This window comes from Acetivibrio straminisolvens JCM 21531 (genome assembly GCF_000521465.1).
GTDB lineage: Bacteria > Bacillota > Clostridia > Acetivibrionales > Acetivibrionaceae > Hungateiclostridium > Hungateiclostridium straminisolvens.
In genome coordinates this window covers 1-57,671 of record NZ_BAVR01000011.1, presented here as the reverse complement: position 1 = coordinate 57,671, position 57,671 = coordinate 1, and the positions used below count along the sequence as shown (strand labels likewise).

General features: G+C 39.6%; 57 protein-coding genes and 12 pseudogenes (1 of these 69 running past the window's edge). 58 read left to right on the top strand and 11 right to left on the bottom strand.

Translation table 11 applies throughout. The annotated features are described in order from the left end of the window. The 6 genes from JCM21531_RS04735 to JCM21531_RS04715 form a co-directional block, all read left to right on the top strand. Nucleotides 1-162 carry the final stretch of an RNA-directed DNA polymerase gene (locus JCM21531_RS04735; protein ID WP_038287789.1) on the top strand. 1,623 nt of this gene lie to the left of the window's left edge, so the window shows 162 of its 1,785 coding nt (coding positions 1,624-1,785); its start codon lies beyond the left edge, outside the window; the stop codon is at nt 160-162. Next, entirely contained in the window at nt 138-1,718 is a 1,581-nt protein-coding gene (locus JCM21531_RS04730) for a hypothetical protein (RefSeq protein WP_038287787.1), read from the top strand. Before JCM21531_RS04735 ends, JCM21531_RS04730 begins: the two co-directional genes overlap by 25 nt. Before the next feature lie 96 nt (nt 1,719-1,814). Further along, a complete protein-coding gene (locus JCM21531_RS04725) occupies nt 1,815-2,612 on the top strand; it encodes a carbon-nitrogen hydrolase family protein (protein ID WP_131464387.1) in 798 nt (265 codons plus the stop codon). A 272-nt stretch (nt 2,613-2,884) separates the two neighbouring features. Beyond that, nucleotides 2,885-3,322: a type IV toxin-antitoxin system AbiEi family antitoxin domain-containing protein gene (locus JCM21531_RS20605; protein WP_243467223.1), complete on the top strand. Its 438-nt coding sequence runs from the start codon at nt 2,885-2,887 to the stop codon at nt 3,320-3,322. Between the two features lie 312 nt (nt 3,323-3,634). Continuing rightward, nucleotides 3,635-3,772, top strand: coding sequence for a hypothetical protein (locus JCM21531_RS18860; RefSeq protein WP_157833645.1), 138 nt, complete (start codon nt 3,635-3,637; stop codon nt 3,770-3,772). A gap of 81 nt (nt 3,773-3,853) precedes the next feature. Continuing rightward, on the top strand, nt 3,854-4,219 hold the full coding sequence (locus JCM21531_RS04715) for a hypothetical protein (protein ID WP_038287784.1): 366 nt from the start codon (nt 3,854-3,856) through the stop codon (nt 4,217-4,219). Between the two features lie 239 nt (nt 4,220-4,458). Here JCM21531_RS04715 and JCM21531_RS04710 read toward each other — a convergent pair whose 3' ends face one another. The 4 genes and pseudogenes from JCM21531_RS04710 to JCM21531_RS04695 form a co-directional block, all read right to left on the bottom strand. Further along, entirely contained in the window at nt 4,459-5,343 is an 885-nt protein-coding gene (locus JCM21531_RS04710; RefSeq protein ID WP_038287782.1) for a MetQ/NlpA family ABC transporter substrate-binding protein, read from the bottom strand. A 20-nt stretch (nt 5,344-5,363) separates the two neighbouring features. Next, on the bottom strand, nt 5,364-6,074 hold the full coding sequence (locus JCM21531_RS04705; RefSeq protein WP_038287779.1) for a methionine ABC transporter permease: 711 nt from the start codon (nt 6,072-6,074) through the stop codon (nt 5,364-5,366). 42 nt (nt 6,075-6,116) lie between these two features. Beyond that, nucleotides 6,117-6,937: pseudogene (locus JCM21531_RS04700) on the bottom strand (methionine ABC transporter ATP-binding protein). 401 nt (nt 6,938-7,338) lie between these two features. Next, a pseudogene (locus tag JCM21531_RS04695) lies at nt 7,339-7,784 on the bottom strand (RrF2 family transcriptional regulator). A 394-nt stretch (nt 7,785-8,178) separates the two neighbouring features. Between JCM21531_RS04695 and JCM21531_RS04690 the strand changes: the two are divergent. The 16 genes and pseudogenes from JCM21531_RS04690 (at nt 8,179) to nifH (ending at nt 22,707) form a co-directional block, all read left to right on the top strand. Beyond that, nucleotides 8,179-9,341 (top strand): annotated as a pseudogene (locus JCM21531_RS04690) (trans-sulfuration enzyme family protein). Then, complete coding sequence (locus JCM21531_RS04685; protein WP_038287777.1) at nt 9,338-10,246, top strand: PLP-dependent cysteine synthase family protein; 909 nt, start codon at nt 9,338-9,340, stop codon at nt 10,244-10,246. Before JCM21531_RS04690 ends, JCM21531_RS04685 begins: the two are co-directional and overlap by 4 nt. 116 nt (nt 10,247-10,362) lie before the next feature. Continuing rightward, nucleotides 10,363-10,692 carry a DUF4418 family protein gene (locus JCM21531_RS04680; protein ID WP_243467222.1) on the top strand — a complete coding sequence of 110 codons (330 nt, stop codon included), beginning with the start codon at nt 10,363-10,365 and terminating at the stop codon, nt 10,690-10,692. Next, nucleotides 10,664-11,338 (top strand): hypothetical protein, encoded by a 675-nt coding sequence (locus JCM21531_RS20600; protein WP_243467221.1) that lies wholly within the window; start codon nt 10,664-10,666, stop codon nt 11,336-11,338. The genes JCM21531_RS04680 and JCM21531_RS20600 overlap by 29 nt, the downstream gene beginning before the upstream one ends. 151 nt (nt 11,339-11,489) lie before the next feature. Next, nucleotides 11,490-11,873 (top strand): FtsX-like permease family protein, encoded by a 384-nt coding sequence (locus JCM21531_RS20595; RefSeq protein ID WP_243467228.1) that lies wholly within the window; start codon nt 11,490-11,492, stop codon nt 11,871-11,873. Nucleotide 11,874: 1 nt separating this feature from the next. Further along, a complete protein-coding gene (locus JCM21531_RS04670) occupies nt 11,875-12,546 on the top strand; it encodes an ABC transporter ATP-binding protein (RefSeq protein WP_038287775.1) in 672 nt (223 codons plus the stop codon). Nucleotides 12,547-12,654: 108 nt separating this feature from the next. Continuing rightward, complete coding sequence (locus JCM21531_RS04665; protein ID WP_038287774.1) at nt 12,655-13,194, top strand: GNAT family N-acetyltransferase; 540 nt, start codon at nt 12,655-12,657, stop codon at nt 13,192-13,194. Beyond that, a pseudogene (locus tag JCM21531_RS04660) lies at nt 13,139-14,612 on the top strand (nitrogenase component 1). Before JCM21531_RS04665 ends, JCM21531_RS04660 begins: the two are co-directional and overlap by 56 nt. After that, nucleotides 14,609-15,952: a nitrogenase component 1 gene (locus JCM21531_RS04655; protein ID WP_038287772.1), complete on the top strand. Its 1,344-nt coding sequence runs from the start codon at nt 14,609-14,611 to the stop codon at nt 15,950-15,952. Before JCM21531_RS04660 ends, JCM21531_RS04655 begins: the two are co-directional and overlap by 4 nt. A gap of 13 nt (nt 15,953-15,965) precedes the next feature. Further along, nucleotides 15,966-16,301, top strand: a complete 336-nt coding sequence (locus JCM21531_RS04650) for a NifB/NifX family molybdenum-iron cluster-binding protein (protein WP_038287769.1) — start codon at nt 15,966-15,968, stop codon at nt 16,299-16,301. Nucleotides 16,302-16,312: 11 nt separating this feature from the next. Next, complete coding sequence (locus JCM21531_RS04645) at nt 16,313-17,221, top strand: radical SAM protein (RefSeq protein WP_054847002.1); 909 nt, start codon at nt 16,313-16,315, stop codon at nt 17,219-17,221. A gap of 263 nt (nt 17,222-17,484) precedes the next feature. Further along, nucleotides 17,485-18,801 (top strand): O-acetylhomoserine aminocarboxypropyltransferase/cysteine synthase family protein, encoded by a 1,317-nt coding sequence (locus JCM21531_RS04640; RefSeq protein ID WP_038287766.1) that lies wholly within the window; start codon nt 17,485-17,487, stop codon nt 18,799-18,801. 24 nt (nt 18,802-18,825) lie between these two features. Continuing rightward, nucleotides 18,826-19,886 (top strand): annotated as a pseudogene (locus JCM21531_RS04635) (ABC transporter substrate-binding protein). 81 nt (nt 19,887-19,967) lie between these two features. After that, nucleotides 19,968-21,033 (top strand): annotated as a pseudogene (locus JCM21531_RS04630) (ABC transporter permease). Beyond that, nucleotides 21,030-21,832 (top strand): annotated as a pseudogene (locus JCM21531_RS04625) (ABC transporter ATP-binding protein). The pseudogenes JCM21531_RS04630 and JCM21531_RS04625 overlap by 4 nt, the downstream one beginning before the upstream one ends. A gap of 20 nt (nt 21,833-21,852) precedes the next feature. Then, complete coding sequence (nifH, locus tag JCM21531_RS04620) at nt 21,853-22,707, top strand: nitrogenase iron protein (RefSeq protein ID WP_038287764.1); 855 nt, start codon at nt 21,853-21,855, stop codon at nt 22,705-22,707. Between the two features lie 59 nt (nt 22,708-22,766). Here the strand turns inward: nifH and JCM21531_RS04615 are convergent, their stop codons facing one another. After that, entirely contained in the window at nt 22,767-23,408 is a 642-nt protein-coding gene (locus JCM21531_RS04615; RefSeq protein WP_243467220.1) for a hypothetical protein, read from the bottom strand. Nucleotides 23,409-23,836: 428 nt separating this feature from the next. Between JCM21531_RS04615 and JCM21531_RS04610 the strand changes: the two genes are divergently transcribed. The 18 genes from JCM21531_RS04610 to JCM21531_RS04540 all read left to right on the top strand — a co-directional run bounded on the left by JCM21531_RS04610 (nt 23,837) and on the right by JCM21531_RS04540 (nt 36,888). Continuing rightward, nucleotides 23,837-24,049: a hypothetical protein gene (locus JCM21531_RS04610; protein ID WP_131464384.1), complete on the top strand. Its 213-nt coding sequence runs from the start codon at nt 23,837-23,839 to the stop codon at nt 24,047-24,049. A gap of 126 nt (nt 24,050-24,175) precedes the next feature. Beyond that, on the top strand, nt 24,176-24,739 hold the full coding sequence (locus tag JCM21531_RS04605) for an NUDIX hydrolase (protein WP_038287762.1): 564 nt from the start codon (nt 24,176-24,178) through the stop codon (nt 24,737-24,739). Nucleotides 24,740-24,841: 102 nt separating this feature from the next. Then, nucleotides 24,842-25,258, top strand: coding sequence for a response regulator transcription factor (locus JCM21531_RS20590; protein WP_243467219.1), 417 nt, complete (start codon nt 24,842-24,844; stop codon nt 25,256-25,258). Then, nucleotides 25,249-25,542, top strand: a complete 294-nt coding sequence (locus JCM21531_RS20585; RefSeq protein WP_243467218.1) for a winged helix-turn-helix domain-containing protein — start codon at nt 25,249-25,251, stop codon at nt 25,540-25,542. Before JCM21531_RS20590 ends, JCM21531_RS20585 begins: the two co-directional genes overlap by 10 nt. Further along, on the top strand, nt 25,539-25,697 hold the full coding sequence (locus JCM21531_RS25000) for a hypothetical protein (RefSeq protein ID WP_243467217.1): 159 nt from the start codon (nt 25,539-25,541) through the stop codon (nt 25,695-25,697). The genes JCM21531_RS20585 and JCM21531_RS25000 overlap by 4 nt, the downstream gene beginning before the upstream one ends. A gap of 35 nt (nt 25,698-25,732) precedes the next feature. Further along, nucleotides 25,733-26,275: a HAMP domain-containing protein gene (locus JCM21531_RS17610; RefSeq protein ID WP_054847000.1), complete on the top strand. Its 543-nt coding sequence runs from the start codon at nt 25,733-25,735 to the stop codon at nt 26,273-26,275. Next, nucleotides 26,272-26,937, top strand: coding sequence for a sensor histidine kinase (locus JCM21531_RS04595; RefSeq protein WP_054846999.1), 666 nt, complete (start codon nt 26,272-26,274; stop codon nt 26,935-26,937). Before JCM21531_RS17610 ends, JCM21531_RS04595 begins: the two co-directional genes overlap by 4 nt. A gap of 193 nt (nt 26,938-27,130) precedes the next feature. After that, a complete protein-coding gene (locus tag JCM21531_RS04590; protein WP_038287761.1) occupies nt 27,131-27,682 on the top strand; it encodes a class I SAM-dependent methyltransferase in 552 nt (183 codons plus the stop codon). A 13-nt stretch (nt 27,683-27,695) separates the two neighbouring features. Then, nucleotides 27,696-28,901, top strand: coding sequence for an alpha/beta fold hydrolase (locus tag JCM21531_RS04585; protein WP_038287859.1), 1,206 nt, complete (start codon nt 27,696-27,698; stop codon nt 28,899-28,901). Continuing rightward, on the top strand, nt 28,871-29,323 hold the full coding sequence (locus tag JCM21531_RS04580) for a hypothetical protein (protein ID WP_038287758.1): 453 nt from the start codon (nt 28,871-28,873) through the stop codon (nt 29,321-29,323). Before JCM21531_RS04585 ends, JCM21531_RS04580 begins: the two co-directional genes overlap by 31 nt. Nucleotides 29,324-29,526: 203 nt before the next feature. Beyond that, entirely contained in the window at nt 29,527-29,775 is a 249-nt protein-coding gene (locus JCM21531_RS19450) for a hypothetical protein (RefSeq protein WP_175577008.1), read from the top strand. Nucleotides 29,776-30,276: 501 nt separating this feature from the next. Then, nucleotides 30,277-30,948, top strand: a complete 672-nt coding sequence (locus tag JCM21531_RS04570) for a class I SAM-dependent methyltransferase (RefSeq protein ID WP_038287754.1) — start codon at nt 30,277-30,279, stop codon at nt 30,946-30,948. 178 nt (nt 30,949-31,126) lie between these two features. Continuing rightward, the gene (locus JCM21531_RS04565) at nt 31,127-31,873 is read left to right on the top strand and encodes an enoyl-CoA hydratase/isomerase family protein (protein WP_038287752.1); all 747 of its coding nucleotides are present in this window, start codon (nt 31,127-31,129) and stop codon (nt 31,871-31,873) included. A gap of 115 nt (nt 31,874-31,988) precedes the next feature. Continuing rightward, a complete protein-coding gene (locus JCM21531_RS04560) occupies nt 31,989-32,699 on the top strand; it encodes an alpha/beta fold hydrolase (RefSeq protein ID WP_201768051.1) in 711 nt (236 codons plus the stop codon). Between the two features lie 249 nt (nt 32,700-32,948). Further along, nucleotides 32,949-33,386, top strand: a complete 438-nt coding sequence (locus JCM21531_RS04555; protein ID WP_054846998.1) for a flagellin — start codon at nt 32,949-32,951, stop codon at nt 33,384-33,386. Between the two features lie 430 nt (nt 33,387-33,816). Continuing rightward, a complete protein-coding gene (locus tag JCM21531_RS04550) occupies nt 33,817-34,548 on the top strand; it encodes an ABC transporter ATP-binding protein (RefSeq protein ID WP_243467216.1) in 732 nt (243 codons plus the stop codon). Between the two features lie 136 nt (nt 34,549-34,684). Further along, entirely contained in the window at nt 34,685-35,494 is an 810-nt protein-coding gene (locus JCM21531_RS04545) for a DUF2705 family protein (protein WP_038287750.1), read from the top strand. A gap of 473 nt (nt 35,495-35,967) precedes the next feature. After that, nucleotides 35,968-36,888, top strand: coding sequence for an alpha/beta fold hydrolase (locus tag JCM21531_RS04540; RefSeq protein ID WP_054846997.1), 921 nt, complete (start codon nt 35,968-35,970; stop codon nt 36,886-36,888). A gap of 462 nt (nt 36,889-37,350) precedes the next feature. Here the strand turns inward: JCM21531_RS04540 and JCM21531_RS04535 are convergent, their stop codons facing one another. The 5 genes and pseudogenes from JCM21531_RS04535 to JCM21531_RS04515 form a co-directional block, all read right to left on the bottom strand. Continuing rightward, nucleotides 37,351-37,842, bottom strand: a complete 492-nt coding sequence (locus JCM21531_RS04535; protein ID WP_038287748.1) for an adenine nucleotide alpha hydrolase family protein — start codon at nt 37,840-37,842, stop codon at nt 37,351-37,353. A gap of 18 nt (nt 37,843-37,860) precedes the next feature. Next, nucleotides 37,861-39,428, bottom strand: a pseudogene (locus JCM21531_RS24995) (AAA family ATPase). A gap of 18 nt (nt 39,429-39,446) precedes the next feature. Then, nucleotides 39,447-39,908, bottom strand: a complete 462-nt coding sequence (locus tag JCM21531_RS04525) for a hypothetical protein (RefSeq protein ID WP_038287746.1) — start codon at nt 39,906-39,908, stop codon at nt 39,447-39,449. Continuing rightward, a complete protein-coding gene (locus tag JCM21531_RS04520) occupies nt 39,908-40,096 on the bottom strand; it encodes a hypothetical protein (RefSeq protein ID WP_038287744.1) in 189 nt (62 codons plus the stop codon). Before JCM21531_RS04520 ends, JCM21531_RS04525 begins: the two co-directional genes overlap by 1 nt. 109 nt (nt 40,097-40,205) lie before the next feature. Next, entirely contained in the window at nt 40,206-41,864 is a 1,659-nt protein-coding gene (locus tag JCM21531_RS04515) for a hypothetical protein (RefSeq protein ID WP_201768049.1), read from the bottom strand. 384 nt (nt 41,865-42,248) lie between these two features. Between JCM21531_RS04515 and JCM21531_RS04510 the strand changes: the two genes are divergently transcribed. The 11 genes and pseudogenes from JCM21531_RS04510 to JCM21531_RS04475 all read left to right on the top strand — a co-directional run bounded on the left by JCM21531_RS04510 (nt 42,249) and on the right by JCM21531_RS04475 (nt 47,534). Continuing rightward, nucleotides 42,249-42,470, top strand: a complete 222-nt coding sequence (locus tag JCM21531_RS04510; RefSeq protein WP_054846996.1) for a hypothetical protein — start codon at nt 42,249-42,251, stop codon at nt 42,468-42,470. A 34-nt stretch (nt 42,471-42,504) separates the two neighbouring features. Beyond that, nucleotides 42,505-42,720: a hypothetical protein gene (locus JCM21531_RS20570; protein ID WP_243467214.1), complete on the top strand. Its 216-nt coding sequence runs from the start codon at nt 42,505-42,507 to the stop codon at nt 42,718-42,720. A gap of 28 nt (nt 42,721-42,748) precedes the next feature. Then, nucleotides 42,749-43,129, top strand: a complete 381-nt coding sequence (locus JCM21531_RS20565; RefSeq protein ID WP_243467213.1) for a hypothetical protein — start codon at nt 42,749-42,751, stop codon at nt 43,127-43,129. A gap of 239 nt (nt 43,130-43,368) precedes the next feature. Further along, entirely contained in the window at nt 43,369-43,713 is a 345-nt protein-coding gene (locus tag JCM21531_RS04500; RefSeq protein WP_038287848.1) for a GIY-YIG nuclease family protein, read from the top strand. After that, entirely contained in the window at nt 43,710-44,174 is a 465-nt protein-coding gene (locus JCM21531_RS04495; protein WP_038287743.1) for a DUF6530 family protein, read from the top strand. Before JCM21531_RS04500 ends, JCM21531_RS04495 begins: the two co-directional genes overlap by 4 nt. A gap of 1 nt (nt 44,175) precedes the next feature. Beyond that, nucleotides 44,176-44,929, top strand: a pseudogene (locus tag JCM21531_RS04490) (AAA family ATPase); the annotation flags it as partial. Nucleotides 44,930-44,945: 16 nt separating this feature from the next. Further along, nucleotides 44,946-45,422, top strand: coding sequence for an XRE family transcriptional regulator (locus JCM21531_RS04485; protein WP_243467211.1), 477 nt, complete (start codon nt 44,946-44,948; stop codon nt 45,420-45,422). A 349-nt stretch (nt 45,423-45,771) separates the two neighbouring features. Then, a complete protein-coding gene (locus JCM21531_RS04480; RefSeq protein WP_038287742.1) occupies nt 45,772-46,464 on the top strand; it encodes an MBL fold metallo-hydrolase in 693 nt (230 codons plus the stop codon). Between the two features lie 73 nt (nt 46,465-46,537). Beyond that, complete coding sequence (locus JCM21531_RS18855; RefSeq protein WP_157833642.1) at nt 46,538-46,690, top strand: hypothetical protein; 153 nt, start codon at nt 46,538-46,540, stop codon at nt 46,688-46,690. Further along, a complete protein-coding gene (locus tag JCM21531_RS18780) occupies nt 46,684-46,914 on the top strand; it encodes a hypothetical protein (RefSeq protein ID WP_131464378.1) in 231 nt (76 codons plus the stop codon). Before JCM21531_RS18855 ends, JCM21531_RS18780 begins: the two co-directional genes overlap by 7 nt. After that, nucleotides 46,899-47,534, top strand: coding sequence for a M15 family metallopeptidase (locus JCM21531_RS04475; protein ID WP_038287741.1), 636 nt, complete (start codon nt 46,899-46,901; stop codon nt 47,532-47,534). Before JCM21531_RS18780 ends, JCM21531_RS04475 begins: the two co-directional genes overlap by 16 nt. A gap of 33 nt (nt 47,535-47,567) precedes the next feature. On the opposite strand, the pseudogene JCM21531_RS04470 reads toward JCM21531_RS04475, so the two are convergent. Continuing rightward, nucleotides 47,568-48,796: pseudogene (locus tag JCM21531_RS04470) on the bottom strand (class I SAM-dependent rRNA methyltransferase). A gap of 657 nt (nt 48,797-49,453) precedes the next feature. Between JCM21531_RS04470 and JCM21531_RS04465 the strand changes: the two are divergent. The 7 genes and pseudogenes from JCM21531_RS04465 to JCM21531_RS04435 all read left to right on the top strand — a co-directional run bounded on the left by JCM21531_RS04465 (nt 49,454) and on the right by JCM21531_RS04435 (nt 57,626). Next, nucleotides 49,454-51,918: pseudogene (locus JCM21531_RS04465) on the top strand (heavy metal translocating P-type ATPase). Between the two features lie 72 nt (nt 51,919-51,990). Continuing rightward, nucleotides 51,991-52,605 carry a hypothetical protein gene (locus JCM21531_RS04460; RefSeq protein WP_131464375.1) on the top strand — a complete coding sequence of 205 codons (615 nt, stop codon included), beginning with the start codon at nt 51,991-51,993 and terminating at the stop codon, nt 52,603-52,605. A gap of 52 nt (nt 52,606-52,657) precedes the next feature. After that, the gene (gene copZ, locus JCM21531_RS04455; protein ID WP_038287737.1) at nt 52,658-52,864 is read left to right on the top strand and encodes a copper chaperone CopZ; all 207 of its coding nucleotides are present in this window, start codon (nt 52,658-52,660) and stop codon (nt 52,862-52,864) included. A 514-nt stretch (nt 52,865-53,378) separates the two neighbouring features. Further along, on the top strand, nt 53,379-54,326 hold the full coding sequence (locus JCM21531_RS04450; protein WP_038287734.1) for a DNA adenine methylase: 948 nt from the start codon (nt 53,379-53,381) through the stop codon (nt 54,324-54,326). Beyond that, nucleotides 54,323-55,254 (top strand): annotated as a pseudogene (locus JCM21531_RS24305) (type II restriction endonuclease). Before JCM21531_RS04450 ends, JCM21531_RS24305 begins: the two are co-directional and overlap by 4 nt. A 5-nt stretch (nt 55,255-55,259) precedes the next feature. After that, complete coding sequence (locus JCM21531_RS04440; protein WP_038287732.1) at nt 55,260-56,249, top strand: TRM11 family SAM-dependent methyltransferase; 990 nt, start codon at nt 55,260-55,262, stop codon at nt 56,247-56,249. A 24-nt stretch (nt 56,250-56,273) separates the two neighbouring features. Then, complete coding sequence (locus tag JCM21531_RS04435) at nt 56,274-57,626, top strand: hypothetical protein (protein WP_201768047.1); 1,353 nt, start codon at nt 56,274-56,276, stop codon at nt 57,624-57,626. The last annotated feature ends 45 nt before the right edge of the window (nt 57,627-57,671 follow it).

Genomic DNA, 57,671 nt, shown 5'->3' with positions numbered 1-57,671 from the left:
AAAAAAGAGTTCATATCCTTGAAGCATACTTCTAAATTAATGCTAAAAGCGCTGAGAGATAATTACGAAAAACCGAAATTATGGGTACGTGCGATTGAATTTTGCCGAAAAACTGGTATTAATGAAATTGATTCTATATGGGAATTGTTGAAGAATTGTTAAAAGCAAAAATTATAAATTTGTTAACTGCAGGCTTCATCTACTCGCTTCTTTTCAAAACATTATCATTTCAATTAATATTAGCTTATAAAGAAGTTAGTGGGCCAAATGTAGATCCTATTACTTTAAAACGCTCAAAAAAATTTCTAGCTTGTTTATTGGATGAAAAATTTATTGAATCAAAAATAACTCTAGTGAAAAAATGTAAAAAAACTTATGAAAGAAGAAGTTTTAGCCTTTTTATGTTTACCCGTTCAGTTATAAAATATTATTTAAATTGTTCTTCAAAAAATATAAATAAATCATATAATTTATTTGAATATATTGCTAACGACAATACATGTTTAATTTGCAAAGATAAATATTTATTTATTAACATGATATGGTGGATTTTATGTATAATAATTGATAAAACTTCTTCAGTGCCGCCCTTAATATGGTATGATGCAGTAAAATATTTATGTCATAATAAAGATATTATTGATTCGCCAGCAGGTATGGCAATAATTTTTCTATATCCTCAAGAGCTCCCTGCTGAAATTGTTGATTGCGTATTTTTAAATAAAAAGATGAAAAATTACTTAAAATATGAATATGAAGGGGTGGTTTTTGATGTTATTGCAGGTTTGAAAGCCAGACAAAAAGATTATGATGATCTAACGCAGAATAAACTGGTAAAGAAAGTTTCAAAAATTTTAAACTTTAATAGTGATATGTATATTACATTATATCAATGGGTAGAATGGGCAAAAAAATTTGAGAGAAATTCATCGGCTTATGATCCCAGATTATCTGAATGGACTGCATTAGAGATTGTTAAAAGGATTGCCGAAATACACCATTCAAAAATACATATTATTGAACTTGTAAATAATCGTCAATTATTTATGGATGCGGACGAACGATATTATCGTGTTCATCCATCTAATTATCTTTTGCCAATAGAATGGATACGAAATTCAAGTGTTTTATCATGGGAAGATTGGAAGAAGTGCATAGACATACAACATAAGAATAGTAAGACAGTAAAGTTAAGGAGTACCGGAGAGACGATATATGACTATAGATATACACCGGTCATCTTAGATCCTTATTCCTGTGAGAATCGTGAATTATCTGTCATTCATGGTCTTGGGATTTTACTTATTGGACTATTGTTAAAAGATTTTAAATACCCGGCAATTTATAATCCAATTGGCATGCAAAAAGTTTGGGTGTCGGTTTTGAAAGCAAAACTTGAATATTATCCAGTATCTTCACGAACTTTAGGAATCATAAATGGATGTTTATCCAAAAGAAACTTAGAAACTAAATTTTTGACTACATATCAACGTGAACTGATACCAGACGATGATACAATAATAGACCCGCCTGAAATTTTCACAATATCAGACTTTATTCAAAATGTAGAAAAGGCTCAAAAGATTCTTGAAAGTTATCAGTTAACAGTACAGGAGCATGGACCAAGACAGCTAATACCTGTTAGCTTAATACAATTAACAAGAGATTACAATCCTTATAAACACATAGAGGAAGGTATAGAAGATGAACACATATAGAGGCTTGGAAGAGTATTTGAGAATTGGTTTTGTCCAATCAGTGGTTGACTGTGAGTATGCGTGGTGTAAACCTCGTCCGACCATTAATATGAAAAAATGGGTGAAGATAAAGGCTTGGCAAGATATAAAAAAGGATTTTGCAATTTAAGCGGTGATCGGGAAAAACCTCATATTGTTGTCTTACCCGAGTTGACAGTTTCAAATTGTTACATTAAGCATTTAAAAGAATTGAGTAAAGTTATCAATTCTGTAGTAATTGCTGGTCTAGATTTCCAAGTAAATGCTGGCAATAAAGTCAGTAATAAGGCTGTTGTTGTTATCCCCAATAATTGGACAAATACTCAAAGATCTACCAGAACATCATGTATTTATTTTGGTAAAACTCACTTTTCCAATGAAGAGTTGGAACTCTTTAAGAAATTGAACACTCATTATAAACCTAAGGATAAATACTCACATTTGCCAGATCATGTGAACTATATAATTGACGCTGGACCTTTTGGCAATATTGGAGTGGCTATATGTTCTGATTTTTTTGATATTGAAAGGTTTGTAATTTATAAAGGAAAAATTCATCACATGATTGTAATTTCCAATAATATGGATACGAATTCGTACTATTTTTTAGCTGAAGCAATAGCGAGACTGGTATTTTGTAATGTAGTAATTTGTAATACTGGTTATTACGGAGATTCTATAGCTTTTTCGCCGTACAGAGAGCCATTCAAAAGGATTATTTATCGTCATCAGGGACAACAATTATTTTCTTCACAGGTAGTATCTTTACCTGTAGTTTCACTGGATGAGGCTCAACGTAATCCTACTTCACCTCCCAGCGATAATGGTAAAAGCATTTTTAAGTCTGCACCTCCAGGGTATATACGGCATATTTAGGTTAATTAATTATGTTAGTGAAAAAGCTGGATGATTATCTTTGATTCACACTGAAGCCTGAATTCAACTAATAAAGAATTAATAAAGAATAGAACAATTGTCCTAATTAAGAACCGTGTTTTTATATTCCTGTACTTTGTTTTTTGGACAAATTTCTTTACATATAAAGAATAATTCGATATAATTAAAGTAATAATAAACTAGACTTTATAATATGATAAAACACCTTTATAATTAAAGAAATTATAGAGTAAATTAAAGAGGTACCTATAATGGTAGGCTATATTCAGCTTGTAAAATTAAATACTTTCACAATGGAGGATGTATACAAGCTTGTCGGAAACAAAAAGACTGCATCTTCTCTAGTTCTTCGTTTGTCAAAAAAAGGTTTGGTGAAGAAAATCAGAAATAATCTATATACATGTATCAATGTGGCCGATGGACAGCCTGTAGCAACTAAATACCACATAGCTTGTGCCATCAAAAATACTGCTTATCTTTCGCATCATTCAGCTTTTGAATATATGGGTATATCAAATCAGGTGTTTTATGAGATCTATGTTTCTTCTGAAAAACGCTTCGATGATTTTGAATTTAATGGGATAACCTACAAATATGTTTCATCGAAAATATCAAGTGGAGTTATAGAGCCAAAAATACACTGGGAATTCGGGTTACTTCACTGGAGCGTACAGTTGTTGACAGTATAAAAGACTTTGAAAAAATCGGAGGTCTTGAAGAGCTGTTAAATTGCATAGAATCTATGCCATACCTGAATGAAAATGAATTGATCAAGTATTTGGATGCATATAACCTGCAGTTTTTATATCAGAAGACAGGTTTTCTAATGGAACACTTTAAAGACCAATTCCAGTTATCTGATGAATTTATATCCTATTGCAAGAGTAAAATCGGAAAAAGCACACGTTATCTGACGAAGGATAGTACAAAGTATTTGAATAAATGGAGATTAGTAATTCCTGAAGATCTTTTTCAAATAACTGAGCAAGGAGGAATCCCTCTTGTTTAAATATGATAAAAACTATATTTCAAAAAGAGCTTCTGAATTTGAATTTGTTCGTGACACTTTGGAATTTGATGATCCGGAGATTATAAAACGAATAGAAAATCATCCTATGGCACTATGGAAAACTATGTAGTTAGAATTTCAAAGACGTAATAGCCTGCAAAAAAATTATAATATACACAAAAAATTTAATTTATAATGGAGGAATTCTACAATGAGTGTGGATTTGAATTTTTGGAGATACAAAGAAAACTTTGCACACGACCATATAAAAGTATATCGAACCGCGTGCTGTGAAGGAGAGTTGATGGAAGAACTTGAAACTCTTCCGATTAATGATATTTTAAAGAAAATTGCGGTTGCTTTTTCTGATTGGACTATCCAAAATAGTGGAAAGTATTTTGAAAAAGAGGGGTATGGTGCGTTTCAGATTTTTACAACTCCGCAAATAGTAAGATTTGATTGCTATGATATGCAAGAGGCTGATATGAACGTTCTTATAGATATTTTATTTGATTTTGGTTGTCCTCTGTATGATCCTCAAATATCAACAAGATTTGATTCTTGGACAGATAGATAACAAGGTAGAAATAAACTTAGTCCGAACTTTCTAATGGTTTGATGAACAGGGAGCAAAGTGAGGCTTGCTTGAAAAGAAAATACAATATTCAAAAACTTGATATAGTACAGCAATTTCAATGGGATTAGTGTTTTTACAAATTGAAAAAGAGAGGGATAACCTCTCTTTTTCAAATGGAGATGTATGTTTTGTATGAAGGGTAGGAATTCAATTCAGGTATGTTGATTTTTAAACAGCGGTTAATTGTCCAGCTTTGCAGGAATCACTGCGCCGTTGTAAGTATCGGTTATGTACTTCCTGACATCTTCCGACTGCAAAGCTTTTACCAAAGCGACAATGGCGGGATTATTCAAATCTTCTTCCCGAACGGCAATGATATTGGCATAAGGACTATCGTTTCCTTCGCTGAAGAGCTTTGCTGAAGTAATTTTTGCTTCCAAGGCCTTATTTGTGTTGGTGATAAAGAAATCATAGTCGTCTTTTGTAGGAATAATCTGTGCTGAGTCAAGCTCAACAATCTCTATCGGACGAAGATATTCTGCGATATCCGAGACCGAAGCGCTGAGAGATGTTGCGGTTTCGGGATTAAGCTTGATAAATCCGTTTTCTTCGAGAATGCGCAAGGCCCGGTATTCGTTGGTACCATCATTAGGAATTGCTACAACTGCATTATCCGGTATGTCTTCTTTTGAACTGTATTTGTCGGAATATGCAGTAATGGGTTCTACATGGATATCTCCGGCATTTACAAGGTTGTATCCGTTTACCTCGTTCCACTCCTTTAGATAAGGCTCATGCTGAAAAAAGTTGAAATCAATTTCTCCCTTTGCAAGTTTTTCGTTGGTGGTGTTATCTGCAGCTGTTGCAACCAATTTAACAATAATACCTTGCTCTTCCAGCTTGGGAGCTACAAATTCGATGAGCTCGGAGTGGGGAACCAAATCGGCGATACCCTTAATTGTTATTGTTTCTTTAGAAGGTGACGGATTTGCATTGTTGTCAGAAGTCGGGATATCCGAAGAAACGGTTGACTTTTTCGAATCTCCTCCTTTGCCGCATCCGGTAAGGAAGCTCAAAGCTAATATCAATGTAAAGATAATAAGAATCACATTATGTTTTTTCATTTTCAATCTCCTCCAATCAATTAAATTAAATTTCTCTTTTTCAGGATTTGCTTGGATGTAAAGTTTCCAATCCACTGAACCAGTTGGACAAGGGCAATCAAAACATAGACGGATGCAAACAAAACATCATGCTGAAAACGCTGATAGCCAAACCTTACTGCTATATCTCCGATGCCTCCGGCTCCAAACATACCCGCAAGTGCGGTCATGGAAATTACGGCAATGACAGCTACTGTAAACCCACGGATTAAGGAAGGTAAAGTTTCAGGAATTAATATGCGAAATATTATTTGAAAATTAGTGCTGCCAATGGACTTTGCTGCCTCAATCTTTCCTTTTGAAATCTCAAGCAGACTGCTCTCGACGATTCTTGCATACATTGGGATACAGCTGGCGGCGATGGATATGATACAGGCGTTGGTGCCGTAGGATTTACCGAAAAAAAGCCGCGCCACCGGAATCATCAAAATGATCATAATCATTTGGGGGAGGGAACGCAGTGCGTTAATCAGCCAGCCCGACCCGGTATATAAAGTTTTCATGGGTACCAAGCCGTCCGGATTGGTTACGGTCAACAAAATGCCGAGCAAAAGGCCGAACACCAGCATTATTATAGAAGACACTATTGTCATATACAGTGTTTCTCCAACAGCGGGCACCAGCCGTACCCATATATCCGGTGCAAAAGAACCTTTTATCACCTCCCAAATTGGGGTATCCAGCAAACTCATACCATCACTCCTCCTTTACGATGATTTATAATGTTGAAATTATTAAATACCGAAACCGTTTTCAAATTCCGTTACCCGCTGAAATTCGGTAAATACCTTGGCAAACAGGGCTCCGGTACGGCTAAGGGGGTTGTTGAAAATTTCCTGAACGGACCCTACTTCAATGATTTTACCGTCTTCCAGAACGGCCATCCGGTCACAGGTATATCGAATGGCATCCAGCTCGTGGGTAATCATTAAAATGGTAATACCGGTAGCTCGATTTATTTCTTTAAGTAAATCCAGAATCTGCAGGGTGGTTTGAGGATCAAGGCAGAGGTTGCTTCATCGCTTAGCAAAAGATTCGGACGGTTAACCAATGCCCGGGCAATACCTACACGTTGCTTTTGACCTCCGGATAATCCTCCCGGGTAAGCGTTCAGCTTATCGGACAAACCAACAAGCTCGGCTGTTTCCAAAACTCTCTTACGAATTTCCGATTTTGGTATTTTGCTTATTTTCAATGGGTAGGAAATGTTATGATAAACGGTTTTGGATTCAAACAAATTAAAGGTTTGAAAAATCATGCCAATCTTTTTTCTCTCTTGCAGCAGTTGCTTTTTTGAAAGATTGAGTATTTCAACGCCTCCCACTTTGATACTTCCTGAATCCGGCGTTTCAAGCCGGTTGATGCATCGGGCAAGTGTGGATTTTCCTGCCCCGCTGAATCCTATAATCCCAAATATCTCACCCTCCCGCACCGTTAAGTCAATTCCCTTTAGTACTTGAAGCGGGCCGTTGTGTGTACGGAAGGTTTTATGTACGCCTGAAATCTGAATATAATCATCCATAACACCCATTTCGCACAGCGCCGGTTTTGACATTCTGTGCTTCTCCTTTCCGCTGAAATTATTAAAGCATTATCACAAGTTTTTAATGGAATGCTAAATCTAAATTCTCTGTCTACCCCAAATAATACAAAAAGCAGCCGGGATAACTCCAATCCCGACTGCAAAAAGCACAGAAGGGTAGATTTATCCACCGGTAGGAAATTTGGGCATACAGATAGCCCGCATAATCATACAACAGTTCATATTATTATTTATCATAAGGCAAATTGTGTTTTTCATATTGTGCATCCTTTCTTTCAAAATACCCCAGACCAAAAACATACTAATCATATATAAATTATATGAATTAAAAACAAAAAAGTCAATAATAAATTTGGCCAATTCACAAATTTTTGGTGAATTGGCCAAGAAATTGATCTTATTAAATGTAGAGCTTAAATGTAGAACATCATTGCGCTATAATCTTTATGCTTTTCTGCTTCTGCAACCAAGTCTGCAATTGTAATCGTACTGAGAGTTTGTCTCACGTTTTTATCCAAGACTTCAAAAACCGATAACCGGAGGGCTTGTTCAATATCGAGGGCTTTATCCGAAACTGTTTCCTGTGCTTGCTCAAATAACGATACTTCGACGGACAACAATACATCCAGTACGGTTATTTGACTTGGTGGTCTTGTTAACAGATATCCGCCCTGGGTACCTTGGTGGAACTAACGATCTTTGCTTTTTTTAACAAGGAGAATACCTGCTCCAAATAGATTTTAGATATTCCCAGTTTTTCAGAAATGCTAATTACCGTAATATGTTCTCCGTTGTTATATTGCTGTGCCATACTGATAACCTCTGCCAGGGCATATCGTCCTTTTGCTGATATTCTCATCCTTATCACTCATTTCATATATATATAGTATGTAATTATGATAAAAGGATAAAGTTGTATTGTCAATAGGCCTTCCTTTTTATCCCTTTCCATTCATAAGAACAGCTTCTATACTTGCTTCATAATTCTGCTCAATACTTTATTTATTAATACATTTCCATTCAAAAAAATAAAACATATATGAATAGTAAATTTTATATTGACAATTTGGAATAAAAAGTTTATGATAAAACATATAAAACATATATGAATAATAAATTTCTATAAATGGAGGTAACAGGTATGTCCATAACCTCTAAGAACCTAAAGAATCCCATCGGAAAAAAACTTTGTTAGAAGGGAAGCATCCAGATTTAATACGCCCAGACTACTAATATTGAAAGGAATGATTGATTTGGCACGTTACAAATATATTGAATCGGCAGTTATCCATGGCGGCATTTATGGAGATTTCCATACTGGTGCAGTAAATACCCCTATTTATCAAACTTCTACCTTTGAACAGGACGGTTTGGGTAAGCCCCGCTCAAATTGGGAATATTCCCGGACGGGAAATCCTACGCGGGCAGCGTTGGAGGCCCTGATTGCAGAGTTGGAGGGAGGGGCCGGGGGATTTGCATTTTCTTCCGGTATGGCGGCAATCGATGCGGTTTTACATCTCTTTAAATCCGGGGACAGTGTCATTATTTCCGACAATGTGTATGGAGGAACTTTCCGAATCCTGGATAAAATCTTCAAGCAGTACGGGCTCAGCTATAAAATTGTAGACACCACTGATTTGGCAGCACTTGAAAGTGCCTTTACTTCGGACGTTAAGGCTTTGTTGATTGAATCTCCGGCCAATCCGCTGCTCAAAGTTACGGATATTGCGGCGGCAGCAGAAATTGCGAGATCCAAAGGTGCGCTGACTATAGTGGATAATACTTTCATGACGCCTTATCTGCAACGTCCTTTAGAGCTTGGTGCGGATATTGTCGTGCATTCGGCAACCAAATATTTAGGTGGACATAGCGATGTTATTGCGGGATTTGTCATTGTAAAAGATGATGAACTGGCAGAAAAGCTGCATTTCATACAAAATGCGGTGGGAGCCGTTGCCGGGCCGTTTGATTCTTTCTTGCTCATTCGTAGTATCAAGACGTTGGCAGTGCGCATGGAAGCCCATGTGTCCAATGCAGAAAAATTAGCAGAGGCTTTAAAGAGCAATCCGGCAGTTAAAAACATTTATTATCCCGGCTTAAAATCTGCTCAAGGATATGAAATTCAAAAGAGGCAGGCAAAAAACGGCGGAGCCATGATTTCCTTTGAGCTACATAATAATTATGACATCAACAAGTTTTTTGAAGGTTTAGAGATGATTGCTCTTGCGGAAAGCTTGGGCGGTGTTGAAAGCCTTGTTTGCCATCCTTCAAGCATGACCCATGCATCTATTCCAAAGGAAATACGTGAAAGATAGGCATTACGGATACATTGGTCCGCTTGTCGGTGGGTATTGAAAATTATGATGATTTACAAAACGATTTATTTTCTGCTATAGAAGGAGCTCGAGTATTATGAAGTATGATGATATGCAACAACTTATAGGAAACACACCTCTTGTACGCCTTCGCCATTCCGGTTTTCCTGACGGCGTCCGTGTATATGCCAAGCTTGAACTATATAACCCCAGTGGCAGTGTAAAAGACCGAATCGGAAAATATATGATTGAAGATGCTGAAAAAAGAGGTATTCTGGTTCCTGGCAGCACAATAGTGGAAGGAACTGCGGGAAATACCGGACTGGGTATTGCTTTTGCCGCCCTTAACCGGGGTTATCGGTTAATTATGGTGGTGCCGACCAAATTCTCGCAAGAAAAACAGGCTCTGCTCCGCGCTCTTGGTGCGGAGGTAATTAACACACCCCGTGAAGAAGGAATGTTGGGAGCGGAACGAAAAGCAGAGGAATTGCGACAGTCCATCCCTAAAGCCGTTTCACTGGAACAATTCCGAAATCCGTCAAATCCGTTGGCCCATTACGAAACAACCGGTCCGGAAATTTGGACTGATTTGGGGGCGGACATAGATTATTTTGTCGCCGGTGCAGGAAGCGGTGGTACATATGCGGGAATCGTACGTTACTTAAAAGAACAAAAGCGGGATATAAAAGGTATTCTTGCCGACCCCATAGGTTCCACGATGGGAGGAGGAGAGCATGGTGATTATGACATAGAAGGCATTGGAAACGACTTTATACCGGATACAATGGATATGTCTCTTGTGGATGATGTTATAAAGGTCAGTGATGATGAGGCTTTTGCCGAGGCCAGGCTTCTGGCGCGAAATGAGGGTATTATTGCCGGCTCGTCCTCCGGAGCAAATCTTGCAGCGGTACGCAAGCTTGCCATGCGCATCCAGTGCGGCACCATTGTTACAGTGTTGCCTGACAGGGGTGAACGATATCTATCCAAAAATCTGTTTTTGTGAGGTGAATAAAAATGAAAAATAAAGTTTTTCTAGGTATTGTCTATCTTGTATTTGGTTGTTTTACTGGCTCTTGGACCTTATTTAATTTTTCCGGTTTGTAAAGCTTCGATGATGCTATGAGATGCCAGAGCACGGCAAAAGCAGAACTTGTACTGGGTATTCTGACAATTGCTGTGGGTGTTTTGATGCTGTTAATAAAGAATAGGAAATTTAGAATAGGGTTGAATATTGCCGCAATTCCCATTGGAATATTGGCCTTTCTGTTTCCCAATAACATAACGGGTGTTTGTTCCAAAGTACACATGACCTGCCGGTCATTAACCCTTCCCATGTTAAGCTTAATAAGCATAGTTCTTGTAGTTTTTGCCGGTATAAATACGGTTTACTTGTGGAAATTTGAAAGCAAAGGGGAAATTTATGATGGCATATGCATTGACTTCAAATAGGATCTCCTTTCTAAATCTCAGAAAAAAGTCCTTTCGAACCTTTGCATTAATACTGGTAGTTGCAACCCTGTCTTTTGCACTTTTTGGAGGAACTGTCCTGTCCTTTAGCCTGAAGAACGGGCTTCGCAGTGTAGAAGCAAGGCTTGGTGCGGATTTGATTGTGGTTCCCCTTGGGCATGGTGGAGAACAGGAATCTATTCTTTTAACAGGAGAGCCGTCCTACTTTTATTTTAATAAAGAGATTGCCCAAAAGCTTCAGGAAGTAGAGGGTATTTCCAAACTGTCAACACAATTTTACCTCATTTCACTAAGTACAGGATGCTGTTCTCTTCCCGTGCAGATTGTGGGATTTGATCCGGCTACGGATTTTTCAATTCAACCTTGGATTCAAGAAAATCTGGGGGGAAATCTTGAAAACGGTGCTGTTATTATCGGAAGTGATATTATGATTGAGGATAACAAGCACATTAAATTTTTTGATAAAGAATATCCCGTGGCCGCAAAGCTTGACAAAACGGGGACCGGATTGGATCAATCCGTATTTGCTACTATGGAAACCCTTAAAGACCTATATTCCGGTGCAAAAGAAAAAGGCTTTTACTTTTGGAGGATACGGATTCCGATACCTATATTTCATCCGTACTGATTAAAGTTCGTGAAGGGTACGATATAGACCGAGTCATAACCAATATCCGAAGAAAAACGGATGGTGTCCAAATTGTCAGGACACAAAATTTAATTACCGGCATTTCAAAGAGCTTGGCAATATTATAACCTTCTTTTATGTATTTGCATTGGTGCTTTTGGGTGTAACATTGGTAATATTGATGGTGGTATTTTCAGCCTCAGCCAATGAACGAAAAAAGGAATTTGCTATTATGCGGATACTGGGTGCCACAAAGAAAAAGCTTGCTGCCATTTTGATTTGGGAGTCGCTGTATATCAGTATGTCAGGCGGTGTTATAGGAACTATGCTTGCAGCAATATTTGTATTCCCTTTTAATGTTTTCATTGGCGACAACATAGGATTGCCTTACATACAGCCTTCTCTTCTTTGGATTATAGCTATTTTACTGGGGACATTACTCGTAGCTTTTTCCCTTGGCCCAATTGCTTCAGCCTATTTTGCCGTTAAAGTCAGCCGTTCCCAAACTTATCTCACTTTAAGGGAGGGGGAGTAGAATGCTGCTTGAAGTAAGTAATCTCAGCAAGGAATATACCCGGACCAACCGGCCATTTTTCGCAGTCAAGGACGTTGGGCTGAAAATGAATTCAGGTGATTTTGCCATTATTATCGGCCGTTCCGGCAGCGGAAAGAGTACCCTCTTGAATCTAATCGGCGGACTTGTTTCTCCAACGGTGGGTCAGATCAGTATTGACGGCTGCAATATCATGTCCCTGAAGGACAGGGAATTATCTGCGTTTCGCAACTCCTATATAGGCTATATACCGCAAGGACATAGTATTTTATCGAATTTGTCGGTTCTTGATAACGTTCGTTTACCACATTATTTGCAAAAACGTCAAGGAGATGTCGATAAGAGAGCCCTATCGCTTTTGGAGCAGTTTGGCATTGCACATCTGGCCAATGCTTATCCACAGCAGTTGTCCGGGGGAGAACTTAGGCGGGTCACCATAGCCAGAGCACTTATGAATAAACCGAAACTTCTTTTGGCCGATGAGCCTACAAATGATTTGGATGCACAGACTACTTATGAAGTTATGCACCTGTTTTCGGAGATTGCCAATGAAGGTACGGCGGTTCTGCTGGTTACCCATGATCTTAGTACCATTCACTATGGAAAACATGTTTATCGAATGGACAACGGAGAATTAAAATCCCTTAATACATAGTATTCATATAAGTTTAATAAAAAACACTTGACATTGTGTATAGAGAAGTGTAATATTTTTAAACATAGTAATCATATATGATTAATATGAAAAGAAGAGGTGGTTGTTATGGACTTACATATTAGAGAAGCAGAAATATCTGACAGTGCATTGGTGCTCTCGTTCATTAAAGAGCTAGCAGAATTTGAGAGAATGGGCAAAGAGGTCACAACCACTGAAGCAGAGCTTCGGGAATCCCTTTTTCAAAAAAGACAGGCAAATGTTTTAATAGCCGAAATTGACGGTAATCCCGCAGCCTTTGCACTGTTTTATCCAGTATATTCGACCTTTTCCGGACGACAAAACCTCTTTTTAGAAGACCTGTTTGTGAAAGAAGAATATCGAGGCAAGGGTATTGGTAAAGCACTTATGAAACAGCTTGCAAAAATAGCTTTACAAAGGGGTGCGAAACGTCTTGACTGGTATGTACTTGAGGACAATAAAAGCGGCTCAAGGTTTTATAAGCATCTGGGGGCAGCTCCCCTTTTAGACCGGCGTACATATCGGATGAGTGAAAAAAGTTTGGAATCTTTAGCGAACGGAGTGATGACAAATGTCAAAAATAAATTTATCCCTTCCGGAAGTACAGATAAGGGAAATTCGTATTAATTCAATAACGGGTTATCAAGGAGATGCTGAGGAACTTGTAGAAGCCCGTGAATTCGGCTTGAAGGATAAAGAACGTTCCTTTAGCCAATGTCTGGGATGTGCTACCTCAAAAGCGGCTTGTATGACTGTGTTAATTCAGGATGGAGCAGTCATAAGCCATGGTCCGGTGGGGTGCTCATCTTGTCTGCATGAATTTGCCTTTACATATCGGGTGAATTATTCTTTACGCGGTATTGAACGCCCCACACCACGCCGCATCTTTTCCACCAATCTAAAGGAAAAGGATACGGTTTATGGAGGAAATATAAAGCTTGCCAATACCATTCGTGAGGTATATGAACGAACAAAGGCCAATGCTATTTTTGTATTGACCACATGTGCTGCCGGAATTATCGGCGATGATGTGGAGAGTGTATGTAACGAAGCTGAGGAGGAGTTGGGAATACCGGTGGTAGCCATCTTTTGCGAAGGCTTTCGTTCCAAAGTATGGACCACAGGTTTTGACGCAGCTTATCACGGTATTGCGCGCAAGCTAATTCAAAAACCAAGGGCTCAGCGGGATGACATGATTAATGTGATAAATTTCTGGGGCAGCGATGTGTTTGCCGAATGGTTTGCTCCCTTCGGTGCAAAACCCAATTACATAACTCCTTTTTCTACAGTAAACGGATTAAAATATGCCAGCGAGGCTGTTGCTACTGTCCAGGCTTGCTCTACACTGGGAAGCTATCTTGGGGCAGTGCTGGAACAGGATTTTGGTGTTCCTGAAATTCCTGCCGCACCACCCTATGGTATTGCACAAACGGATAGATGGTTCCGGGCGTTGGGAAAGATTCTCGGCAAAGAAGAAATTGCTGAAAAAATCATTGCAGAGAAAAAGAAAGAGTATCTGCCCAAAATCGAAGCTACGGGAAAAGTTGGCCGGAAAAACGGCTTATGTAACAGCAGGTGCGGCCCATGGCCATGCGTTGTTGGATGTGCTGGGAGAGCTCGGCATGAAAGCGGTCGGTGCAGCGATTTTCCATCATGACCCCATCTATGACAGCGGACGAGAGGAAAACGACCAACTGGCACAGCGTGTAGCCGATTATGGAAATGTTTTTAACTACAATGTTTGCAACAAGCAGGAATTTGAACTGGTCAATGCCTTAAACCGTATCCGTCCCGATGTACTGCTGGCCCGGCATGGCGGCATGACACTGTGGGGAGCAAAACTGGGCATTCCGTCACTTTTAATTGGCGATGAGCATTACTCCATGGGTTATGAAGGGCTGGTCAATTATGGTGAACGGCTTTTAGAAGTTATCGAAAACGACGAATTTGTAAAAAATCTCGAAAAGCATGCCATCAATCCATACACGAAATGGTGGCTTGAGCAGCCGCCGTATTATTTCCTGAAAGGAGGTGCCGGTAGATGAGTAGATCAGGATTGATTGAACAAGAACGTTTTACCTGTGCAATCGGTGCTTTGCAAACCGTGGTGGCCATTCCGCGGGCCGTGCCGATTCTTCATTCCGGTCCCGGCTGCGGCGAGATGATTGCCGGATTTTTTGAACGGTCAACGGGATATGCCGGAGGATGCACATCTCCCTGCACAAACTTTACCGAGAAGGAAGTTGTGTTTGGCGGAATCAACCGGCTGCGGGATATTATAAAAAATACCTATAAAGTATTGGACACGGATTTGCAGGTGGTGTTGACCGGTTGCACTGCCGGTATTGTCGGAGACGATGTGGATAGCCTGGTTTCTGAATTTGCCGAAGAGGGTAAACCGATTGTATCCGTGGAAACTGCAGGATTTAAGGCCACCAATTTTGAAGCTCACAGTCTTGTGGTTAATGCCATTATCGATCAGTATGTGAGCCGGTTTGAAGATGAGAATAAGCCAAAGTCGCAAAAAAACACGGTGAATCTTATAGCTTCCATCCCGTATCAGGATCCGTTTTGGAAGGGTAATCTGGCCGAATACAAGCGTCTGCTTGCCGGTATTGGGTTAAAGGCAAATGTTTTATTCGGACCCCAGTCAGGAGGGGTAAAAGAGTGGCAGTCCATACCGACAGCCCTTTTCAATATTTTGGTTTCCCCATGGTACGGAAAACCCATTGCGGATCACCTTAAATCCAAATACGGGCAAGAATATACATGGTTTCATCACATTCCCATTGGTGCCAATCAAACGGAGGCGTTCCTAAATCAAGTTGTGGAATTTGCAATCGAGCAAGGAGCCGATATTGACAAGGCAGCAGCCCAGGAGTTTATCCGGCACGAGTCCAATGCCTACTATGAAGAGATTGATAACCTTGCCACTTTCCTTTTGGAGTTTCGCTACGGTCTTCCCAACCATGCCCATATTCTTCATGATGCGGGATATGTTGTTGCACTGTCTAAGTTCTTACTGCACGAGGTGGGAATTGTACCAAAGGAACAATTCATTACAGATGCTACTCCAGAAAAATTTCATGAAGCCATTCGCGCCGATTTGAAAAGCACCAGCGATAAAAAGGAAATTCCACTTTGTTTTGAGCCCGATGCGGGAAAGGCACAGGAGATTTTACGGGGGATCCATCATAACGGCAGAGGTCTTATCATCGGCTCCGGATGGGATAAGGAGCTGGCAAACGAAAAAGGCTATGATTTTCTTTCAGCGGCTATACCTTCTCCTTACCGGTTGGTCATGACAACTAATTACGCAGGATTTACAGGAGGGCTCCGGGTTATAGAGGACATCTACCAGATGGTTCTTTCAACCTATGAGTAGGGAGGGTGGCCGTATGAGTTATCGCATTGGGTTTGCAAGTATTGACGGCACAGTCATTGACCAACACTTTGGTTCGGCCAGATACTGGCAGATATATGACGTGGATAAAGAAGCACATTTTGTGGAGACACGGAAAACGGCTGCCAAATGTCAGGGCCATTGCGAAGGCGGATTTGACCATCTGATTTCAGTGTTGGATGATTGTGATGCAATATTTGTTTTGAAAATAGGTGAGGCTGCGGCAGCTGTTATGATAGCCAAAGGCAAAAGGGTCTTTGAAGCAACCGGTGAGGTGGAAGATATTCTTGCCCGGTTGGTAGGCAGCAACTTGCTTAAGGAAGACAGTTAGGGGGGAATTTTATGGCATTTACATATGAAGATCTGAAAAAAAATCATCCCTGCTTTGCAGCGGGAGCTAAAAACAATAAGGGGCGTGTTCATTTGCCGGTATCTTACGGGTGCAATATTGCCTGCAATTTTTGCAAGCGTGACATCAATGATACGGATAACCGTCCCGGTGTTGCAAGCGGAATTATTACACCTCAGGAAGCTGTAGAGACAGTGAGAAGGGCGGTGGAGCTTTGCCCCGATATTACTGTGGCAGGGGTGGCCGGGCCGGGTGATACCTTGGCAACACCTTACGCGCTGCAAACCTTTCGCCTTATCAAAGAGGAATTCCCCCATATTATAAAATGCATGAGCACAAACGGACTTCTTTTGCCGGAATATGCTGATGAGATTATTGATGTAGGCATTGACAGCCTAACTGTCACCGTTAATGCAGTTGACCCGAAAATACAGGCACAGATTTGCGAGGACATTGTCTATCATGGTAAGTGCTATGAAGGAATTGAAGCCGCGAAAATTCTTATTCAAAATCAACTTGCCGGAATTAAGAAAGTATCCCAATCAGGAATAACCGTAAAAGTAAATACGGTATTGATTCCGGAGATCAATGCGGATCATGTGGTGGAGGTGGCAAAGACTGTTGCACAGCACGGAGCAAAAATCTATAACATCATTCCCCTGATTCCCCAGCACAAGCTTAGCTGGTGCAGCACACCGGGATGTGATCTCATCAGCAAAGTGAGGTCACAAGCCCAAGCTTATATCAATGTATTCCGGCATTGCCAGCGTTGCAGGGCAGATGCTGCCGGAGTTCCCGGCGGTAAGGATATATCCGAAAAGTTATATATTCGTCCTGTAAAATTGGAAAATACCTTTTCCCATGCTAAAAGCCAGCTTAGCCCAAAACATAAGAGTTTATGAATGCTATTTTTCTATATGCTGAACAAGTTGAAAGTTAACATAATTTAAAACTAAGATAGCTTTGTGGCCTAAAGTTTAAAATGTACTGGTGTAATTTAGAATAATTGAAAAATAAAGTAAATAGCTGCAACAAGTATAACTTGATGAAATAAAGCAGTAAATTTATCAATCCTTTAGGAGGTGGTTTGATATGTGTAGTGACTGTGACATGGCGGAAATGCCCCGATGTATACTTTTAAATTTATTTATAGGAGGAGATTTACATGGCAAACGAATTAGAAAAAACTACATATCGATTTGATACGCAAAGACTGCGGGCGGGCTATGATCCAAAGGAGCATAACTATGCTGTATCGCCGCCCATATATCAAACCACTTCCTTTGATTTTCGCGATGTGGAGCATGCAAAAGCTTTATTTGGACTTCGCGAATTGGGAAACCTTTATACCCGCATTGGAAATCCTACGGTTGCTGTACTGGAACAACGAATCGCAGCTCTTGACGGAGCCAGCGGTGCGGTGGCACTATCCTCCGGTATGGCAGCAGTAAGTTACACTCTGCTCAATGTTGCAGAGGGTGGAGGACGCATTTTGACTTCTCCGTATCTTTATGGCGGCAGTGCGGATAGCTTTAAGAAAGTTTATCCTAAATTCGGCATAACCTTCGATTTTGCTAAAAATATAGAAAATCCTGAAAAGCTTGCGGAAGAGATTAAGCCCGATACCAAAGCAATCTATGTGGAAAGCATCAGCAATCCCAATGGCGTTCTTTTGGACATTGATGCGATTGCAAAAGTCGCCCATGAACATGGTATACCTTTGATTGTAGACAATACGGTTGCAACGCCGTACTTGTATAACCCTATTTCCCATGGGGCTGATATTGTGGTCTACTCTGCCACCAAAGGCTTGACAGGGCACGGAAACGTTATTGCCGGACTGGTACTGGAAAGCGGTAAATTCAACTGGCAGAGCGATAAATTCCCTCAGTTTTCGGAAAAGTATTATACCCTGCGGGATATTAACGATAACAACCGCAGTTTTCTCGAAGTATTTCCAGAAGCTCCTTTTACCGGCAGGATACGCTTTAACTATCTGAATTACTTTGGAGCGGCACTATCGCCCTTTGACGCTTACCTTGTTTTAATCGGATTGGAAACCCTGTCTGAGCGCATTGAAAAACAAGTGCGTAATGCCGGTATCCTCGCGGAATACCTAAAAACTCACAAGTCGGTGGAATGGGTTCGTTATCCCGGTTTGAAGGATAGCCCGTATCATGAGCTGGCACAAAGGGATTTTCCAAAGGGAGCAGGGGGCATCCTGTCATTCGGTTTCAAAGGAACAACGGAGCAAAGGGAGGCTTTCTTGAACTCAGTGAAGCTTTTTAATTATCATGTCAATATTGGAGATGCCCGCAGCCTGATTGTAAATTCTCCGCAGACCACCCATAGTGAGTTGGAACCAGAAGAGAAAAAAATTGCCGATATTCCCGAAAACTTAATCCGCATATCGGCAGGTCTTGAAGATCCGGCGGATTTAATAGCGGATTTGGAACAGGCGTTTGAAAAGGCTAATACATAATTTTGTAAAGGGGTGTGTTTTATCATGAAAGGTTTTATAAAATTGATCAGTGCAATTGCTCTGTTTTCCATTTTTATAAGCTTGTTTTCCGGATGTGGCGCGACGAATACGGGAGGAACCCAGGATAACGGGAAAACGGGGACATCTGCAGTAGAATATAAATATGGAAAAATCGATATTCCAGGTAAAGACGGCTCCCTTTGTGGTGCACCTATCTATATTGCATATGAAAAGGGCTTTTTCAAGGAGCAGGGCTTTGATGTCAACCTTATCTCCGCAGATACCGAAACCCGTAAAATCGGTTTGAACAACGGTACCATCCCGATTGTTAACGGAGACTTTCAGTTCTTTCCCTCTATTGAAAACAATGTGAAGGTAAAGGTGGTGGACGGTCTCCACTATGGATGCATAAAATTGATTGTTCCGAAGGATTCACCGATTCAAGGGGTTCAAGACCTTAAGGGAAAAAAGATCAGCGTTGATGAAATAGGCGGTACTCCCCATCAGGTAGCATCCGTGTGGCTGGAGAAAAACGGAATTTCTGCAAAACAGGAGGACGGAGAAGTTACGTTCCTTCCTTTCTCCGACGGAAACCTGGCAGTGGAAGCCTGAGAAAAGGGGAAGTCGACGTGGCGGCGCTGTGGGATCCCTTTGGGTCCGTTCAGGAAAAGACGGGAAATTTCCGCGTAATTCTTGATATTTCCAAGGATGAACCTTTTGCCGGAAAATACTGCTGTTTCCTTTACGCTTCGGAAAAGCTGCTTGATGAAAAACCTGAACAGGTTGCCGCATTGCTGCGTGCATATAGGGCAGCTCAAAACTGGATTTCGGAAAACCCGGAAGAAGCCGTCGACATTATAATAAGCGGTAAATATGCACAGATTGAAGACAGAGAATTAGCCATTAAGCTAATAAAGAGCTATCAATATCCTTCTTATGCCGAACGGGAAAAGAATAAAACACAAGTACGCGACAATGTTTACTATTTTGCCGAGCAATTGAACCAAATTGGATATTTAAAGACGGATCCTGATGCTTTCACAAAGGGTGCTTATGTCGAAGTAGACATTAACCTGGGTTCATAACATTCGTCAAAGGTTGTTTCCGCCCGGTGACCAAAAGAATCCGGGCGGAAATAATAAACAACCCACAGGAGGTATTCTGCTATGTACAATTTATTAAAACTACAAAACCTAACATCCTCGGAATTAAAAATAAAGCAACAATATGGAAGACTAAAAACGGTTTCGGCTAAAAATTGGGGTACTAATTTTGCACTGACATTGATTGGGTTTACTGTAGCTATAGCAGCCAATATTATGGTAAAGCAAGTGGCAAATGTGGAAATCAAAACTTATTTTGTTGCAGGAATTCCCTTTACATTTAATTTGCTTTACCGATTGGTCTTAGTAGCGATTATTTTGTTTTATGCCGGTATAGGAATATTTTCATATTCTGATCCTATCCGAAGAGAAAAGTTTTCCAAGCAGGCTCCTTTTCGTTTCGCTTTGGGTCTGGCTATTACAGCTTGGGATATATTAGGAACAAAGCTTCTTTTATTACCGCAGCCGTTTTTTCCGGGACCGGCAAAAATTCTTGAATCCTTTTTGATTGAAGGGGACTTCATTTTACAAAATACCCTTTACTCCATTAAACTTTTTTTGGTGGGATTTACTCTTGGTGTGGTGTTTGGGGTGGGTACGGGAATCTTAATCGGTTGGTTTCCAAAGGTATATTATTGGGTATATCCAGTATTAAAGATTACCGGTGTCATTCCTGCCGTAGCGTGGATGCCCTTTGCACTGACTCTTTTCCCTTCTCCGTTTTTAGCAGCTGTTTTTCTTATTGTAATATGTGCATGGTTTTCCATTGCGGCTCTCACAGCACAGGGCATACAATCCACCCCAAAGTATCAGTTTGAAGTGGCTCGAACACTGGGGCAAAAACGCCATTTTTAGTATTCCATGTTGCAGTGCCTCAGGCAATGCCCCACATTTTTACCGGCATTTCCAATGCCAATGGTTTTGCTTTTACAACTTTGGTGATGGCTGAGATGATGGGGCAGCCGGAGGATTAGGGTATTACATAAACTTAAGCAAGGCATGGTCTGCCTACTATAAGGTATTTGCCTCCATTCTCGTTATGGCCGTACTGTTCAGTCTAATTATGAAAATACTGGGGTTGATTCGGGCAAATGTGCTCCGGTGGCAGAAAGGATGGGTTAAGGAATGAGCAAAAACTTATCGGTAATCAGTGATGTTATTTTACATATAGAAAATGTAAATTACACTTATTATGACGACTCCGGAAGCCATGTTGAGGTGCTTCGGGATATCAATTTATCCGTCCGCCGCGGAGAATTCCTTTCCATCATAGGTTCCTCCGGGTGCGGAAAGACGACGCTTTTACGGCTTATAGCAGGTCTTGAGAAACCTGAAACAGGAACCTGATTCTTAACGGAGAGCAAATCTTCGGACCGGATCCGCAGCGGGGCTATGTTTTTCAAAATGGAGGTCTTTTTCAATGGCTGACTGTTGAGAAAAATATCGCAACCGGACTTAAGGCACGCCATGTTTATAAGGAGAATAAAGACCGTGTGGCACATTATATAGATCTGATCGGACTTAAGGGCTTTGAAAAATCTTACCCTCATCAGTTAAGCGGAGGTATGGCTCAGAGAGTTGCTATTGCGAGGGCTCTTATCAATAATCCCAAGGTATTGCTTCTTGATGAACCAATGAGTGCCTTAGATTCCTTTACCCGTTCCGATATTCAGGATAAATTGCTTGAGCTTCATAAAGAAAATAAAACGACAATGATTCTGGTAACCCACGATGTGGATGAAGCAATCTATCTTTCCGACCGAATTGTGGTTATGACTCCGCGGCCCGGAAAAATCAATGAGATTATGGAGATTAATCTTCCGCATCCCCGCCATCGTGGAGGGACCGAGTTTCTTTCACTTCGCCGGAGTATTTTAGAAAAATTACATCTGGCAAGTGCATTGCCACAACCGGAATATACTATATAGATTATGGAGGATAGAGAGATATGAGTAAAGAAATAAGACAAATCGCTATTTATGGGAAGGGTGGTATTGGAAAATCTACTACTACGCAAAACCTTACCGCAGGACTTGCGGAAAGCGGTAAAAAAATTATGGTGGTGGGATGTGATCCTAAGGCCGATTCTACAAGGCTTTTATTGGGAACCCTTGCACAGCGTACAGTTCTGGATACACTGCGTGAGACTGGAGAAGATGTGAAACTGGAAAATATTATGCGTACCGGATTTTGCGGAATAAAATGTGTGGAGTCCGGAGGACCTGAGCCCGGCGTTGGATGTGCGGGACGAGGGATTATTACTTCCATCGGTTTACTGGAACAGCTGGGTGCCTATGATGATGATTTGGACTATGTATTTTATGACGTACTTGGAGATGTTGTTTGTGGCGGATTTGCTATGCCGATTCGTGAAGGAAAGGCTAAAGAAATTTATATTGTGGCAAGTGGTGAGATGATGGCGTTGTATGCTGCCAATAATATCGCAAAAGGAATTGCAAAGTTTGCTCAAAAGGGTGGAGTGAGACTGGGAGGTATTATATGCAACAGCCGTAATGTCGACAGAGAAATCGATCTTTTAAGGGCTTTTTGTGCAGAACTGGGTACTCAACTGATTTATTTTGTTCCTAGGGACAATGTGGTACAGCGGGCTGAAATCAACAGAAAAACTGTTATTGAATATGAGCCGAATTCTAAGCAGGCCGACGAATACAGGCGGTTGGCAAAAGCGATAGATGAGAATACTCATTTTACAATACCCAAACCCATGTCTCAAGAACGTTTGGAGGAAATTTTGCTGGAATATGGGTTAATGGAATCCCTGAAGGATGATTATCGAATTTGATTGGAGCGGTCGGCAGTTTCTGTTGACCGCTTTATTTAGCGAAATTTCACGAAGTGAAATTACCGAAAATCCAATCCAAATAAAACCGGCCACTCACGCGGAGAAGCACAATATTTCTCAATACGGGGAAGGAACAACGGCCAAAAAGCCTTGACAAAATTGAGCGGGATGTCTGCCGGCCGGTGTCCCTCCGGAATCCTTGGAATGCCGTAGTTCTCGGTGCCAACTGTAGTAGTCACGTATTTGAAAATCTCAAGGATGTCAAAATCTATATTCACACCCATGTGCTGCACGATGCCAGCAGCCAGGGACCATACAGAATATTGATCTTCAAGCAACGGCTTGTTTATAAGGTCGCCATAAAAGTACCTCTTGCCGTTTTTCGCCTGTATGACCGTAAACACCTGTTTTTCACTCAGCCCTTTGATCTCAATGAATTCCTTTCTCAAGCCCGCCTGGCATGAATAACCTGCAAGGGCTCCCAGTGCGCACATAAAAGTCTCAATATGTACACCTCTTGAATCCTTGAATGCCTTCAATAAAGTGTTGAAGATTTCTTTAGCCCCCAGTTTGGCGCCTATCAACGGGTCTTCCTTTCTCTTCTCATTAATCTGGTAGAAAAACACATCATCTATTTTTTCGTAATCACTTCTGCTTTTAGCATTGTTTTCATTCTTTTTTTCTTTCTCATTATTCATCATTTTTCACTCCTGCTATTTGAAATTGGTCTGTTAACCTTAATAGTAAAATGAGACAAAAAACGCCTCTGGCATAATGAAGCCGATACAAGAATTCAGATTTCTAAATTCATTTTGCGTTGGCCTCTATCAGGATTGTTTGTATTCACCGGACTCTTGGCAGACTATGGCATCTATCCTTTTTTTGTCTCAATACTAACACATCTAATCTTTTTATTCAACCAAAATTTTTTCCTGTCTATATTTATATAAAATATTAGACTTGTGCAGTAAAATGTAAAACTCTATGCAGCAATCCCTAATTTGGCAACTACATCATCGAGACTTACCTTTTTTCTGCAAAAGAGTATATAAACTTGGCAATACAGACCATATATTGTTTGTAGAAATACCCTATGGTATTTGGAAAAAGTGCGAACCGTAGATGCCAAATGAATTGGGATATAATTAGTCGAGTAGAGGAAATTATTGAAAAAATAACTGGAGCAGGTATATACTGTGTATTAGCTCAAATATATATGGATGATTATCCGACATTGCCAACAATCACTGTTTTAAAAGCTGATGGGATAAACCGGATTAATAAATGTAATAGAGCCGGTGTCTGTTTTAACGCTGATGATTACAACATCTCATTGGTTTGAGAAATAGATGTAATAACAGAGTCCGAGATAAAAAGGGAGATATGGGCCTGATGCTCCTTGTTATTGCGTATAAGGGAAATTGAATGAAACCGAAATGTTATATAATTTGAGGAGTAGGTGTTTAAAATGGAAATCTTGGATATTGTTGATGAATACGGTAATCCGACAGGAAAAACGGTGGAACGCAAAAAAGCTCATGAGGAAGGCATAATGCACAGGACATCCCATGTATGGATTCTAAGAAAAGTGAAGGGTAAGGTTCAGATTCTGCTTCAGAAAAGGGCTGAAGCAAAAGAATCATTCCCAGGCTGTTATGACATTTCAAGCGCCGGTCATATCCCTGCAGGAATGGATTTTGTTGAATCTGCCATAAGAGAGCTGCAGGAGGAATTGGGTATTTCAGTGTCTGCTGATGAACTTATATTCTGTGGAGACAGAACTGTAATCTGGGATGATAGTTTCTGCGGTAGACCTTTTCATGACAGGCAATATACGCGGGTATTTATTCTGTGGCGGGACCTCGATGAAGGAGAATTTATTCTTCAAAAAGAAGAAGTTGACAGCTTGCTTTGGATGGACCTGGATGAGTGTATAACAGCAGTTGAAAATAACAAGATTGTGCACTGCATATTTCCCGGTGAACTTAAAATGGTTAAAGAGGGTATAAAAAATTCGGATACGGGACTTTGAAATTCATAAATCAAAGGAGTCTTGCCTTTTTTGTCGAATATTAAAACGATATATAACACGGTAAATTGCCGAGAATTATAGGCGGGAGGAGTTAAAAGCCCTATGGTTATACTAATCGCGGACGACGAGAGTGACATCCGAAACTTAATAAAAATCAGTCTCGAGGAAAACGGATATACCGTCCTGACGGCGCAAAACGGCAAGGAAGCATGGGATATCCTTACGACACAGGAGGTTCATCTGGCAATCCTTGATGTAATGATGCCAGTGATGGACGGATTCAACCTACTCCGTAAAATACGGGAACACAGCACCATTCCCGTCATCTTCCTGACCGCGAGGGCAGATGATATGGATAAAGTGCTGGGACTTGGACTGGGTGCGGATGATTATCTTGCAAAACCTTTTTCCATTGCCGAGTTAGTGGCCCGCGTAGGTGCACAACTAAGAAGAAGCAATGAGTATCTCTCACCGAAAGAAAAATCCAACGCAAGTATTACATATGGAAATTGTCTATAGACAAAGAAAAATGCTGCGTCTTTAAGGACGGAGAGCCGATTGAGCTTGGCGCAAAGGAATACAAGCTGCTACTGCATTTTATGGAAAACCCGGAGAAGGTTTTTACAAAAAGGCAGCTTTATAACGCAGTGTGGGATGAGGAATACTATTTTGACGACAACACCGTAATGGTGCATATCAGCCGAATCAGGAACCGGATTGAGGACGACCCGCAAAAACCAAAGTATCTAAAAACCATTCGGGGCATTGGGTACAAGCTCCATTATACCGGAGAGACGCCATGAAAAGAAAACTGTCCAATCAATTTTTCAGAAATTTTCTGGTGATATTCTTACTGACGATACTTGATATAGTGCTCGCATTTGTGTTTTTGTCCTTTGCCAGCGGATTGATTTCAGGCTCTCTGGCAAAAACCGGTATCCTGCCGGGGCGATTATAAAAGAGGATTATAATCAGATTGACGCATCCGCTGTTGTGAAAAACGGTGGTGGCGTACAGGTTGTGGATAAGGAATACCGTGTTGTTTATTCAAGGGGTCTTGACACCATCGGAAAGGATAAATTGACTATTGAGGAATTTACAGCGTTTTTAACGGAAAGCAAAAGTAAGCCTTACCATTATGATATTCTATACCATCCAAAGGGCGAGTTTTGGTTGATTGTTACCTTTCCGACATCCATCCGGCTGGATTTTTCCCTGATATATAATAAAGAGGCCGCCGCAGGTGATTTTATGCGGTCGGGTTTGGTCATTGCCTTCGTGGTGCTGATTTATCTTCTGATACTGGCACTTTTCACCTTTATCTATTCAAGGATTACAGCAGCGAGTATAACCGTACCTCTTAAAAAGCTCTGTGACGGTACCAGGCTTTTGCGGGAAGGCGATTATTCCGTACGGGTGGATTTACGCCTGAAAAATGAGTTTGCTGAGCTTCAGGATACCTTTAACGATATGGCAGCGCGGATAGAGCATGAAATATCCCTTAGAAAAAAGTCAGAGGAGGATAGCGCCGGTTGATTCTCGACATCTCCCATGACCTTAAAAATCCTATGTCCAGCATACAGGGCTATGCGGAGCTGCTCATGAAGAAGAAAGATATGACCGGGCAGGAATGTGATGAACACCTCAAAATCATTCTTAATAACAGCAAAAGGGCCAACCGGCTTCTTACCGAGTTGTTCGAGCTTTCACAATTAGACAGCCCTGAGTTTTCATTAAAGCTTATAGAAACAGACATCTGCGAGTACCTTCGGCAAATATGCGGCGAGCTTGTGCCGCAGTTCGAGCGTGAAGGTTTTGAATATGAGTTCAATATTCCTGAAGATAGCGTTTTTGTGATGCTGGATACTGACCGGTTTAACCGGATTATTCAAAACCTGGCGACCAATGCGATACGATACAATCCTGCTGGGACACTGGTTACGGTAAGCCTTACGGTTCAGAATCATCAGGTGCTTATTGATTTTAGTGACGATGGTATCGGTATACCGGATCATCTTGCAAGCAACATATTCAAGCCTTTTGTCCGGGTAGATGATTCCCGCAACTCCAAAACCGGAGGCAGCGGATTGGGGCTTTCCATAGCGAAAAAAATAGCCGAGGCCCACGGAGGAGATTTGACTCTACTTTCCGATAAGAATAAGGGCAGCACCTTCCGGATTACGATTCCTGCAATTTAAGGTAAATTATATAGTGCAGTAGATTATTTAAGGTAAATTTAAGATTCATATCAGCTGTATTACAGGTTCGATTGTTATGATAATAATGAGCCTGAAATACAGCTGATTTTATTTTTAGGAGGGTTATTATGACACAAGAACAAAGCAAATGTAAAAACAAGAGTCATAATTCGATATTTTGAGGTGATGAGCAATGAAGTATGAACCGACCCGTTTAGAGATTTTTCTAACAAGGATTGTATTTCTCCTTTGCGGCAAGTCTGTCTACCGTGCATTCGCGGACCGGCTGCCCCTTGATGGCGGAGAGCAGGTGCTTGATTTCGGGTGCGGCATGGGAACGGTTGCTTACTACGCCGCAAAAAAGTTACCCCACGGGCATTTGACCTGTCTGGATATTTCCAAGCGATGGCTAAATGCCTGCCGCAAGACTCTTCGCGGCTATAGGAATATCAGTTTTCTGTTATGGGAATCTTTGCAGCTTACAAATGAGAGCTTTGATGTAGCGTACTGCCACTTTGTACTGCACGATATTCCGGCAAGTGAATTGGAAAGAGTCATCCCTGAACTGGCGGGGTCTCTTAAACCCGGTGGTGTATTGGTTTTGCGCGAACCGTTTAATGAAACGAATAAAATAAGCCTTATCAAACGTCTGGTACAGCAAAACAGGCTAATTTCCAAGGACAGCCGTATCACCGATATCCCGATGATGGGGAATGCCCTGGAATGTGTATATATCAAAAAATAATGGAGGTGTACTTATGATTCAGACAATACTATTTTTCATATTAACTGTGTTGGCAGTCTTTACGTTTGCAGTACTCTTGATTAGGACGGCTTATTGTGCCATTATGGGCAGGATGAAAAAGATCAGCCTCAAACATCTTATTCGCCTGAGAAAAACAATGATATTCTTTGTGGTGACGATTGCTTTGAATGCGGGACTGGTTACCCTTTCTCAGCTTACCGCTTCCACTCCGCGTATTGTTGATGAAAACGGAAACACACCCAAAAACAGCATTGCAGAGCTAAGAGAACTTGAGCTGAACGGAATGAAGCAATGGATAAGTCTGAGAGGTTGGGACAAAAACGCACCCGTTTTGCTCTTTCTGGCGGGAGGTCCCGGCGGTACGCAGATGGCAGCAGTGAGGCATGAGCTTGCGGAGCTTGAAAAGCATTTTGTTGTTGTCAACTGGGATCAGCCTGGCTCCGGAAAGTCCTATTATGCAGAGAAAACGAAAAACATTACGGCCCAAACCTATATTCAGGATGGTTATGCTCTGACGGAGTATTTAAAGGAACGCTTTTCCCAGGAAAAAATCTATCTGGTGGGTGAATCATGGGGCAGTGCTTTGGGGATTTTCCTTATCTCTACGTACCCGGAGTCCTATCACGCATTGATCGGTACAGGGCAAATGATAGACTTTGCCGAAACCGAGCGGATAGATTACGCAAAAGCCATGGAAATCGCACAATCCAAAGGCAATACTGCTCTTATTAAGCGGCTTATAGCAAATGGTGAACCACCCTATTACGGTGATGACGTAACATGGAAAAGTGCAGTGTACCTGAACTATCTCAGTGCTTATATGGCAAATAACCCCAAAATTCACAATCCGGGCTACAACACCTTTAGGGACATCGGTTCCTCCGAATATGGGTTGCTTGATAAAATCAGTTTTATCCGTGGCATCATCAACACATATAATCATGTGTACCAACAGCTTTATACCATCGATATGAGAACAGATTACACTAAACTTGATGTGCCTGTCTATTTCTTCCTGGGCCGATACGATGTCAATGCACCCACAGTGCTGGTCGAGGAATATATGCAGGTTCTGGATGCGCCCGATAAAGAAATTGTATGGTTTGAGCATTCCGGCCACAGTCCATGGATCAACGAGCCGGAAAAGTTTGTAAAGGAGGTATTGTCATGCTTTTCAGAAAACAAGATGGAAGAATAGGGAGGATTAAGAATACGTGCCCGATTATTTTTCTGCTTCAGGTGATTGTCATTATTATAGCGATTTCGGCTTGCTCCCTGCCAAAGGGCAGCATTGTAATTCTTGAGAATCCGAATGGAACAGGATTCGCAATGGATTTCAAGGAATGGAGCTCAAAAAGCAAGTGTGAATTATCCCTTAACAAGGGTGATGTGCTGCAGATTGAAGTTTTTCGTGAAGACGGAGAAATTGCTTTTATGGTCAGCGGCAAAAACGGCAGTGAACCATATGCGGGAAACAACCTTAAGTCAGGTTTATTCACTGTAACAGTATCTGAAACGGACAAATATGACATAAGAATCACCGGTAAAGATGCAACGGGAAAGGTTATGGTCAAAAAAGTGGAGAATGTTGCCGATATGGGTGCGGAAACAATTGAGTGAAAGCAAGATTTTCCGGCTTATTGTTCTTTGGAGGTGTAGTATATATGTATAAAATGAAAAAGTCATATATGATTGTACAATTACTATTAGTTTGCTTTGGTTTTGTGTTGACTATTATAAGATGGCTGAACGTTATTAACAGTAATTTTTTAGTAATAAATACTGAAATAACATCTCATATAACAAATTTTTCATTAAGTCTCTTGGCTTACCTTGTAATAGGTTCTTTGTGGCTGACATCCGCAGTGAGATTTCGTTTTGTAATTGTTTTGGGTTCATTTATGATTGTGGCTAATTTAATTTGCGAGACATTATTGGGCTTTATTAATACTGTAGATATAGTGGATGCTATATATGGAACAGTTGGAATCATTCTAGCATTTATATATTTCTATTGCGTTAATGGTAATGGGTTGATTGAAATCAATTCAGACTATAACTCCAGAACTTAATTCTCAAATGTTGGCCGATATGTTTGTAAACGTCAAATTTCAAAATATCTTTATTAAAATTTCCATAATAATGTAACCTTTATACTCTAAATCTCGTTATTCCTTTCAATTTTTAATGAATATCCTTGCTTTTATTTTATTAAAAGTATAAACCTTTACCACAGGTGAATTTAAAGAGAAAAAACTTCTGCATAGCTTGCCGGATTCGTCAAATTTCCTCAAACGTTTCACATACTGGATCTTCTGAATTAAATTAAAATTAAAATGAAAGAAAATAATTATACCCTGCACCATAAGATGTGGTATACTAAACTGGAAAATGTAGGGTGTTCACATTAAGATAATTTCCGGTTAATTGGACTCAAAAAGGAGGTTCGATAATTTAAAGTGTTGGCAATTTGGAAAATAATCTGAGATAATAAATAAAATAAGAAAGGATGTCAGATAAAATTCTCATTTATTGAACCGGACGTATTTCTAATAAACTTAGGAGGGGAAATTATGACTTTAGAAGAACAATTCAATTTGATTGCTAAAGAGTATGATTGTAATCGTAGAAAGTTCATTCCTTGCTTTGATGATTATTATGAAAATACTACTAAACTAATTATTTCCAATATTAATACCCCTAGTCGTGTGTTGGATTTGGGAGCCGGAACAGGACTGCTTACATATTATTGGTATAAAGAATGTCAATCAGCGGAATATGTATTAGTTGATATTGCAGATGAAATGTTGGAAATCTCAAGAAAAAGATTTGCTGGAATTGATAGAATACAACATAAAATATTAGATTATTCTAAGGAGCTTCCGGAGGGAAATTTTGATGCTATTATATCAGCATTATCAATCCACCATTTAGAAGATATGCAAAAAGAAGAATTGTTCAAGAACATTTACAATAAGCTGCCAATAGGTGGAGTGTTCGTTAATTATGATCAGTTTTGCGCAGGAACAACCAATATGAATAAGTGGTGTGATTTATATTGGGAAAAGCAATTATTAAATTGCGGATTAACGGATCGAGATATTGAACTGTGGAAAGAACGCAGAAAATTAGATAACGAATGCTCGGTTGAAACAGAGATTGAGATGTTATATAAATGTAATTTTTCAGAGGTGAAATGTTTGTATTCTTATCATAAATTTTCTGTTATTGTTGCTATTAAATAATAGTAAGTTGTTGTTTGGTAGATAGGACACATGAATGTTTTAAATAATGTAGGCACAATTAGGCTGAACAGCTTCACTAAGCAATTTTAATTACCTAGGCGATGAGATTTATCAGCGTCTTAACAACGAATGAATTGATAAAAAACACACAGAACATATAAAAAGATGGAGGTACAGAATGGAATATAGCACTATTCAGTACAGACAGGCGAAAGACGGCATAGGGTTAATTACTTTAAATCGCCCTGAAAAACGAAATGCTATAAACATTCAGATGAGAATTGAGATCTCTGATTGTTTGTGCAAATTGGAGCAGTCATCAGATATAAATGTTGTAATATTTACCGGAGCAGGTAGTTCGTTTTCAGCCGGGTTCGATTTAAATGAGTTTAATAATCCTTCTATATTTGATGAACTTTTTAAATCTTCCTCAAAATATCACAGGGATATTTGGAAATTTTCAAAACCAACAATTGCTGCTATAAACGGAGCGGCAATGGGTGGAGGATTTGATTTGGCAACCCTTTGTGATATACGGATATGTTCCGATTCTGCAATATTTGGGCATCCGGAGGTAAAATTTGGCGCACCTCCGCTTTATACTCCTCTAAGGTGGATAGTTAAAGACGGTATAGCGCGAGAACTCTGCCTAACAGGTCGTAAAATTGATGCAAAAGAGGCATTACGTATTGGATTAGTGAGCGAAATTACAAATAGTTCTGACCTATTACGGCGTGCAATTGAAATCGGTGAAACCATTTTAGAAGCTCCGTCAGATACAATAAAATATATAAAGTCGTATTTTATCGGTAATACGGAAAAAGGATTTGAAGAATCTTTCCTTATAGAGCATGATAAGGCATTTCAAGATATTTTATTGCCAAAAGCTAAGAGCGGATTTTCCCTGCGAAATGGTAGGAGATGATCCTTCATTTAGATTTCAGACGTACATATTTTAAGAGTAATGCGGCAGACATCCTATATAAGCAAAATTGACAAAAATGTAGCTATTTGATATAAGAAATATGAGGAAATACAAAATGGAGAAAAAGATGGATATTATTAGGAGTTTATTAAAGATCATAATGTGGTTCTTAATAGCAGGGTTTGGATGCAATTTTATTATGCAAACAATAAGCTATTCATTTTATAAAAACGCAAAAAAGATGACAGATATTTCTTGTACTCCGCAATTTATTAAGTTTAAAGAAACATTAACAGGTTATGGCAATAACCTTGATTCAAAAAATAACAATAAAGTTATATTGTTTTTTGGAGGTTCTAATTATATTGCATATAATTCTGTTGGAAAATATTCCACTAAATTTGATTACCCGTTTATTTCAGTAGATTATTACGGAACCCAGGATAGCAGCGGTAAAATAAATTTAAAAACGATGAAGAAATCTGCTGAGGGCTTATATGAATGGACAAGGAATCACTATCCCGATAGTGAGATCATAATAATCGGACATAGTTACGGAGCAGGAATCGCAACATATCTGGCAAGTGTCAGGGAATGTCACTTTTTGCTTATCGTTGCAGGATACAGAGATGTTTCGGATTTATATAATAAAATCATTCCCGTATTTTGGGGACCGTTAAAGGTATTTATTTCAAATAATATACGTACTGCAGAATATGCTGAAAATGTAGAATGTCCGGTTTATATTATTGGATCTACCGGTGATAAAGTTTTAAGTTTTTCTTTACAAGAAAACTTTCATGCAGTTTCAAAAATCCGAAAATAAAAATATTCGATGATATTGCTCACGAAGATTATTTTTGTTCTGACAATGTAGTTGATTTTATAAACCAGATAATAGGACAGGATAATGATAAAGAGCTTAAACTGTTATAACATTCATGAGTTGGTGTCTAGTCATAATACAAGTACGATATCTGCAATTGAAGACCGGATGGTTCAGTTTAAGCGGGATTCAATTACCTAATAGCGTTCTTGGTATAAAAAACACCCCTAGTCTAGATTAGCATAAACTTTGTCAGGTTTTGACGAAGTTTTTCCGTCGGAAAACGGACAATCGTCAAGGCTGAGTATGCAAGTTGGAGCAAATAGCGGTAACACTCTGTACATAGATTTGGCCGATATGAGGAGCAGTTCAATCGGAATTTCAAAAGTTGACCTTATTAATCAGCCTTCGTTGGCTATCGAACAGTTTGATTCAGGAATAAGTATTGTTTCCGGGTTTCGTTCTCGGCTGGGTGCGATGCAAAACCGATTGGAACATGCTCTTGATATTAGCAATTTAGACTCCGAGAATACTATAAGCAGTGAAGCCAGAATACGTGATGCTGTCTGTGCAAAAGAAATAATTAGTATTTCGAGGAGCAGTATTCTCAGCAAGGCTTCAATAGCTATGCTGTCTCAGGCAAGAAAACAACCGAAAATGGTACTGCATCTGCTCAGGGCTTCCTAGAGGCTAGTCAGGATGAAACATAGGCAGTGAATAATCAAAAGACCCAGTTCGGGTCTTTTGATTATTTTGGCAGCTTCAACGGCAACTTAGCAGCTACTAGATAATGCACCTTAGATGTAATTAGTTGTAAAAGGCTTTCTTTTAAAATATGCTCTTTATATAAGGTGTTGAAAAATATGGGGAGGTGTTACTTTGAAAACTCCGAAATGCGGAAGTTGCTTGCTTACCTAAGAGGAATTATGGAAAGACTTATACTTGCTAATGTTTGATGTGAAAACTACGGGATGTATATATTTTATAGCCTTTGCTTTTTCTATCTGGCATTTGGAATTATAAATCCTGCAAATTCGATTGTGATTGACTTTTGGACGCCAGTACAATTTTTTATTGATTTATTGCGGTTAGGAGATATAGTTTAGGAGGTAAGGTAATGGACATTATTCAAGTAACCAACTTGAAAAAGTATTACGGAAAACATCTTGGTATTGAAAATGTATCATTTTCGGTAAAGAAAGGCGAAATATTAGGATTCGTTGGACCAAATGGGGCAGGAAAATCAACTACAATACGAATACTCCTCAATTTCATTTTTCCCAATGGCGGTAATGCTACAATTTGTGGAAAGGATGTTGTTAAGGAAAGCCACGAGATAAAAAAGTTTACGGGATATGTTCCTAGTGATGTTAGATTTTATGGGGACATGACAGTAAAAGAATTAATTAGGGTAAGCAACGATTTCTACGATGGATCCCATGATAAAGAAGCAGAGCGGTTATGCAATCTTTTTGAACTGAATAACTCTAAGAAATTTTATGAGCTATCTACGGGAAATAAGAAAAAAGCAGCAATTATTTGTGCGTTAGCAGCAAAACCGAAAGTTTTGATATTAGATGAACCGACTAATGGACTTGATCCCATGATGCAGAAACGATTATTTGCTGAACTTAAGAATCAGTCCGCAAATGGAGCTTCTATCCTTTTGTCGAGTCATAATCTTGGTGAAGTACAGGAATATTGCCACAGGGTTGCTTTTATTAAACAGGGGAAAATCCTTGCAATAACTGATTTAAAGGAAATGCGTCATCCTCACAAAATAATAACGACCATCGGCGGAAAGGACATAATTCACCCCTCAATGGAATTCTGGAACAAGGGGAAGTGAAACGGACTTTCCGTTATAAAGGTGATAGTGCTCTTTTGCTTAAGTTATTACAGGAAGCTAGCCCGGATGATTTCACGGTTAACAATGAAAGCCTGGAAGAACGTTTTATGAATCTTTATGGAATGGAGGAATAGCAATGAATGTTTTTCGACTGGAATTAAAAAATACCTCGAAAAGTACTTTAAAATGGACGATAGCTCTTTGTAGTATTGCCTTTATGCTCCTTGCCTTTTTCCCTTCAATGCAAACAGAGTCTATGAAAGAACTTGCCGGAGCAAAGATGGAGGGGATAGATCCGGCACTGCTGGAAGCGCTAGGATTAAGCGAGCTTATGGATTTTACAGTGATAACGAATTACTTTGGCTATGCGCTTCAGTATATAACTCTGGCTATAATGGTGTTTGTTACGCAAATGGCTGTAAATTCTCTAGTAAAAGAAGAAACAGAAGGGACCATTGAATTTTTATATAGCAAACCAATCTCACGAAGCGAGATATTTATACAAAAAGTGTTGGCAAATATTCTTTTATTCCTTTTCCTGCTAGTCGCTCTTAGTATTATAACAGTAGTTGGGTATCTATCCTTTAGTGAGTATAATTTCACGGAAAGTATAAAAGAAGTAGGAATATTATATAGTTCTATCTTCTATGTTGGTCTTATTTTTATTAGCTTGGGAACACTGCTATCCTCTTTGCTAAGAAGCAGCAAAGGTTCATCTGGTGTTGTAATTGCCATTGTTTTTGGCACATTCATTTTAGGAATTATGAGTGTAATAGTTAAAGAATTAAGTTTCCTATCGTACTTCTCGCCAATGGACTGGGTCAAAACACAAAAATTAATGACAGAAGGTATATCTAGGGAAGAATGGCTGATTGGTGTATTGACCATTATTATCTGCTCCTTGGCTTCATATAAAATATATAAAAAAAGAGACATGCACCTTTAAAACCTTACTCACTTCACCCGACGCATGTGGAGTGCGTGGTATTGATTACAAGGATGTAAACCTTGATATTGCTGGGTTTGATGGATTATATCCGAATTACCTGTTCGTACCTACAAAATAAGTGCATGAAAATATATCGAAGGTGTAATTTTTAAGAACGTTTGATCCTGCAAAATGCAGGGTTGAGTTGACATATTAGATAAATCAAGAGGCAGACAAGCCGGGATTATAGAAACTTTATTATGAAAACTGATTTTACATATCACAAAAGTGAATCGGCAAGTACTATAAAATAACGGAAGAAGTCAATTGTTGCATTATTAACTAAAGAGAAATACATTTCCTCCCCCCACTTTAATCATAACATATTTAAAAAAAATATTATAGACTATTTATTTCTGGGGTATACTCATATAATATTCTTACATGCTTTTTACTCAATCTATTTAATAATATAATAAGGAGGACGGGAAATGGATAAAAATAATGTCCGGGTTCATGGCAAAGAAAGTGTACAAAATGTTGGACCATCGAATATAAAGATGGTGTATCAGCGCTTTGGTGATCCTACTTTACCGCCAGTTTTCCTGATTATGGGTGCCGGTGCACAGATGATTAACTGGCCTGAAGGATTTTGTTTAGAACTGGCTAGTCGCGGTCTACATCCAATTCGATTCGATAATAGAGATGCCGGACTATCAACTCACTTTTTTGATGCACCTGTTCCGGATTTTACAGCCATACAATCCGGTGATTACTCTACAGTATCCTACACTCTTTCTGACATGGCAGCAGACACGGCAGGTCTTATGGATGCGCTTGGATATGATAGTGTACATTTGATTGGTGCATCAATGGGTGGAATGATAGCCCAGACAATAGCAATAGAGTTTCCGCATAGGGTTCGGTCGCTGACTTCTATCATGTCCACTACTGGAAATAACTCTGTAGGGCAGCCTGACTATTCAGTGCTGGCAAATTTGGGTTCACCCCCTTATCACGATCGTCAAGCTTATATCGATTGGCAGATTAAATCACGTAAAGCTATTGGTTCTCCCAAATATCCTTTAGACGAAGAAGCTACTGCCCAAATTGCAGGGCTTGCATGGGATCGTGACCATGACCCATTGGGTATGCTGCGCCAAGCTGTGGCAGTTATGAAATCCGGTGATAGAACAGAACAACTTCGTTCTATTGAAATACCAACTCTTGTTATTCACGGTGAAAATGATAAAATGATTGATGTAAGTGGAGGACGTGCCACGGCGGAAGCAATTCCAAACGCCGAGCTGGTAACCTTCGAGGGAATGGGACATGATCTCCCAAAGCAATTATGGTCAGAGTTTGCTAAAAGGATTGCAAATCTTATATACCGAGTGGAGTCCGTGAAATAGGTTGTTTGCTACAATGATATGTTTCCGCCTGCGGATAGTTTCAAAACAAATTTAGCTTGTTTCACCATTTGTTAATATTATTCGATTAAACGTATATACTTGGTAAGCAGGCTAAAACCGTTGAAATTTTGCATTCCACCGTTTCGATTTACCTGGGATGTAATTCGCGGTGCTTTTTTATGCCTGTTCCTGTGAATCTGCTGTTTCGTTCATGGAAAGAATACCTGAGTGGGTGTAAGAGAAAAGAGATCCGATTGTTTGCCTTTGATTTCGAACCCAGCGATGATTGCTGAAAGTCTGCTGATGGTCAACTTTTTAAAACGGTTTTGAAGAACCTAAACCCTGAATATGCGTTTGTGGGAGCATATTCGGGGTTTAGGTTCTTTCTTCTGCCAAACAGGAATCAGAGCTAAACAAAGCAAAGAGGTATACCGGTTTCTAACAGATACCCAATTCATAGAATCATCTGATAACAGAGACACTTCCATTGGAGCTGACCGCTCGTAAGCAGTCAATATATACCTCAATAAATTCATAACCGCCGTGTATAGCGATAGAACGTGCTTTTTCCAAACCACACTTTAACTTTTGGCCTTGACGGAAGTGCTCAATTATATTTCCGTTGATATCCAGAGTATGAACTTCGTAGTTTTCTCCGAGATAGCACTTAGATACAATGCCAATAAGCAAATCCGGAAGTTCAACTTCAGGGAACTCATCACGTATCGCATCGAGGATTTCTTTTGCTAATTGGGAATTACATGTATGGCCGCCTGCGTCCAGGTGCCTGATAGCATTCATATAACTTTCCGAGCGTTGCTTGCGAAGTAACCTATCCAATTTCATTTTATCTTCTTGTGTAGATACCTTTGCTGAAGCACTGTTTTGAGTCAGGCTTAACATTGAACCGCCCTGAGTCTCGGTTTGTGATGGTTTAAGTAAAGGTTTTGGCATTTATTATTCCTCCTCACTTTAAACAAGAACCTTACGAACCTTCGGTTCGGCTTTTTTGAAGGTTGTACTTCCGATTGGCCTGCCGGAAGCAGGAACAGCCCGTTCTTTCCCCCAGTTACGGATAGATTCGATTCTTTCCGGGGCAGTTTGCGACAACGGAATAACATTGCTAAAGGCTGTGATAATATTCTCATCATTCAATGCAAAATTCTCGTTTGCTAAAACACGGTATGCGATATCGCGTATGCAGGACTCTATATCTGCGCCGGTAAAACCGTCACTTATTTCAATGATCTTATCAAGAAGTTCAGGAGATAGTTCTGCTTTTATGTATTTCTTTGTATATAGTGTAATTATTTCTTTGCGTTCTTCTGCCGTAGGCAGATCAACAAAGAAAATCTCATCAAAACGGCCGCGGCGCAATAATTCACTTGGCAACATGGATACATCGTTCGCTGTAGCAACAACAAACACCTGTTTTTTGCATTCTTGCATCCAGAACAAAAATTGCCCGACCATACGTGTAGATACACCGCCATCATTGTTGCTGCCGACGCCGGAAAGACCTTTTTCAATTTCGTCAATCCATAAAATGCAGGGAGCTACATTTTCAGCAGTGGTAAGTGCATCTTTCAACTGTTGCTCGGATTGACCGACATAGCTTCCCTGTACAGTGGCAAAATCAAGCCTATACAGCGGGAACTTCCATTTTGCAGCAATTGATTTCGCGGATAACGATTTTCCGCACCCGGGAACACCAACAAGCAAAATGCCTCTAGGCGGAAGCAATCCCCTGGAACGCATCTCATCACGCTTTTCAGGTGTAAATAGCTGTCTTTTTTCATCAAGCCACTTACGCAACCCATCAAGCCACCTACATCGGATACGCCCGGATCTACTTCTATTCTTTCTAATCCGGAGATATTGTGAAAGAGTCTGTCTTTTGAAGAACGAACTTCAGCCAGATCTTCCTTTGTTATTTTTTTATTTGCAATAAGTGCCGCAATGACATTCTGTGCTTCTATGCGGGTAACGCCCGCCAGTGCTGCAGCTGCTTCACGAATGTCGTTATTATCCCACTCAATGGTGATTTCATTTCTGTAATCGTCGATGTACTCTTTTATTATTTCATACATCTCATCTTCGTCAGGCGAATCTAATTTAATTACCATGCCCAGGCGCTGCAACTGATTCCAGACGGGATTATTTGTAAGGACAATAACTACACCGCCGGATTCTTCGGCAAGGGTAACCAAATCGAGCATTTGACGGGAATCACTGTTGTCCGTACTAAGGTCGGGAGTTTCGGTAAGAACAAAAGTAAGATACTGCCTCCGCTTCATTTGCTCGCTCATAAAATCTATTGCACCATAAACGGCTTTATCTTCATTGACAACCTTACCGGTGCCAAGTTCATATGTGCCTTTTGAAAGGGTATGAACATAAAACGTAAGTGACAAAGAATCAGAAACATCCTTTAGAAGTTCGAGCGTTCGACCGCGTTCAATTGTGTTTATTGCAATAAACGGAATACGTGCTGTCGAATACCGCTTCAGAAGTTCTCTGCACTGGGAAAGTGTACTCATGTTTTCTCTCCTCCGAGGTTAAAAATTGTTTACTTTGTGTTTTTTAACAATGCTCGCCAGCTTTCCGGTTCTGTCCTTTTTAGCCGAATCCTCGAGAGAGGATTGCGCTTTATCGGCTTGCTCGCGAACAAGGCTGCAATAGCGGGACCTGTCTTTTTCAGGGATAACAGGCAAGTTTATTGCCTGATACAGGAAACCGAACTCTTTACGAAGAAAAAGAAGTGCCTGAATAATCGCCCCTTCATGGCCGTTCGTTCTTTGCATGTCTTTTTGGAACTTATCGACAGCGGCATTCATACGGGCATTAATGGTGTCGATAAGTTTTTGGGAAAAGCGCTCAGCTACACCCGATTGCCATACTATTGTACCTCTATGCATAGCTTCTATAACACCAGGATCATCTTCTTTTCTTTTTAGCTTATCGAGCAGTTCCGCCCATTCGGCATATGTAGTAGGCGGCTTCAATGGTGCAGGACTCATTATAATATCCTCACCTTCCTTCGAATTGCGATTCCCGGGGGTTCTATGCTCCACGAAGGCAATCCGTATGCAAGGGGTGATTTTGATTCGGTATCCTGAATACTTCCATACTCTTTATTTGCATCGGAGTTTATATTCTCGCCAGATACTTCCTCTGACTTGTAGGGTAATATTCTCTTTTTATCCATTGGAATATCCTCCTGTCTCAATCATAATGAATATTTTATCAGCCGATAGTGTGAATACGGCGGGGTGAATCCGATAGTTTACTGATATACTGTTCGGGTTTGATCTGCTCTAAAAAGTCGAGAACTTTTTGCTTTCGCTATCCTTTTCAGCGAATTCGGAACGGAAATCAACCACCTCTGCAAGTGTAGCACGGATAATTTGCGCGCCTTTTTCAAGTCTTTCGCCAAATTGGGTTTCAATGTTCTTGCGGCGTGCTTTAACAGCCTTTTTCTTGGTAAAGTGGTTGATAATCATGCCGCATCCGGCAATGATGGCAATTGGGCCAAGAAAAATCTGACCGGTAAAACAGGCTATTAACCCGATAATGCCAATGGCTGCTCCGCCAAATAGGCAAAATTTCTGAAACGCATTAAGAACATGTTGTGACAAAACTTTTTCCTTTTCTTCATTGACAAGAGTCTCCCACTTTTTTAATAGTTCGGCTTCATTCTTTCCGTCTATAGTGGTATCGTTAAAGGTATCGACGTTGATTTCGATCTCATGAGGAATTTCCATACGGTTTTTTGCGATAATATCGTTATAGGCTGCAGCAATCCAATCGCGGGATAGCGCTATTGCAAATTTCTGCGTAGATACACTGGCATGAACCAATTCCGGTTTCATCGCTGCGTCAGTCAACAACTGAGTAAAGTCTTTATGGGTTTCGAAAGCTGTCTTTTCCAGCTGCATTGTTTGTCTTGCACGTGCTAGATTACCGTTGTTATCAATAATAAGCTGGTTAAGTCTTTCTTCTTCACGTAGCGGGAGTTCTTCGTCATCAAATTCAGTGACAAGGGTATAAAGAATCTCATCAAGCTGTTCTTTAAGCGCAGAATTGGAAGACTGCTTGTTGAAGATCTTTTCAAAGTAATCGAACAAATTGGCGTGAAGATAAGCTCCTTCCATGATATACTGAAGTTTTGACCATGTTTTGCTGTATTTGCGAAGGTATTCGTATCCGCCGGAATATGTACTGCGTTTAAGATTAATTGCATCTGACCACTGTTTCATTTGCTGCTCAACAAAACCCGGCTTATCCTCAAGCCGCATTATCCACTCTTCTAGCTGCTTTGCAACAATGCCCTCCGAATCCACCCCTAAAAGACCTGATGCAAAAGCGTCAAGTATAATAATCGTTTTTCTGTCCAAGTTTTCTTCATTTTGGTTGGCAAGATACCTTTGAATCCACTTAAGGCATGATGATTTCCTGTCTGCGCGGCGGCAGATCAGTGCGAAAAGAAGAGAAGTTTTTTCATCGTTACGGTGTAATGCTTCTCTAACTGCCTTGTCGGCAAGCTCCTTATTATCGTTTATCCAGGCAGCAAGTGCGACAAGTGCGGGTGCGAGCCAATACCCCGGCGCAGAAAGCATCAATTCCTCGGTGGCTGAAGTAATGGTTTCTTTACGGATAATATCAAGATCGTTTGCCTGAAGTATGCCGACAGTAGTACGTCGAATTTCGGAGTAGTGACCGAACTTGTTTTCGAGTTCCTGTCTTATTTTTATAAGACGAGTTTCTGCGACGGAAAGGTTGTGCTGATATTCAGCTTTTTGAACATATTCATGGAACTCACGGGTCAGTTTATCCAATTCATTGTAAACGACCTTAACATTATTGTCGACAGTGTTTACTCTATTGTTCACTTGATCAACTATTGCCGCCACTTGCCGTACATTGTCATTAACAATATTCAGATTTCTGCTAACGCTATTCAGCGCACTTTGCAAACCATAAATTGAATCTGCCATTTTGCTCCCCCTTTATTCTTTATTATTCAGTGCCGAATGTTTATGAAAGTAGGAAATATGACTATACCGGCCTATCAGTATTTTTTACCGAAATGTGGTTATCGGATTCACTTTGGCTCCAATTTTTTACTCTAATTTTAGTAGTATAAGATGCATCACAAAATACCATTTTTTAAATTATTATACCATTGGCTACAACAAATTAGCAATTGAATTTACAGAGATTTGTAATAGAAATTTAAGATGGAAACGTAATCAATGTTGACGAATTGAAAAAAACCAGATGAAATTGAAATCATACAGCGGCTTATTAATGGCGGTATCATATTAAAGCACTATATTCTCTATGCAAGTAAAACAACATTGCCAAAGAGATTGGATAAGCGGATTTCAAGGAAAGATACATGTGCAAAGAGTAATATTGATCATTGTATTAAAGCTTTTGATAATGATATTATAGAATCAAAAATAATAACAGATGAAAAGTCAATTGATGATGTTGTGGAAGAAATAGCGGAGAAAAGCGAGCTAACTATTATTCCGGATAAGGGAGTGCGTATAAGAAAAGAGATTGATGAGAAATAAAAGACTGAAAAGTAAGATAAACGGAGGGTAAAATGTGGTTGATTTAGAAAGCATAGTGTCTATTGGAAAAAGCGATATACAGAAGGCGTCAAAAGAACTCAATAAAAACGATATTCCGCAGTTGGTAGACTGGTTGTCTTTAAAAGACGACAACATTAGGTATCAGGCATTCCTTCTACTACAGAGTAGATCGATATTTTTTAATGATGTTTATCCGTTTTGGGATACTTTCATGAAAGCTCCGAAGTGATAATTCCTATCAGAGAAGCATTGGGCTTATGCTTATAGCCGAAAATGCCAGGTGGGATGTGGAAAACCGAATGGAGGAGGTCATTGACGAGTATCTTGAACTTCTAAAGGACGAGAAGCCCATAACTGTACGCCAATGTATTCAATCGCTTGGGAAAATTGCTTCGGCGAAGCCGGAACTGAAAGATAGAATAGCCTCCGGATTAATTTCCTTTGATATCATGGCTGTTAAAGAAAGCATGAGAAAATCCATACTGATTGATATCCTGAACGTTTTGCTATATATTCGGCAAGAACATAAAACAGATGAAATAGAAAGCTTTATCTTAAATGCGGTTTCCGGTGAGATATTGGATAATAAGACAAAGAATCAAATATCGAAACAGATGGGGAACATGTCATTTCACTAAAGTAGGATTGGACAATTAAAAGGTGTGATACCAACTAAAACCCTCGATGTGTGCCTATGGGAACATATCGAGGGTATTTTTGGCCTCTTGGAATGAAATGAAAGAGGCAAAAGCGAAGGGACTCGATGTTTCGAACTTTTGCTCGGACAAGATTTGCCGCAAAAATGCATCCATTGGTCTACGGAGCGTGGATTAATTTTTATAGTATTAGGATTTATAATAAAGTTGAGGTGATGAAAATGGATAAGAAAAGAAAAAAGGAACTTTTGGAAGCCTATAAAAACAGACATCCTGAAATGGGCGTAATATCATATCGTTGTAAAGAAACCGGTGATGTATTTTTAGGTATATCAAAAGATACAAAAGCAGACTTTAACAGTACTAATATGAAATTGTCAGCCAAAATGCATCCAAATAAACTATTACAGGAACTTTGGAACAAATATGGTTTGGAAGGCTTTGAACTGTCGGTTGTCAAAGTTTTAAAATATGATGACCCGCATGAGGACCACACAGAAGAACTGGAAAGTTTGAGAGAGCAGTGTTTCGCTGACAATCCGAACGCGAGGAGGATTTGGAGATGAATGAAAATGTAGTTATTGCATCAAATAGTTATGATCGTATTGACGGCAGAAATGCATATAAATCGGATATCAAACGCATAACGCTGGGTTTGCCTAGACTTGAAGAAAATAAAAATATGCAGATAGCTGCACAAATTTGGAAAAGTGATAAAGACGGCAAATTGATTTTAGATAGGGAGCTACCTATACACCAAGTATTTGACTTGATGATCTTATTATCAATGGCTTTACTGTACTTCAAGGAGGCTTATAGATTTCCGTTTTTATATGACCCTGATAATCCCAAAATAGACCGTATTGGATTGCAAGGGGATGTATTGCCCGTAGAAGTTTGTATAGATAATAAAAATATCAATGTTGACATCAAAGAATTTGCCCAGAGTCTAAATGATTTGGGCGAAATAATCGGCGAACGTCAACGGGTTCTTGGCAGAATTTTAGATGAATTGGAGTGCTACTAATATGAAAAAGACTTGTGTTCTTTCACCGGACAGACAGTTGACTGAAGAGGAACAATCTTTAGTTTGGAAAAAAACTGCCTTCACATATTGAAAGTGAAGCGGAAAAACGTATATATAGAGAGATAGTGAGAAATTGGAACCGCGGTGAAATGAAAATCAGTACAATTTTGCTGGAGGGGGATGCCGGTTCGGGTAAAACCCAGCTTGCCAAAGCCCTTTCTGCTAAATTTAACCTGCCCTATACGAAAGTAACCTGCTTTGCAGATATGGATAAGTCAGATGTATTGGGTTCTATTTTGCCGGTATTGACGGATAAAGACAATAAATCGGGCAAGATTGAATACCGGTATTATCCTTCAGAAATTGTACGTGCATATGAAAACGGATGGCTTTTGGAAATTCAGGAGCCGACAGTTATTCGTGACGCGGCTGTTTTGATGGCTCTAAACTCTGTTTTAGAGCCTGACGGCAGCTTAAACTTACCGACTCGTATTGCCCATCGGCATCCGGATTTTATTGCGGTTATTACGACAAATCGAGGTTATAATGGTTGCCGTCCTATAAATGAAGCTTTGCGTGACCGGGTACAGCATGCTGAAAAATTGGACTTGCCGCCTAAGACGGTTATGATGGAAAGGGCCCGCGCCAAGACTGGCTACCATGATAATAATGTTCTTTCTCTTTTGGCCGAGACTGTTATATTGCTGGATGAAACTGCCCGGGCTAACGCAATTAAAGGTGTTGCCGGAATGCGGTTTGGGATGTCCTGATTTGTCTTTGTGGCCTGAATTATCCGCAATTTTAGACGTTGATATGGTTCAATTGATGGAGGGCGAAATTACGCCGAACAAGCCGGATAGCGGCAATATTGATAAAGTTCGTTTTTATGTTTGCCCTACTTGCGGAAATATTTTGGTTAGCACGGGGAGTGCCTCTATTTTATGCTGCGGAAGAAAATTGGAACAGATTTTGCCTACGGATTCATCTGATGCAATCAAAATAACAGTAGAGGAGATTGATACTGATTACTTTGTAACTTTTGACCATCCAATGGCCAAAGAACATTATATTTCATTTGTGGCTTATATTAAAAGTGACAGAGTATTTCTGAATCGCTTGTACCCGGAGCAAAGTCCGACTTGCAGGTTCCCTCTAACCAAGGGCGGTAAACTGTATGTTTATTGCATTAAACATGGTTTGGTGGTGTATTCGGATATTAGACAAGCAAGATTTAGGAATGAATTATGAAATCAATAATGCTTAAGCATGGTAGATATGCATTGCAAATAGCTTAATCTGCTTTGATAAATACAAATGACATGATATACTGCTATAGTGTTAAGTGTTGAGAGACATCTTTTTTTGTAAAAAGATATGATAAAGGAGCTTTGCAATTTTGATTTAAATATGATATTTCAGGTTCATTTTCAGAATTTTACGCTTGGCTATTCGGCCGGCAGCATATATGATAATATTTGGCATAAGAGCGCTCTATAGCATGAAAGAAACTTTGGCGTGATAGGCATACGAATACACGACGGTGCAGTTGACCTATTATCGTTGGCAATAAGATAAAAAAGGAGGCTATCAAACGATTATGGAATACAAGATTCTTAGTTTTCCCTTGTCCATGTCATTTGGAAATACAGAAAATACAGTTTATCCGACCTTACTTTGGGATAATCGGAACATTATTCTTGTCGACTGCGGTTTTGTCGGATCACTTCCCCAAATTGAAAAGGAACTGGGGCGGCACGGGTTGTCAGTGGAGCAAATAACCGGACTTGTACTGACTCATCATGATCATGACCATATGGGTTCGGCTGCTGAAATTAAAAGGATAAATCCTCATTTAAAAATATATGCTTCTGCTGTAGAAGCGCCATACATTTCCGCACACGAAAAACCGTTGCGGTTGCGGCAGGCAGAAGAAATGCAGGAAATACTTCCTCCCGAGCAGCAGGATTTTGGTAAGGCGTTTTGCGAAATGCTGCGCCGGGTTGAGCCGGTACAAGTAGATGTTTTTCTCCGTGACGAAGAACTTATGGATTGGTGTGGAGGATGCAGGATTATTGCGACACCCGGTCATACACCCGGACATATTTCTCTTCTTATGGAGAAGGAATCGATTGTCATAACTGGCGATGCATTTGTACTGGAGGACGGTAAGCCTGCTATTGCAAACCCGCAATTTACTTTGGATATTGAACAGGCTACAGAATCTATGGAAAAATTATTGTCCCTAAAAGCAAAAGCTTACTATTGTTATCATGGAGGACTTCTTGTTTGAGGTATTACGTCGGACTATAATGATGCCGGAAATTAAGACTGACAAAACAGCAGAAATAAGTTAGAATGGAATTATGGAAAAGAGAAGAAATTTTACACCAGAAGAAAAAGCAAAAATAGTTAGTTACCAACTCTGGCATATTACTAGGGATTATGTTGGATATTATTATATGCCACCGCGAAATATGGAAAAAGGAGTGGTAATGTGCCAGCCTCAAGAATGGTAAGTTGCGCAAAAGGCAAAAATAATAACTTGCCAATTATAAAATTTAACGTAGTTATTCTTGCTGTATTGATTCTATTTACATCATGCGTTTCAGATGGGAAACCGGCAACTACATCCAACATGGTAGTGACATTAAGTCCGGTATCTGCATCTGCTACACCATCTAAATCTGTAACGGTAACGGAGTCGTCACCGGTTATTGAGCCTCTATTGCGCCTGATTTAAATGAATATTCACTTCCTGACGGATTTGTATATGTAACTGATGTGATTTCAACTGCACAGCTTGAAATTCGGTATTTTAGCAATGATAATTTTACAGGTACTATGATTGACGGGTACGAAGCACCGAAGGCCATACTTACAAAAGAAGCTGCTTATGCACTTAAAATAGCGGCAGATAAATTATATGAACAAGGATACTACATAAAAATTTTTGATGCTTATCGTCCGCAAAGGGCTGTTAACCATTTTGTGCGATGGGCACAGGACTTGTATGATACAAAAATGAAGGAAAAATATTATCCTGAATTGGACAAGTCTGTTCTATTTAAACTGGGTTATATTGCAGAAAAATCCGGCCATTCGAGGGGAAGTACGGTTGACCTGACATTGGTCCATATATCTACAGGCGAAGAGCTGGATATGGGGAGCGGTTTTGATTTCTTTGGTGAAATTTCAAACCATGGAACACCTTTAATTACTCCCGAACAAGAGAGAAACCGGAACATTTTGCGGGATGCCATGGTAGATGCCGGGTTTGAAGCTTACACTAAAGAGTGGTGGCATTACAAGTTAAAGGGTGAGCCTTATCCTGATACATATTTTGATTTTCCGGTTAATTAAAAGTTTGAATTTACCTGTTTTTTTAAATACAGGTCATACAACCTGGAAAATATAAAACTTAAGGTAGTCCGTCTCAGGAACATTCCACAGTATAGGATGGTCCGGTGCCTGTTGGCGGGCTTCAATCTGCCTTAAGGATACAGAAGCATCCTTTGCAGCGCTTGCCAGTATTTTGCGGAACAAGTCATCCGTCATGAAGTGGCTGCAGCTGCAAGTGGCCAGATATCCGCCACGAGGCAGAAGCTTCATGGCCTTGAGATTAATCTCTTTATATCCGCGGGCAGCAGCCTGCACTGTCTTGCGGGATTTGGTAAAGGCCGGCGGGTCAAGAATGATATAGTCATAGTCGCGACATTTCTGTTCTGCCAGTTTTGTCAGCAGGTCAAACACATCCTCACACAGAAAATCCATTTTTCCGTCTATTCCATTGCGTACGGCATTTGCTTTTGTCATGTCGATGGCTGACTGTGAGATATCTACGCAGGTAACATGTTCTGCACCGCCTAAAGCAGCATTAAGGCCGAAGGAGCCGGTGTGGGTAAAGCAGTCCAATACCGTTTACCCCTGGCAATCCGGGCTACAGCAGCGCGGTTATACTTCTGATCCAGGAAAAAGCCAGTTTTCTGTCCGTTTTCCACATCTACCAGATACCTTACGCCGTTTTCGCATATCTCCGTCACAGCGGATTCGGGCACAGGTATGCCTTCGGACAGGTACCATCCTTTATACTCCGGCAGCTTTTCCAGTGTACGCAGAGCAATGTCATTGCGCTCATAAATACCGGTGATGGTTTCACCCATTTCGGTAAGCACATCCCAAAGGGCACGGTAAACCGTATCCTTGACAAGTTCCATGCCGAGGCAAGTAATCTGTATGGACAGAAGGCTTCCGTAACGGTCCACTGTCAGCCCCGGCATCTGGTCAGCTTCACCGTGAATCAGACGGCAACAGGCGAAATCTGCACCGGGCATGACGGTTTTGCGGTAACGAACGGCATATTCCACACGGCGGCGCCAGAAACGAGCGTCAAATACATCGTTGGTGTTGCGTGAAATAAGGCGAACGGTAATCTTGCTGGCACTGTTGTAAAAGCCCGTACCCATAAAGGCATTTCCGGCATACACATCCACCAACTCACCGTTTTGGGGTACGCCCTCTGTTTGGCGAATCTCTTCCCCGTATATCCATGGATGTCCGTTCTTGACACTGCGCTCTGCCTTGGGAGATATCATGATTTTGGAATACTGCCGTTTCTGTTTCATCTGCGTCACCTTTCGAAATAGATTTTTTCTTTGCTGATTGTAACACATTTCCCGTCTGCCTTCAACATGGGCATCATCAGCATAAAATATTGATTTATATGTTTTCCGGACGCGTGCTAAAATATTATAAACGGTAAGATATATATCCGGTGCTATGATTTTTCAGTCACTTAATAGCGTAAAAAGCGTGTGGTAGGGAATTTTTAAATGAAAGGTTAGGCAAATATTTATCCTAATGCTTTTCTTCATAAAATCTCCACAAAAATGTGTTAAATTCAGAGCTGGATAGAGCTAAATAATGTAAATGAGGTATAACGGATGGGCATGATGAGGATTAAAATTACTGTAGTTGATGATATTAATAATATTGATTCATCCGTTCAAATGAGGGTAATCAAAAAGAGATTATAAAATACTTACAGACCAAATTGCCGTTACTCAAATAAAGGATGGTACACAATATGTTAAAATAAATATGGAAGATGACAGTTTTTCTCCGGCAGTAACGGTAATGCAGAGAGGAATCGAAACTTTATGAAATATTAACGGTGTTGATTTAAATGACAGCAACAGTTGTTGACGATATAATCAAAATCGATATTGATGAAATAAAGAAAGGGATGCAAAATACGTACTTTTTAGAAAGGCGGTAATTTTATGAATAAGGAAACTATTAAAATAAGTGGCATGACCTGTGCCGCATGTGCAAAGCGAATCGAAAAGGTAATCGGTAAGCTTGAAGGCGTTTCACAGGCATCGGTGAACTTTGCGACAGAGAAACTGTCTGTTGAATATGATAATCAAAAGATATCCACTGAAAAAATCAAAGAAGCTATTGAAAAGGTTGGCTACGGGGTTATTGAGGAAGAAAAAATGAAAACGGCTACAATACCTATTGAGGGCATGACTTGTGCCGCATGTGCCAATCGTATTGAAAAGGTATTGGGCAAAATGGAGGGTGTATTACGAGTCTCTGTAAACTTTGCTACAGAAAAAGCAACTGTAGAATATAACCCTCAAATAACCAGGCTTTCTGCAATTAAACAAGTCATTGAAAAAACAGGATATAAAGCCCTGAATATTGAGAAAAAAGCTTCTGTCGATGAGGATAAGCTGCGTAAGGAAAAAGAGATACGAACCCTTTGGAAAAAATTCATCGTGTCTGCAATATTTGCTGCGCCGCTGTTATATCTTGCTATGGTTCCGATGATTTCGTGGCTTCCTTTTCCTATTCCCGGCTTCCTTGAACCTATGCAGTTTCCTTTAATATATGCACTTACCCAAATCGGCCTGGTTGTACCTATAATCATAGCCGGAAACAAATTCTATACTGTAGGTTTTAAAGCGCTGATACAAAGAAGCCCTAACATGGACTCCCTTATAGCAATAGGTACGACGGCAGCAGTTGCATACAGCCTGTATTCAACCTATCAGATATCTGCCGGAAATTTCCACGCAGTTGATGGACTGTATTTCGAAACTGCCGGTGTTATTATTACGTTGATTCTGCTGGGTAAATCACTGGAAGCAGTATCAAAAGGAAAAACATCCGAGGCTATAAAGAAGCTGATGGGGTTGGCACCTAAAACGGCAATTGTAATACAAGACGGAAAAGAAGTGGAAGTTCCCATCGATGAAGTTGAAATCGGTGACGTGATTTTAGTAAAGCCGGGAGAAAAAATTCCTGTGGACGGTGAAGTAATAGACGGACACACAGCGATAGATGAATCGATGCTGACAGGGGAAAGTATACCGGTTGACAAAAAGGCCGGAGATAAAGTTTATGCAGCAAGTATTAATACTAACGGCATGATTCGTTTTAAAGCTACTAAAGTGGGCGATGACACGGCTTTGGCACAAATCGTTAAGCTGGTTGAAGATGCTCAAAGCTCAAAGGCTCCAATTGCACAAATGGCCGACATTGTATCCGGTTATTTCGTTCCTATTGTAGTAGCCATTGCAGTGCTTGCTTTTGCAGGTTGGCTAATTGCAGGCCAGTCATTGGTATTTGCGCTTACAATATTTATTTCAGTACTGGTTATTGCCTGTCCTTGCGCATTGGGCCTTGCTACACCGACTGCATTATGGTCGGAACAGGAAAAGGAGCGGAATACGGGATTCTTATAAAAGGCGGGGAAGCTCTTGAAACCACTCATAAAATCAATACTATTGTGTTTGATAAAACAGGAACTATAACAGAAGGTAAACCGGAGGTAACAGATATTGTTCCTGTGGCCGGCATGACAAGGGAACGTTTGCTTCAAATTGCAGCCTCGGGTGAAAAAGGTTCGGAACACCCTTTGGGTCAAGCAATAGTAAGGGGAGCAGAGAAAGAAAACCTTGAATTTTTAAGAGTGGAAAAATTTGAGGCTATTCCGGGGCATGGTATTGAGAACAATATTGAAGGAATGAACGTACTCATTGGCAACAAAAAATTGATGGATGAAAGAGATATATCACTGGGTGAGCTTACTATTGAGTCCGACAGGCTCGCAGGTGAGGGAAAAACACCAATGTATATCGCAGTGAACAACAAAATTTCAGGCATCATTGCTGTGGCTGACGTTGTTAAGGAAAACAGTGCAAAAGCCATTAAAAAACTTCAATCAATGGGTATAGAAGTTGCTATGATAACAGGCGATAACAGAAAAACTGCCGAGGCGATTGCAAAGCAGGTTGGTATCGACAGAGTACTGGCAGAGGTTTTGCCGCAGGATAAGTCAAATGAGGTCAAAAAGTTGCAGGCGGAAGGTAAAAAAGTAGCGATGGTAGGTGACGGAATCAATGATGCGCCTGCCCTTGCACAGGCCGATATCGGTATTGCAATAGGTTCGGGTACCGATGTGGCTATGGAATCTGCTGATATTGTGCTTATGAAAAGTGATCTAATGGATGTTCCGACAGCGATTCAACTGAGCAAAAGTACAATACGCAATATCAAGGAAAACCTATTCTGGGCTTTTGGTTATAATGTTGCCGGTATTCCGATTGCAGCAGGTGTCCTGTATCTTTTTGGAGGTCCGCTCCTTAATCCGATATTTGCAGCTGCAGCAATGTCACTAAGTTCGGTATCGGTTTTGTCAAATGCTTTAAGATTAAAAAGATTTAAGCCATATAAGTAAGGAGTAGACTTTATAGAAAGGAATGGTTGTTCAATGAAAAGGAAACGCATATTAATTCTTATGTTTCTTATAATGACGTTTGTTTTTGCTTCATGCAGGCAGCTTGATGTAATAGGCAACAAATCCATAACATCATTTAAAGAAGTACTGGATGCAATTCCGGATAAAATATCAGCCAATGAGGTCAATGGGGGCTGGACTTTGATTGCACCGGATAACAGTGCCAGATTCTTTTGGAGTAATGATTTTAGTAAAAGCAAAATATATGATGTAATGATTGAATTTGATGTGAAGCCCTTTATAGATGCGGGTCTCGAAATTGATAAGTTGCCTGAGGGTATGGTTTTCGGGGATAAACTTGTAGTAGGCACCGATTTAAGCTCCGAAAATTTGACTTACGATGGAGAAGTTACTCCACTTGCTTCTTACGAAAAAATTGTAGAGCTCAAACGGGAATCAATCGGTTATCATACAGCTTTGGATCATTTCGGTGTTGATTTGTCCGGAGGAAACATGTTTGAGTGGGCAAAGGACTTGGGAACGAACGATAAGGATATAGTATTTGTATTAAACCCGAAGGTGTTTATCGATGCAGGGGTTGATCCTGAAAAGTCGAGGGGTGGATATTTGCCAAGGTCGAAACCATGGATGCGAACGGTAAGAAAGTGGAAGTGGATAAACTTTTGAAACCGTTTAACTTAAAATAGAATAATTTAAAAAAGGATTGGAGGATTAGGAAATGGAAAGAAAAGTGTTAAAGGTTGAGGGAATGTCCTGTTCACATTGCGAAAATGCTATAAAAAAATCAGTAGGTGCGCTTGATGGCGTTAATGCAGTGACGGTTGACTTGGAAGGTAAAACGGTTACGGTAGAATATGAGAGCTCAAAGGTATCGCTAGATAGGATTAAAAGCGAGATTGAAGATCAGGGATACGATGTTGAATGACTAATATGAGTAAAATGAAATAGCATATGAAGTGCCGGCAGATGAACATGTTTGGTTATCTGCCGGTTTTATGTATGGATTTAAGCTAGGAATTAAAAAGATTTCTGTATTTGAGTGATTTTGATATTTTTTAGCATGTGCCGGATTATATGGCCGACTATTACAAAGAAAAATCATTAGATGCATTTATGTCTTCAAAACGACTAAAAATAACCTGTGTGGAGTTGGGACATGTTTACTTGATATATTGATTTTATTCGTTTTTTCGAATAAAGTATTATTGTGTTAAATTGGTTTTCTTAATGAGGGAGAGAAAACTATGATAGATTATATTACTTCTAAAGAAGCTGGATAGAAAAGGGGAATTTCTGACCGTCGTGTGCAGATTTTATGTGATGAGGGCAGAATACCTGGTGTAAAACGCCACGGATGGTCATGGGCTATACCGGCAGATGCTGAGAAACCTAAGGATGCACGTGATTAAGAAAAAGGAAGTACGAAGGGAGATAACAAATTGGAATTTGCAATTAATATTGATTCTACTGTATGTGCAAAACCTTTTGTAAAGTGGGCTGGAGGAAAAGGACAATTGCTCGACACCTTTAAACAGTATTATCCTTCTACGCTTATTAAGGGCTGTATAAGGCGTTATATAGAGCCTTTTGTAGGTGGTGGAGCAGTTTTGTTTGAAATTTTGCAAAAATATAAAGTTGAAGAAGCTTTTATATTTGATATAAATGAGGATTTAATTAACACCTATGCAGTGATTAAAAATGATGTTGACAATTTGGTAGAATATCTTTCGGATTTAGAGTCCCAATATTTAAGTTTAGATCAAAAATCCCGAAAAGGCATGTATTATGAGATAAGAGACGCATACAACTCACGAACTTTAAAATGCAAGCAGCCAGATGTTGAAAGAGCTGCGCAGTTTATTTTTTTGAATCGTACTTGCTTTAACGGACTTTACCGTGTTAATCGCTCAGGGCATTTCAATGTACCGTCTGGGGATTATAAAAATCCGACTATCTGTGATGAGAATAATTTGAATATTGCAAGTTCTTTGCTTCAAAAGGTTCATATATTTACCGGTGATTATAGAGAATGTGCAAGATATGTTGACAAAGGCAGCTTTGTTTATTTTGATCCTCCGTATCGGCCGCTTAATGTTACATCAAGTTTTACATCTTATAGTAAATTTGATTTTACAGATGAAGATCAGATACAACTGGCGAATTTCTTTTCAGAAATGAATAATACAGGTGCTTTACTTATGCTGAGTAATTCTGATCCTAAAAATGAAAACCCTAATGATGATTTTTTTGATGAGCTGTATAAGGGGTTTTTCATTAACAGAATAAAGGCCAAACGGGCAATTAATTCAAACGGCAGTCGAAGAGGGTTAATCAGTGAACTTCTTGTTACAAACTATGAAGTAAATACTATAGGAGGCATTACATGAAATACACAGATATATTTAAAAGCCGGCTTGGTTGTAATAATACAGATGAAGTGTTTGATTATTTGCTTGTTCATATGAAGGAGACTATTAAGGGATGGGATTTTTTTGTCGCGTGGGAAAAAGTAATGAACAAGGTAGGAAGTGCTGAAGTTATATTAAATATTTTGAACTACCTTGTCGGTAAGGAAAACATAGTGGAAGAATTTAAAATGTTAGTATGCAGATATCCGGAAATAGCAGAAGTTCTTCCAATTTTACTGGCTTTAAGAGAAAAAGCGTTAAGGTCATTGACCCACTTGAAGATAATGTTTTTAATTACAAAGAATATGTGTTTCGGAAAAAGAAGAAATATAGTCCCGATGAAATAGAAATGCTGGCTGAATTTGCTGAAAAAACTGGCCTTCTTGCTATGTTTGAGAAGAAAAACATAAAAAGTGTTGTTGATTATGTAATTGGCGTTGAAGTAGGTCTTGACACCAATGCCAGGAAAAACCGTAGCGGCACAGCTATGGAGATGATAACAGAGCTATTTATTAGAAGAATTTGCTCCATAAATAATTACCGATATCTGACTCAGGCTACCTCGCACAAGATTAAAGCATCTTTCGGATATGATGTTTCTGTAGACAAATCGGAGCGTTCATTTGATTTTGCTATAGACAATGGCCAAAAACTATATCTTGTTGAAACAAATTATTATGGCGGTGGCGGTTCGAAACTAAAGTCAGTAGCTGGAGAATTTTCTACACTGTTTAACTTTATCAAAAAAGAGACACCTGAGCATGGATTTATTTGGATCACAGATGGAAAGGGATGGGAAACTGCTCAGAAGCCTCTAAGAGAGTCGTTTGATAAGGTCGATTATATACTAAATCTTGATATGGTGCAAAAAGGCATTCTTGTGGACATCATATCGCAAGGGTTGTGAAAATTATGGGAAGAAAAGTTAAGTGCTTGTATTGTGGAGAAGAGTATACCAGAACGCAGTATCCTGAACATCTTGAAAAAAGGCATAAAGATGGATATTTGAGGCTTGTCGAGAACATAAAAAACGATATTCTGAATGACTTAAATATAAAAGATACGGCAGCTAACAATGACGTAACTCAAGCGTTTGTCAAAAAGGTCGCAAAAGAGTCAAGGATATATTTCGAAGAGAATGCAAAAGGCTATTTTGTCGGTAAGCCGAATATTAAATTGTGGGAACCTGAGAATTTCAATCTTGAGACATCCACTGTATGGAGCTTTCCTGACAGGGGTAACTGGGCTACGCACAGCGGAAAATACAGGGGCAATTGGTCACCTTTTATTCCGAGGAATGTTATTATGCGCTATACCAAGGAAGGGGAAACTGTGCTCGATCAATTTGTGGGAAGCGGGACAACGATTGTTGAAGCAAAGCTTTTGAAAAGAAAAGGTATAGGTGTTGATATAAACCCTGAGGCAGTAAATTTGACTTCGCGTAATATAAATTTTGAAAAAGAGGATTGCGGAGAGGTAGAGGTACATGTTGGAGATGCCAGGCATCTTGGATTTATCAAAGATGAAAGCATAGATCTTATATGTACTCATCCGCCTTATAGCAATATCATTAAGTATAGCGAAGACATACAGGGGGATCTTTCCCATTATGATATTGATGACTTTTTAGTTGAAATGGAAAAAGTAGCAAAAGAGAGCTACAGGGTTCTGAAAAAAGATAGATTTTGTGCAATTCTTATGGGGGATACCCGGAGAAAAGGTCACATGATTCCTATTGGTTTCAATGTAATGCAGACGTTCTTACGAGCAGGTTTTAAGTTAAAAGAAATTGTGATAAAGGAACAGCATAATTGCAGTTCAACCGGTTACTGGAGGAACCAGAGTATAAAGTATAATTTTTTATTAATAGCACATGAGTATTTATTTATATTCAGGAAATGAGTTTTAAACGAAAAAGGGGTCTATATGGTGGATAGTTTTAATAAATTCTTTAAATCTCTTGTAGAAAGTTCAGGTTTAAACCTTTCGAGGGATTTGAATATTGATGAAGTTAGGTATATAATATCGAAAATTAATGAATATTTTTTTACCAATTATGAGGGAATTGGGTTTACAAATGCTTTAGGGGAAAAATTCGAGTATTTTTCTGAGTTCCATAAATTCTGGGAAAAATATCATTGTGAAGTATTAAATCCCCAGATTGATGAAAGAAAATGTGAAGGGATTGCAGACATACTTCATGATGTTTATATGAAATCAAACAAAGCGGCATTTTACGATTTGTATAATACAGCATTGCTTAAACCTGAAGAGATTTGCAAAGTACGGTACTTTTCTGCAAATCAAGACTTTAGAGGTTCAAGAGATATAGTTAAACTTTTTAAGACTTATAAGGATGATCCTAGCATATTTGATAAATACAATATTAACGATAATCCGGAAGGTTTTTTAAAAAGTATTGGAGTGACATCTCTTTCTCAAAATGATAAAAGAGTAAAATATGCAAAAACAGCCTCGCAAATACTAATTGATTTGAATATTGAGCCATTTGATTTACTAGTCTATTTTAACTATGATATTATGCAAATTCGTGAATTTTTGATAAATAGTAGAGGAGCAGGATTTGGTAACAAGAAAACTGATATGTTTTTACGAGATATGGTAGTTTTAGATGTTTGGAAAGACGCAAAAAACTTCCACGAGGTTAATGTTGCAAGCGATATTAATACTATAAAAGTGGCTTTGCGGACAGGAATATTAAAGACTAAAATACCTTTGGTATCAAGTTTTTTAGATATATTCTGCTATCAGTACAGTTTGATTGATGAAATGAATGCATTAGCATGGAGAAAGGTATGGGAAATTTGGCATCAGAAATATCCTTCTGAATGTATTGAAAGCCCGTGTTTAATAGATTATTTTGTGTATAGGATTATTGGGAAAGAATTTTGCCAAGAAAGTTTATCAATATTTGAATGTGAAACTAAACAGCATAATTTCAAATGGCACTCTTCAAGAAACAGAACATGTCAAGTTTGCTACAAAAATAGAGTTAAAAATAAAGCTTATGTGATTAAAAAAGTTTTGCCCTGTACAGATTGCGAAGGATATTTAGTGATTCAAAACAGTAAGTTTGTTTCCGGAGATAATGCTGTTTTGCCTAATATAAAGGAGTGCCCTTTTGAGTCAGTTTGTAAACCAAAAACTAGTAGTTTTAAGAAATTAAATCCGCCAAAGTCAATAAGTATTTTAGGTCAAACCGGTTGGGAAACTGCAAAAACAAGGACAGTAGAAGGCGGAGGTGGTCTGATGGCTTAAATAGGAAGCATTTTTAAAATTTATTGACAACTAATAATTTAGTAA

What these genes read in the sequence shown, in the direction of transcription:
- JCM21531_RS25000 (WP_243467217.1), top strand. Translation starts at nt 25,539, where the DNA reads ATGAAAAGAAAACTGTCCAATCAATTTTTCAGAAATTTTCTGGTGATA.
- JCM21531_RS18780 (WP_131464378.1), top strand. Translation starts at nt 46,684, where the DNA reads ATGGTAAGTTGCGCAAAAGGCAAAAATAATAACTTGCCAATTATAAAA.
- JCM21531_RS04655 (WP_038287772.1), top strand. Translation starts at nt 14,609, where the DNA reads ATGAGTAGATCAGGATTGATTGAACAAGAACGTTTTACCTGTGCAATC.
- JCM21531_RS04580 (WP_038287758.1), top strand. Translation starts at nt 28,871, where the DNA reads ATGCTTTTCAGAAAACAAGATGGAAGAATAGGGAGGATTAAGAATACG.
- JCM21531_RS04540 (WP_054846997.1), top strand. Translation starts at nt 35,968, where the DNA reads ATGGATAAAAATAATGTCCGGGTTCATGGCAAAGAAAGTGTACAAAAT.
- JCM21531_RS04495 (WP_038287743.1), top strand. Translation starts at nt 43,710, where the DNA reads ATGAATGAAAATGTAGTTATTGCATCAAATAGTTATGATCGTATTGAC.
- copZ (WP_038287737.1), top strand. Translation starts at nt 52,658, where the DNA reads ATGGAAAGAAAAGTGTTAAAGGTTGAGGGAATGTCCTGTTCACATTGC.
- JCM21531_RS20605 (WP_243467223.1), top strand. Translation starts at nt 2,885, where the DNA reads ATGGTAGGCTATATTCAGCTTGTAAAATTAAATACTTTCACAATGGAG.
- JCM21531_RS04590 (WP_038287761.1), top strand. Translation starts at nt 27,131, where the DNA reads ATGAAGTATGAACCGACCCGTTTAGAGATTTTTCTAACAAGGATTGTA.
- JCM21531_RS04665 (WP_038287774.1), top strand. Translation starts at nt 12,655, where the DNA reads ATGGACTTACATATTAGAGAAGCAGAAATATCTGACAGTGCATTGGTG.
- JCM21531_RS04520 (WP_038287744.1), bottom strand. Translation starts at nt 40,096, where the DNA reads ATGGATAAAAAGAGAATATTACCCTACAAGTCAGAGGAAGTATCTGGC.
- JCM21531_RS04560 (WP_201768051.1), top strand. Translation starts at nt 31,989, where the DNA reads ATGGAGAAAAAGATGGATATTATTAGGAGTTTATTAAAGATCATAATG.
- JCM21531_RS04615 (WP_243467220.1), bottom strand. Translation starts at nt 23,408, where the DNA reads ATGATGAATAATGAGAAAGAAAAAAAGAATGAAAACAATGCTAAAAGC.
- JCM21531_RS04605 (WP_038287762.1), top strand. Translation starts at nt 24,176, where the DNA reads ATGGAAATCTTGGATATTGTTGATGAATACGGTAATCCGACAGGAAAA.
- JCM21531_RS04685 (WP_038287777.1), top strand. Translation starts at nt 9,338, where the DNA reads ATGAAGTATGATGATATGCAACAACTTATAGGAAACACACCTCTTGTA.
- JCM21531_RS20565 (WP_243467213.1), top strand. Translation starts at nt 42,749, where the DNA reads ATGCTTATAGCCGAAAATGCCAGGTGGGATGTGGAAAACCGAATGGAG.
- JCM21531_RS04535 (WP_038287748.1), bottom strand. Translation starts at nt 37,842, where the DNA reads ATGCCAAAACCTTTACTTAAACCATCACAAACCGAGACTCAGGGCGGT.
- JCM21531_RS04710 (WP_038287782.1), bottom strand. Translation starts at nt 5,343, where the DNA reads ATGAAAAAACATAATGTGATTCTTATTATCTTTACATTGATATTAGCT.
- JCM21531_RS04565 (WP_038287752.1), top strand. Translation starts at nt 31,127, where the DNA reads ATGGAATATAGCACTATTCAGTACAGACAGGCGAAAGACGGCATAGGG.
- JCM21531_RS04640 (WP_038287766.1), top strand. Translation starts at nt 17,485, where the DNA reads ATGGCAAACGAATTAGAAAAAACTACATATCGATTTGATACGCAAAGA.
- JCM21531_RS04570 (WP_038287754.1), top strand. Translation starts at nt 30,277, where the DNA reads ATGACTTTAGAAGAACAATTCAATTTGATTGCTAAAGAGTATGATTGT.
- JCM21531_RS04525 (WP_038287746.1), bottom strand. Translation starts at nt 39,908, where the DNA reads ATGAGTCCTGCACCATTGAAGCCGCCTACTACATATGCCGAATGGGCG.
- nifH (WP_038287764.1), top strand. Translation starts at nt 21,853, where the DNA reads ATGAGTAAAGAAATAAGACAAATCGCTATTTATGGGAAGGGTGGTATT.
- JCM21531_RS04650 (WP_038287769.1), top strand. Translation starts at nt 15,966, where the DNA reads ATGAGTTATCGCATTGGGTTTGCAAGTATTGACGGCACAGTCATTGAC.
- JCM21531_RS04545 (WP_038287750.1), top strand. Translation starts at nt 34,685, where the DNA reads ATGAATGTTTTTCGACTGGAATTAAAAAATACCTCGAAAAGTACTTTA.
- JCM21531_RS20590 (WP_243467219.1), top strand. Translation starts at nt 24,842, where the DNA reads ATGGTTATACTAATCGCGGACGACGAGAGTGACATCCGAAACTTAATA.
- JCM21531_RS20600 (WP_243467221.1), top strand. Translation starts at nt 10,664, where the DNA reads ATGATGGCATATGCATTGACTTCAAATAGGATCTCCTTTCTAAATCTC.
- JCM21531_RS04645 (WP_054847002.1), top strand. Translation starts at nt 16,313, where the DNA reads ATGGCATTTACATATGAAGATCTGAAAAAAAATCATCCCTGCTTTGCA.
- JCM21531_RS04435 (WP_201768047.1), top strand. Translation starts at nt 56,274, where the DNA reads ATGGTGGATAGTTTTAATAAATTCTTTAAATCTCTTGTAGAAAGTTCA.
- JCM21531_RS04730 (WP_038287787.1), top strand. Translation starts at nt 138, where the DNA reads ATGGGAATTGTTGAAGAATTGTTAAAAGCAAAAATTATAAATTTGTTA.
- JCM21531_RS04585 (WP_038287859.1), top strand. Translation starts at nt 27,696, where the DNA reads ATGATTCAGACAATACTATTTTTCATATTAACTGTGTTGGCAGTCTTT.
- JCM21531_RS04725 (WP_131464387.1), top strand. Translation starts at nt 1,815, where the DNA reads ATGGGTGAAGATAAAGGCTTGGCAAGATATAAAAAAGGATTTTGCAAT.
- JCM21531_RS04705 (WP_038287779.1), bottom strand. Translation starts at nt 6,074, where the DNA reads ATGAGTTTGCTGGATACCCCAATTTGGGAGGTGATAAAAGGTTCTTTT.
- JCM21531_RS04610 (WP_131464384.1), top strand. Translation starts at nt 23,837, where the DNA reads ATGAATTGGGATATAATTAGTCGAGTAGAGGAAATTATTGAAAAAATA.
- JCM21531_RS04680 (WP_243467222.1), top strand. Translation starts at nt 10,363, where the DNA reads ATGAGATGCCAGAGCACGGCAAAAGCAGAACTTGTACTGGGTATTCTG.
- JCM21531_RS04480 (WP_038287742.1), top strand. Translation starts at nt 45,772, where the DNA reads ATGGAATACAAGATTCTTAGTTTTCCCTTGTCCATGTCATTTGGAAAT.
- JCM21531_RS04715 (WP_038287784.1), top strand. Translation starts at nt 3,854, where the DNA reads ATGAGTGTGGATTTGAATTTTTGGAGATACAAAGAAAACTTTGCACAC.
- JCM21531_RS18855 (WP_157833642.1), top strand. Translation starts at nt 46,538, where the DNA reads ATGGAAAAGAGAAGAAATTTTACACCAGAAGAAAAAGCAAAAATAGTT.
- JCM21531_RS04460 (WP_131464375.1), top strand. Translation starts at nt 51,991, where the DNA reads ATGACGTTTGTTTTTGCTTCATGCAGGCAGCTTGATGTAATAGGCAAC.
- JCM21531_RS04500 (WP_038287848.1), top strand. Translation starts at nt 43,369, where the DNA reads ATGGATAAGAAAAGAAAAAAGGAACTTTTGGAAGCCTATAAAAACAGA.
- JCM21531_RS04550 (WP_243467216.1), top strand. Translation starts at nt 33,817, where the DNA reads ATGGACATTATTCAAGTAACCAACTTGAAAAAGTATTACGGAAAACAT.
- JCM21531_RS04440 (WP_038287732.1), top strand. Translation starts at nt 55,260, where the DNA reads ATGGGAAGAAAAGTTAAGTGCTTGTATTGTGGAGAAGAGTATACCAGA.
- JCM21531_RS04670 (WP_038287775.1), top strand. Translation starts at nt 11,875, where the DNA reads ATGCTGCTTGAAGTAAGTAATCTCAGCAAGGAATATACCCGGACCAAC.